Origin of the sequence: Pseudomonas sp. VA159-2, from assembly GCF_024126635.1 — a bacterium.
Taxonomy (GTDB): Bacteria; Pseudomonadota; Gammaproteobacteria; order Pseudomonadales; family Pseudomonadaceae; genus Aquipseudomonas; species Aquipseudomonas muyukensis.
In genome coordinates this window covers 112655-166247 of the sequence record NZ_JAMYBV010000010.1, presented here as the reverse complement: position 1 = coordinate 166247, position 53593 = coordinate 112655, and the positions used below count along the sequence as shown (strand labels likewise).

General features: G+C 64.2%; 62 protein-coding genes and 3 tRNA genes (2 of these 65 cut by a window edge). 22 read left to right on the top strand and 43 right to left on the bottom strand.

The window, feature by feature from the left end; translation table 11 throughout:
• Both NJG22_RS12715 and NJG22_RS12710 read left to right on the top strand, forming a co-directional pair.
• A protein-coding gene (locus NJG22_RS12715) for a phenylacetate--CoA ligase (RefSeq protein WP_253094930.1) crosses the window boundary here: on the top strand, window positions 1-86 show its 3' portion. The gene continues 961 nt to the left of window position 1, outside the view; 86 of the gene's 1047 nt are visible here — the last part of the coding sequence; the start codon falls outside the window, past its left edge; its stop codon occupies window positions 84-86.
• Between the two features lie 14 nt (window positions 87-100).
• Window positions 101-859 carry an FAD-binding oxidoreductase gene (locus tag NJG22_RS12710; RefSeq protein ID WP_253094929.1) on the top strand — a complete coding sequence of 253 codons (759 nt, stop codon included), beginning with the start codon at window positions 101-103 and terminating at the stop codon, window positions 857-859.
• 45 nt (window positions 860-904) lie between these two features.
• Here the strand turns inward: NJG22_RS12710 and NJG22_RS12705 are convergent, their stop codons facing one another.
• The gene (locus NJG22_RS12705) at window positions 905-1624 is read right to left on the bottom strand and encodes a siderophore-interacting protein (protein ID WP_253094927.1); all 720 of its coding nucleotides are present in this window, start codon (window positions 1622-1624) and stop codon (window positions 905-907) included.
• Between the two features lie 216 nt (window positions 1625-1840).
• Here NJG22_RS12705 and NJG22_RS12700 point away from each other — a divergent pair, with 216 nt between their 5' ends.
• From NJG22_RS12700 to NJG22_RS12685, 4 genes are all read left to right on the top strand, one after another.
• The gene (locus NJG22_RS12700) at window positions 1841-2737 is read left to right on the top strand and encodes a LysR family transcriptional regulator (protein WP_253094925.1); all 897 of its coding nucleotides are present in this window, start codon (window positions 1841-1843) and stop codon (window positions 2735-2737) included.
• 224 nt (window positions 2738-2961) lie between these two features.
• Entirely contained in the window at window positions 2962-3657 is a 696-nt protein-coding gene (locus NJG22_RS12695) for a hypothetical protein (protein ID WP_253094924.1), read from the top strand.
• A 46-nt stretch (window positions 3658-3703) separates the two neighbouring features.
• A complete protein-coding gene (locus NJG22_RS12690; RefSeq protein WP_253094923.1) occupies window positions 3704-4438 on the top strand; it encodes a molecular chaperone in 735 nt (244 codons plus the stop codon).
• Between the two features lie 18 nt (window positions 4439-4456).
• Window positions 4457-5449, top strand: coding sequence for a fimbrial protein (locus NJG22_RS12685; protein WP_253094922.1), 993 nt, complete (start codon window positions 4457-4459; stop codon window positions 5447-5449).
• Window positions 5450-5562: 113 nt separating this feature from the next.
• Here the strand turns inward: NJG22_RS12685 and NJG22_RS12680 are convergent.
• From NJG22_RS12680 to NJG22_RS12595, 18 genes are all read right to left on the bottom strand, one after another.
• Window positions 5563-5638: transfer RNA gene (locus NJG22_RS12680), tRNA-Lys, on the bottom strand.
• Window positions 5639-5698: 60 nt separating this feature from the next.
• Window positions 5699-6373: a 7-cyano-7-deazaguanine synthase QueC gene (queC, locus tag NJG22_RS12675; protein WP_217849381.1), complete on the bottom strand. Its 675-nt coding sequence runs from the start codon at window positions 6371-6373 to the stop codon at window positions 5699-5701.
• Window positions 6374-6383: 10 nt separating this feature from the next.
• Complete coding sequence (gene queE / locus NJG22_RS12670; RefSeq protein ID WP_253094921.1) at window positions 6384-7031, bottom strand: 7-carboxy-7-deazaguanine synthase QueE; 648 nt, start codon at window positions 7029-7031, stop codon at window positions 6384-6386.
• 160 nt (window positions 7032-7191) lie between these two features.
• Window positions 7192-8001 (bottom strand): tol-pal system protein YbgF, encoded by an 810-nt coding sequence (gene ybgF / locus NJG22_RS12665; protein ID WP_217849385.1) that lies wholly within the window; start codon window positions 7999-8001, stop codon window positions 7192-7194.
• A gap of 6 nt (window positions 8002-8007) precedes the next feature.
• Window positions 8008-8505: a peptidoglycan-associated lipoprotein Pal gene (gene pal / locus NJG22_RS12660; RefSeq protein WP_008090230.1), complete on the bottom strand. Its 498-nt coding sequence runs from the start codon at window positions 8503-8505 to the stop codon at window positions 8008-8010.
• A 53-nt stretch (window positions 8506-8558) separates the two neighbouring features.
• On the bottom strand, window positions 8559-9860 hold the full coding sequence (gene tolB / locus NJG22_RS12655) for a Tol-Pal system beta propeller repeat protein TolB (RefSeq protein ID WP_253094920.1): 1302 nt from the start codon (window positions 9858-9860) through the stop codon (window positions 8559-8561).
• Complete coding sequence (tolA, locus tag NJG22_RS12650) at window positions 9857-10933, bottom strand: cell envelope integrity protein TolA (RefSeq protein WP_134689419.1); 1077 nt, start codon at window positions 10931-10933, stop codon at window positions 9857-9859. The genes tolB and tolA overlap by 4 nt, the downstream gene beginning before the upstream one ends.
• Window positions 10933-11385, bottom strand: coding sequence for a protein TolR (tolR, locus tag NJG22_RS12645; protein WP_023628694.1), 453 nt, complete (start codon window positions 11383-11385; stop codon window positions 10933-10935). The genes tolA and tolR overlap by 1 nt, the downstream gene beginning before the upstream one ends.
• A 14-nt stretch (window positions 11386-11399) precedes the next feature.
• Window positions 11400-12095 (bottom strand): protein TolQ, encoded by a 696-nt coding sequence (tolQ, locus tag NJG22_RS12640; RefSeq protein WP_253094919.1) that lies wholly within the window; start codon window positions 12093-12095, stop codon window positions 11400-11402.
• A gap of 2 nt (window positions 12096-12097) precedes the next feature.
• Window positions 12098-12550, bottom strand: coding sequence for a tol-pal system-associated acyl-CoA thioesterase (gene ybgC, locus NJG22_RS12635; protein ID WP_217849389.1), 453 nt, complete (start codon window positions 12548-12550; stop codon window positions 12098-12100).
• 125 nt (window positions 12551-12675) lie between these two features.
• Window positions 12676-13722 (bottom strand): Holliday junction branch migration DNA helicase RuvB, encoded by a 1047-nt coding sequence (ruvB, locus tag NJG22_RS12630; RefSeq protein WP_011535158.1) that lies wholly within the window; start codon window positions 13720-13722, stop codon window positions 12676-12678.
• A complete protein-coding gene (gene ruvA / locus NJG22_RS12625; RefSeq protein ID WP_134689425.1) occupies window positions 13719-14336 on the bottom strand; it encodes a Holliday junction branch migration protein RuvA in 618 nt (205 codons plus the stop codon). The genes ruvB and ruvA overlap by 4 nt, the downstream gene beginning before the upstream one ends.
• Window positions 14337-14444: 108 nt before the next feature.
• The gene (ruvC, locus tag NJG22_RS12620; RefSeq protein WP_253094918.1) at window positions 14445-14969 is read right to left on the bottom strand and encodes a crossover junction endodeoxyribonuclease RuvC; all 525 of its coding nucleotides are present in this window, start codon (window positions 14967-14969) and stop codon (window positions 14445-14447) included.
• Between the two features lie 135 nt (window positions 14970-15104).
• Entirely contained in the window at window positions 15105-15857 is a 753-nt protein-coding gene (locus tag NJG22_RS12615; RefSeq protein ID WP_253094916.1) for a YebC/PmpR family DNA-binding transcriptional regulator, read from the bottom strand.
• Window positions 15858-15966: 109 nt separating this feature from the next.
• A complete protein-coding gene (gene aspS, locus NJG22_RS12610) occupies window positions 15967-17742 on the bottom strand; it encodes an aspartate--tRNA ligase (protein WP_253094913.1) in 1776 nt (591 codons plus the stop codon).
• Window positions 17743-17836: 94 nt separating this feature from the next.
• The gene (locus tag NJG22_RS12605) at window positions 17837-18058 is read right to left on the bottom strand and encodes a zinc ribbon domain-containing protein (protein ID WP_253094911.1); all 222 of its coding nucleotides are present in this window, start codon (window positions 18056-18058) and stop codon (window positions 17837-17839) included.
• 92 nt (window positions 18059-18150) lie between these two features.
• A complete protein-coding gene (locus tag NJG22_RS12600; protein ID WP_225935596.1) occupies window positions 18151-18396 on the bottom strand; it encodes a ribbon-helix-helix domain-containing protein in 246 nt (81 codons plus the stop codon).
• Window positions 18397-18669: 273 nt separating this feature from the next.
• Entirely contained in the window at window positions 18670-19143 is a 474-nt protein-coding gene (locus NJG22_RS12595; RefSeq protein WP_003254783.1) for a Dps family protein, read from the bottom strand.
• Between the two features lie 268 nt (window positions 19144-19411).
• Between NJG22_RS12595 and NJG22_RS24570 the strand changes: the two genes are divergently transcribed.
• Window positions 19412-20005, top strand: a complete 594-nt coding sequence (locus tag NJG22_RS24570; protein ID WP_290444867.1) for a cold shock domain-containing protein — start codon at window positions 19412-19414, stop codon at window positions 20003-20005.
• Window positions 20006-20022: 17 nt separating this feature from the next.
• On the opposite strand, the gene NJG22_RS12585 is transcribed toward NJG22_RS24570, so the two are convergent.
• Together NJG22_RS12585 and NJG22_RS12580 are read right to left on the bottom strand one after the other, a co-directional pair.
• A complete protein-coding gene (locus NJG22_RS12585; protein WP_253094909.1) occupies window positions 20023-20235 on the bottom strand; it encodes a SlyX family protein in 213 nt (70 codons plus the stop codon).
• Window positions 20236-20237: 2 nt separating this feature from the next.
• Window positions 20238-20657: an HIT domain-containing protein gene (locus tag NJG22_RS12580; RefSeq protein WP_253094907.1), complete on the bottom strand. Its 420-nt coding sequence runs from the start codon at window positions 20655-20657 to the stop codon at window positions 20238-20240.
• 729 nt (window positions 20658-21386) lie between these two features.
• On the opposite strand from NJG22_RS12580, the gene NJG22_RS12575 reads away from it, so the two are divergent.
• The 3 genes from NJG22_RS12575 (at window position 21387) to NJG22_RS12565 (ending at window position 25537) form a co-directional block, all read left to right on the top strand.
• Window positions 21387-22691: an OprD family porin gene (locus NJG22_RS12575; RefSeq protein ID WP_253094905.1), complete on the top strand. Its 1305-nt coding sequence runs from the start codon at window positions 21387-21389 to the stop codon at window positions 22689-22691.
• Window positions 22692-22847: 156 nt separating this feature from the next.
• On the top strand, window positions 22848-24563 hold the full coding sequence (locus NJG22_RS12570; protein ID WP_253094903.1) for a proline--tRNA ligase: 1716 nt from the start codon (window positions 22848-22850) through the stop codon (window positions 24561-24563).
• Window positions 24564-24583: 20 nt separating this feature from the next.
• Window positions 24584-25537, top strand: a complete 954-nt coding sequence (locus NJG22_RS12565) for a hypothetical protein (RefSeq protein ID WP_253094901.1) — start codon at window positions 24584-24586, stop codon at window positions 25535-25537.
• 88 nt (window positions 25538-25625) lie between these two features.
• Here NJG22_RS12565 and dinB read toward each other — a convergent pair whose 3' ends face one another.
• Entirely contained in the window at window positions 25626-26684 is a 1059-nt protein-coding gene (gene dinB, locus NJG22_RS12560) for a DNA polymerase IV (protein ID WP_253094975.1), read from the bottom strand.
• A gap of 210 nt (window positions 26685-26894) precedes the next feature.
• On the opposite strand from dinB, the gene NJG22_RS12555 reads away from it, so the two are divergent.
• The 4 genes from NJG22_RS12555 to NJG22_RS12540 all read left to right on the top strand — a co-directional run bounded on the left by NJG22_RS12555 (window position 26895) and on the right by NJG22_RS12540 (window position 31467).
• Window positions 26895-26971, top strand: a tRNA-Met gene (locus NJG22_RS12555).
• A 226-nt stretch (window positions 26972-27197) separates the two neighbouring features.
• Window positions 27198-27274, top strand: a tRNA-Met gene (locus tag NJG22_RS12550).
• Window positions 27275-27532: 258 nt separating this feature from the next.
• Window positions 27533-30175 (top strand): bifunctional lysylphosphatidylglycerol flippase/synthetase MprF, encoded by a 2643-nt coding sequence (gene mprF, locus NJG22_RS12545; RefSeq protein ID WP_253094900.1) that lies wholly within the window; start codon window positions 27533-27535, stop codon window positions 30173-30175.
• Window positions 30175-31467, top strand: a complete 1293-nt coding sequence (locus tag NJG22_RS12540) for an AcvB/VirJ family lysyl-phosphatidylglycerol hydrolase (RefSeq protein WP_253094899.1) — start codon at window positions 30175-30177, stop codon at window positions 31465-31467. The genes mprF and NJG22_RS12540 overlap by 1 nt, the downstream gene beginning before the upstream one ends.
• A 111-nt stretch (window positions 31468-31578) precedes the next feature.
• Here NJG22_RS12540 and NJG22_RS12535 read toward each other — a convergent pair whose 3' ends face one another.
• The gene (locus NJG22_RS12535) at window positions 31579-33477 is read right to left on the bottom strand and encodes a potassium transporter Kup (protein ID WP_217849407.1); all 1899 of its coding nucleotides are present in this window, start codon (window positions 33475-33477) and stop codon (window positions 31579-31581) included.
• 235 nt (window positions 33478-33712) lie between these two features.
• On the opposite strand from NJG22_RS12535, the gene rimO reads away from it, so the two are divergent.
• The 5 genes from rimO (at window position 33713) to tsaA (ending at window position 37646) form a co-directional block, all read left to right on the top strand.
• Entirely contained in the window at window positions 33713-35044 is a 1332-nt protein-coding gene (gene rimO, locus NJG22_RS12530) for a 30S ribosomal protein S12 methylthiotransferase RimO (RefSeq protein WP_253094898.1), read from the top strand.
• A gap of 85 nt (window positions 35045-35129) precedes the next feature.
• Window positions 35130-35588 (top strand): GNAT family N-acetyltransferase, encoded by a 459-nt coding sequence (locus NJG22_RS12525; protein ID WP_253094897.1) that lies wholly within the window; start codon window positions 35130-35132, stop codon window positions 35586-35588.
• 121 nt (window positions 35589-35709) lie between these two features.
• Complete coding sequence (locus NJG22_RS12520) at window positions 35710-36420, top strand: rRNA pseudouridine synthase (RefSeq protein WP_253094896.1); 711 nt, start codon at window positions 35710-35712, stop codon at window positions 36418-36420.
• 64 nt (window positions 36421-36484) lie between these two features.
• Window positions 36485-36946 carry a DUF1456 family protein gene (locus tag NJG22_RS12515; protein ID WP_253094895.1) on the top strand — a complete coding sequence of 154 codons (462 nt, stop codon included), beginning with the start codon at window positions 36485-36487 and terminating at the stop codon, window positions 36944-36946.
• Window positions 36947-36953: 7 nt separating this feature from the next.
• Complete coding sequence (tsaA, locus tag NJG22_RS12510; protein WP_253094893.1) at window positions 36954-37646, top strand: tRNA (N6-threonylcarbamoyladenosine(37)-N6)-methyltransferase TrmO; 693 nt, start codon at window positions 36954-36956, stop codon at window positions 37644-37646.
• Window positions 37647-37740: 94 nt separating this feature from the next.
• Here tsaA and fpr read toward each other — a convergent pair whose 3' ends face one another.
• Complete coding sequence (fpr, locus tag NJG22_RS12505) at window positions 37741-38520, bottom strand: ferredoxin-NADP reductase (RefSeq protein ID WP_011535180.1); 780 nt, start codon at window positions 38518-38520, stop codon at window positions 37741-37743.
• A gap of 120 nt (window positions 38521-38640) precedes the next feature.
• On the opposite strand from fpr, the gene NJG22_RS12500 reads away from it, so the two are divergent.
• Complete coding sequence (locus NJG22_RS12500) at window positions 38641-39567, top strand: LysR family transcriptional regulator (RefSeq protein WP_253094891.1); 927 nt, start codon at window positions 38641-38643, stop codon at window positions 39565-39567.
• A gap of 3 nt (window positions 39568-39570) precedes the next feature.
• Here the strand turns inward: NJG22_RS12500 and NJG22_RS12495 are convergent, their stop codons facing one another.
• The 3 genes from NJG22_RS12495 to NJG22_RS12485 form a co-directional block, all read right to left on the bottom strand.
• Complete coding sequence (locus NJG22_RS12495) at window positions 39571-39936, bottom strand: diacylglycerol kinase (protein WP_134689470.1); 366 nt, start codon at window positions 39934-39936, stop codon at window positions 39571-39573.
• Window positions 39937-40015: 79 nt separating this feature from the next.
• A complete protein-coding gene (erdR, locus tag NJG22_RS12490; RefSeq protein WP_217849421.1) occupies window positions 40016-40666 on the bottom strand; it encodes a response regulator transcription factor ErdR in 651 nt (216 codons plus the stop codon).
• Window positions 40667-40914: 248 nt separating this feature from the next.
• Window positions 40915-41625 carry a tRNA-uridine aminocarboxypropyltransferase gene (locus NJG22_RS12485; protein ID WP_253094889.1) on the bottom strand — a complete coding sequence of 237 codons (711 nt, stop codon included), beginning with the start codon at window positions 41623-41625 and terminating at the stop codon, window positions 40915-40917.
• A 213-nt stretch (window positions 41626-41838) separates the two neighbouring features.
• On the opposite strand from NJG22_RS12485, the gene NJG22_RS12480 reads away from it, so the two are divergent.
• On the top strand, window positions 41839-42258 hold the full coding sequence (locus NJG22_RS12480) for a quorum-sensing-regulated virulence factor family protein (RefSeq protein ID WP_253094887.1): 420 nt from the start codon (window positions 41839-41841) through the stop codon (window positions 42256-42258).
• Window positions 42259-42260: 2 nt separating this feature from the next.
• Here the strand turns inward: NJG22_RS12480 and NJG22_RS12475 are convergent, their stop codons facing one another.
• The gene (locus NJG22_RS12475; RefSeq protein ID WP_253094885.1) at window positions 42261-42467 is read right to left on the bottom strand and encodes a hypothetical protein; all 207 of its coding nucleotides are present in this window, start codon (window positions 42465-42467) and stop codon (window positions 42261-42263) included.
• 288 nt (window positions 42468-42755) lie between these two features.
• On the opposite strand from NJG22_RS12475, the gene NJG22_RS12470 reads away from it, so the two are divergent.
• Complete coding sequence (locus tag NJG22_RS12470; protein ID WP_253094884.1) at window positions 42756-43874, top strand: LOG family protein; 1119 nt, start codon at window positions 42756-42758, stop codon at window positions 43872-43874.
• A 51-nt stretch (window positions 43875-43925) separates the two neighbouring features.
• Here NJG22_RS12470 and recX read toward each other — a convergent pair whose 3' ends face one another.
• The 15 genes from recX to NJG22_RS12395 all read right to left on the bottom strand — a co-directional run.
• On the bottom strand, window positions 43926-44396 hold the full coding sequence (recX, locus tag NJG22_RS12465) for a recombination regulator RecX (RefSeq protein WP_253094883.1): 471 nt from the start codon (window positions 44394-44396) through the stop codon (window positions 43926-43928).
• Window positions 44397-44404: 8 nt separating this feature from the next.
• Window positions 44405-45472 (bottom strand): recombinase RecA, encoded by a 1068-nt coding sequence (recA, locus tag NJG22_RS12460; RefSeq protein ID WP_217849431.1) that lies wholly within the window; start codon window positions 45470-45472, stop codon window positions 44405-44407.
• Between the two features lie 103 nt (window positions 45473-45575).
• On the bottom strand, window positions 45576-46058 hold the full coding sequence (locus tag NJG22_RS12455) for a nicotinamide-nucleotide amidohydrolase family protein (protein ID WP_253094882.1): 483 nt from the start codon (window positions 46056-46058) through the stop codon (window positions 45576-45578).
• A 59-nt stretch (window positions 46059-46117) separates the two neighbouring features.
• Entirely contained in the window at window positions 46118-46579 is a 462-nt protein-coding gene (locus tag NJG22_RS12450) for a lysis system i-spanin subunit Rz (RefSeq protein ID WP_253094974.1), read from the bottom strand.
• A gap of 32 nt (window positions 46580-46611) precedes the next feature.
• The gene (locus tag NJG22_RS12445) at window positions 46612-47163 is read right to left on the bottom strand and encodes a glycoside hydrolase family 19 protein (RefSeq protein WP_253094881.1); all 552 of its coding nucleotides are present in this window, start codon (window positions 47161-47163) and stop codon (window positions 46612-46614) included.
• Window positions 47150-47359 carry a Com family DNA-binding transcriptional regulator gene (locus tag NJG22_RS12440; RefSeq protein WP_217849437.1) on the bottom strand — a complete coding sequence of 70 codons (210 nt, stop codon included), beginning with the start codon at window positions 47357-47359 and terminating at the stop codon, window positions 47150-47152. The genes NJG22_RS12445 and NJG22_RS12440 overlap by 14 nt, the downstream gene beginning before the upstream one ends.
• Before the next feature lie 61 nt (window positions 47360-47420).
• The gene (locus tag NJG22_RS12435) at window positions 47421-47663 is read right to left on the bottom strand and encodes a hypothetical protein (protein WP_253094880.1); all 243 of its coding nucleotides are present in this window, start codon (window positions 47661-47663) and stop codon (window positions 47421-47423) included.
• 10 nt (window positions 47664-47673) lie between these two features.
• Window positions 47674-48078 carry a hypothetical protein gene (locus NJG22_RS12430; protein ID WP_253094879.1) on the bottom strand — a complete coding sequence of 135 codons (405 nt, stop codon included), beginning with the start codon at window positions 48076-48078 and terminating at the stop codon, window positions 47674-47676.
• 95 nt (window positions 48079-48173) lie between these two features.
• Window positions 48174-49208, bottom strand: coding sequence for a contractile injection system protein, VgrG/Pvc8 family (locus NJG22_RS12425; RefSeq protein WP_253094878.1), 1035 nt, complete (start codon window positions 49206-49208; stop codon window positions 48174-48176).
• Between the two features lie 39 nt (window positions 49209-49247).
• Window positions 49248-49454, bottom strand: a complete 207-nt coding sequence (locus tag NJG22_RS12420; RefSeq protein WP_253094876.1) for a tail protein X — start codon at window positions 49452-49454, stop codon at window positions 49248-49250.
• Complete coding sequence (locus tag NJG22_RS12415; RefSeq protein WP_253094875.1) at window positions 49429-50274, bottom strand: phage tail protein; 846 nt, start codon at window positions 50272-50274, stop codon at window positions 49429-49431. The genes NJG22_RS12420 and NJG22_RS12415 overlap by 26 nt, the downstream gene beginning before the upstream one ends.
• Window positions 50275-50283: 9 nt before the next feature.
• Complete coding sequence (locus NJG22_RS12410; protein WP_253094873.1) at window positions 50284-52476, bottom strand: hypothetical protein; 2193 nt, start codon at window positions 52474-52476, stop codon at window positions 50284-50286.
• Window positions 52477-52601: 125 nt separating this feature from the next.
• Window positions 52602-52904, bottom strand: a complete 303-nt coding sequence (locus NJG22_RS12405; protein WP_253094871.1) for a phage tail assembly protein — start codon at window positions 52902-52904, stop codon at window positions 52602-52604.
• 12 nt (window positions 52905-52916) lie between these two features.
• Window positions 52917-53426: a phage major tail tube protein gene (locus tag NJG22_RS12400; protein WP_217849448.1), complete on the bottom strand. Its 510-nt coding sequence runs from the start codon at window positions 53424-53426 to the stop codon at window positions 52917-52919.
• A gap of 13 nt (window positions 53427-53439) precedes the next feature.
• A protein-coding gene (locus NJG22_RS12395) for a phage tail sheath family protein (protein WP_253094869.1) crosses the window boundary here: on the bottom strand, window positions 53440-53593 show its end. Its footprint extends 1013 nt past the window's final position; only the last 154 of its 1167 coding nucleotides appear in the window; its start codon lies beyond the right edge, outside the window; its stop codon occupies window positions 53440-53442.

Below are 53593 nucleotides of genomic sequence, written 5' to 3'. Positions count from 1 at the left end.
GCCTGCTGCCGGGCACCACCCACAGCATGCGCCGCCTGGAACGCCTCACCGGCCCCGACGCCGCGCCGCTGCGCCAGAGCGCCTGAACAGGAGCCGCGCCATGCCCCTGATGCACCCGCTGCAAGTCGCCGATATCCGCCGCGAAAGCGCCGACACCGTGTCGATTGCCTTTGCCGTGCCCACGCACCTGGCCGCCACCTACCGCTTCGAGCAGGGTCAGTACCTGCAGCTGCAAGCGCAGCTGCAGGGTGAACCAGTACGGCGTTCGTACTCCATCTTCAGCGCCCCGGACGATGGTGAACTGCGGGTGGCGATTCGGCATGTGCCGCAGGGCCGCTTCTCCAGCTATGCCAATACCCAGTTGGCAGTGGGCGATACCCTGCTGGTGATGCCACCGGCGGGCGCGTCCTACCGCCCAGAACCACAAGCCCCGGCCCACCATTGCCTGGCCATGGCCTCAGGCAGCGGCATCACGGCGGTGCTGCCGATCATCAAGGCCACCCTGGAAAACGACGCCAACAGCCGCTTCACCCTGGTCTACGGCAACCGCGACCGCGCCAGCCTGCTGTTCGGTGAGCGCCTGGCGGCGCTACAGGCCCTGTATGACCAACGGCTGCAGGTCATCCTGCTGTTCAGCCGCGAAAGCAACGACAATGGGCTGCCCTCCGGGCGCCTGGACCTGGCCATGTGCGACACGCTGTTTCGCGAGTGGATCGACGTCAGCCTGCTCGACGCGGCGTTTCTGTGTGGCCCACAGGCCATGGTCGAGACAGTGGGTGGGGCGCTGAAGGATTACGGCCTGGCCGCCGAGCGCCTGCATTTCGAACGCCTGGTTGAGCCCAGGCTGCTGCCCTGCTAGCACCCACGGGCCTTGCGCTGCCAGGCAGCGCAAGGCGACGTGCGCTCAATCGCGGTCGCGATGGTCGGCGACGCCGCGCATCCAGTAGCCCTTGCCGCGCACCAGGCGACGCTGGATCGAACAGGTTTCGGTGAGGTAGTCACGCACCTCGTTGACCGCCTGCGCCTCGCTGGCAATCCAGAATTGACCGATCCCGGAGGGTAGCTGCAAGCGCTTGATACCTTCGAGCAACAAGTTGCTGCCGGCCGGGTGCTCATCGCGCAAGTACCACTGGCAATTGACCGTGGCCAGCGAATCCACCGCCTGCAGCTCACTCAGGCTCGCCGCCTCCAGCACCACCAGCGCCCGGTCGCGCGGCGACAGGCTCTCAAGAATGCTCATCACCGCCGGGGTACCGGTCTCGTCGGCGGCCAACAGCATCCACTCGGCATCGTCCTGGGGCTGGAAGCCACCGCGCAGCGCCGAACAGCCAATCTGCTCGCCGACCCAGGCCCGCTCCACCCAACGCCCCGCAGGGCCATGGTCGTGACGCACGAAGTCGACCTCGACCCGGGCCGATTGCGGAGAATGCCGGCGGATGGTGTAGGCCCGGGTGACCTGGCTGGCACCACTGGGCAGGAACAATTTCAGCCATTGCCCCGCCTGGCAAGGCGGTACCTCGGCGAACAGGTCGCCCTTCAAGGTGACACGTCGCACCAATGGGGTGACATCGCGGATATCGGTGACCTCTAGGTTGTATTTCAGTTTCTTGCGAAATTCGAGCATGAAGACTCCAGGTTTACTTGGCTTTCGCCTTGTCAACGGGCCAGCCCGGCAGCGCCAGCAGCCGGCAGATCGCCAGCCCCTGCTGGAGCGAATGAGAAGACTCCATCACAACATCCTTGGCGGGTTGGGTTGCAACGGCATGTTAGGTAGCGCTGGAAATATTGAAAATTGCAATAGCTAGAGAATAGGATTGCAATTTTTGCAAAGGACTGCGCAATGAACCTACCGGACCTCAACCTGCTGCTGACCTTCGACTCGATGCTGCGCGAAGGCAGTGTCACTGCCGCCGCCGAGCGCATGAACCTGAGCATCCCGGCCATGAGCCGGCGCCTGTCCAACCTGCGCGAAGCCATGGGCGACCCGCTGTTCGTGCTCGCCGGCCGGCGCCTGGTGCCTACACCGCTGGCGCTGGAACTGGCACCCCAGGTGCACAACCTGCTCGAAGACGCACGTCAGGTGCTGGGCAGCAAGCAGCCACTCGACCTGGGCACGGTAAAGCGCGTATTCACCCTGCGCACCGAGGACGGCTTTACCGGCGCCTGGGCCCTGCGCCTGAGCCAGCGCATCGCGCAGCAAGCGCCCCAGGTGACCTTGCGATTCATGGCCCAGGGCAACGAGGATGTCGCGGCCTTGCGCGACGGGCTGGTCGACCTCGACATCGGCATCGCCGGCCCACTGGGGCCCGAGGTCTATAAACAGCGCCTGTACATCGACACCTTCGTCGGCGTGGTCAACAACCAGCACCCGCTGGCCCGCCAGGACAGGGTCAGCGCCGAAGACCTGGTGGCCTTCCCACACCTGTCGGTATCGCGCCGCGGCCGTACCCGCGGGCCGCTGGACCTGGAGCTGGAAAAGCTCGGCCTGCAACGCAAGGTGCCATTGGTGGTGCCAGGCTTCCAGGCCGCCATGCAGTTGGCCGCCTCTTCGCAGATGATCGCGGTGATCCCCCGGCGCTTCGTCGAATGGTCGCTGCCGCTGCTGGCGCTGCACATTTTCCCTCTGCCGGTTGAAACCCCCAGTGGCGAGTTTTGCCAGGCCTGGCACCCGCGGGTGAACAACGACCAGGTGCACCGTTGGCTGCGCCAGGTGGTGCAGGAATGCTCCGGCAGCTGAATCGGTTCGCTGCGCCATAAGCCAATGCAAGTCTCTGAAGCTGCCGTTTGCAAGGCGAAAAAGCGCCCACGGCCCTGCCGCGAGCAATCGTAGATTGCACGTTTTGAAATTTACAAATTGACACCCTCGCCCCTAAGTTGTGGTTCATGCAAGCCAGCGTTACCCCATTACAACGCGCGCCCCGGCACTCAAGGTGCGCGATCAAACGGACACGGACCAGATTGATGATGGATCACAAGGGTTTCAATGAATTACACGGCATCCAGATGATGTTGACGTCCACCGCTGGCGCCCTGCACAAGCTGGCCAACGGTTGGGAAAGGGGTAGCGGCTTACTCAGTTCGCTCGGTGAGCGTCTAAAACCAGAACAGCGAGAGTTACTGCGCAATGCCGCACAACTCATTGATTCGATCGGCCATACCCTGGCCCATGCGAAGGAAAAGCATGTTCGCTCAGAAAAGGATGCGAAGCGTCGGCAAGATGCACGTATGACACAGTCGAAACAGCTGGTCGCCATGACCTACCCATTACCCGCCAAGACTCAAGCGCAACGGCTTGAAATCCTCCAGGCTGCACTTATCCTGAATCGCGCCAGGCAGTTCTACACCTCATACAGCACCCTCGATTTCAATCTTTACCTGAGAAATGGCCTCGCAGCTCCAGAGCGTCTCCATGGCGCATCGCTGGAACGCTACCGTTCGGACAACCTGAGATCCCTGCGCTACACCCTGATAGACGACGTCACCCACCATCTGGCCTACGACGACGGTTGCTCGGTCGTAGACCGTTTGCGACGCCTGCAGGAAAAAGTCGCCGATGCAGTAGCACAGACCCCCTTGACTGCGCAGGAACGTGAAACGCTGCGCCTGTGGAAAGAAGCCTTCTGCGCCGACTCGGCGAAGCACGCCAACGCAATGTAAGAATCGTCTGATTCAGAGCCTGCCCAGGCCGCGCCAGAATCGCAGGATGACAACCTCTCCCCTGTTCCATCCCGTCGCTCGCCGGCTCATGGCCTGGGTCGCCCTCATCCTGGCGATGATCGCCTGCTCGCCGGTACAGGCCGATATCACCTTCGATGGCTTCACCCGCTTCATCTTCGAGGGCTCGCAGAAGCAGTTGCCGGTGATCATCGTCAACCAGAGCGACGAGCCGGCGCTGGTGCAAGTCAAGCTCGACTGGGGCAACAAGGCGCCCACTGCGGCGCTGCCCATGGCGGTGACCAAGCCGCTGCTGCTGATTCCCGCCAACGGCAAAGCCTCGACTGGCGTGCTCTACCAGGGGCTGGGCCTGCCGGACGACCGCGAGTCGTTCCTACTGCTCAAAGTGCTGCAAGTGCCGAAGAAGGCCACCGACAGCAATGCCATGGCGCTCGCCCTGCAGCACAACCTCAAGCTGTTCTACCGCCCTACCTTGCCCGGCTCGCCCGAGGACGCCGTCGACCAGTTGCGCTGGTCGGCCAGCGCTGCCGGTGGCTACGAAGCCCATAACGCTTCGCCCTACTACCTGACGCTGACCGAGGTCGCCTTGCGCGACCGCTCGGGGGCTACCTGCGGGCAGGTCATCGACCACCTGATGGTCGCCCCGTTCTCGCACTACGCGTTACCCGCCAACGGCTGCGACAGGCCTGTGGCGCAGGTGGCTTACGCCTTCATCAGCGACGCCGGCCTGCCCCATCCACGCCAAAGCGGCCTCACGTTCTGATCCCCGGAAGGCCTTGCCATGTTCAGCAGACAGTTACTCTTCATCGGTTTTCTATTCTTCCTGAGCATCCCCAACAGCTACGCGCTGAAATGCCAGAAGTCGGGCTCGTCACTGATCAACGACACCACCACCATTACCGACACCGCTGCGGTGCCCAACTCGTTACCGGCGGGCACCGTACTCTGGCGTCAGCCGACACAACGCATCAATGTCGAATGCTGGGTAGACATCAATGGCATGCCCGGTGAAAACATTTACTTCTACATGAACCCCAACAAAGTCAGCCTGGGCAATGACATCGAGATCGGCGTCACCTACGAAGGCAAGGATTATCTCTACTCCTCGCTACCTGGCGGCAAGTTGAACATCGGCTGGTTCGTGAACGGCTGCCCAGAAAACGACACCTGCGGCTGGAAAAAAGAAAGCAAGGCGATGACCTACTCATTGTTCTTCGTCAAGAAGTCACCGGCCGGCGACAACAAGGAAGGCCCCATGACCTCGCTTGCCGATTACCGGGCGTTCCAGTTCGATGGGGTCGGCGGTGTACGGCCCGGCTTGAGTTACAACGTCACCGCCAAGGGCTTGAACAAGTTTCGCTACTTGCCCTGCGAATCCTCGATCAGCATCCAGCCGAACGTGATCAATTTCGGCGCGATCCGCACCTCGGGGGCCACGGTGGGGGCTACCATCAATGAAGTGCCATTCACCATTACCGAGCAACGCACCTGCCAGGCGGCCTATGGCCTGGGCGGCTATCTGGAGCCGCTGACGGCGACCTTGAACACAGCCCAGGACACCCTGATCCCGAACGACAACAAATCGGTGGGCATCAGCTTGATCAACGAAGATGACCAGCGTGCGTTGTTGTTCAAGAAAGAGTTCGTGCTGACCCCGAAGACCACCTCGACCACCAACTCGCACAATTTCCTGGCACGTCTGAAGTGGATGACCACGACGCCGACCTTTGGCGAGTTCAATGCCGGCGCGACCCTGGATATCTTCTACAAGTAAGCGGCAAGCTTGCGATCACGGCGGCGGCGCTGAAGCCGCCAACCCCAGCAGTTAATGGCGCAAACGAAAAAGCCCGCTTCCGTTGCCGGAAGCGGGCTTTTTCTTACTGCGTATGGTGGGTCGTGTAGGATTCGAACCTACGACCAATTGGTTAAAAGCCAACTGCTCTACCAACTGAGCTAACGACCCGTTGGATGGCGCGTATATTACTGATTTCTCAGAGGAAATCAACACCCCATCGCATTTTTTTCAAAAATACCGGGTCGGGTCCTCGACCCCGGCAGCCTTGAAGCCGTCGGCGCGCAGGCGGCAGCTGTCGCACTTGCCACAGGCGCGGCCGTCATCATCGGCCTGGTAGCAGGACACGGTCAGGCTGTAGTCCACGCCCTGGGCCAGGCCGGCCTGGACGATCTGCGCCTTGCTCAGGTTCTGCAGCGGCGCCTGGATACGGAAGCCCTGCCCTTCGACACCGGCCTTGGTGGCCAGGTTGGCCATGCGCTCGAAGGCCTCGACGAACTCGGGGCGGCAGTCCGGGTAGCCGGAATAATCCACGGCATTGACGCCAATGAAGATGTCGCGGGCTTCGAGCACTTCTGCCCAGCCGAGGGCCAGGGACAGGAACACGGTGTTACGGGCCGGTACATAAGTCACCGGAATCCCTTCGCTCGGCGCCTCGGGTACATCGATGCTGCTGTCGGTCAGGGCCGAGCCGCCAATGCCATCCAGGTTCAGGCCGATCACCTTGTGTTCGACCACGCCCAGGTCGCGGGCAACCCGCGCCGCGGCATTGAGCTCGGCGCGGTGGCGCTGGCCGTAGTCGAAGCTCATGGTGTAGCACTGGTAGCCCTCGGCCTTGGCCATGGCCACCACGGTGGCCGAGTCGAGGCCACCGGACAGCAGGATTACCGCACGTTTGTCAGTCATGTCTTTCTCCTCAGCGCCCAGGTTCGTCGTTCCACAGCAGCTTGTGCAGCTGCAGCTGGAAGCGCACGGGCAAGTTATCGGCAACGATCCAGTCAGCCAGGTCACTGGCCTTGATCTGGTGATGGCTGGGCGAGAACAACACCTCGCCGGCGCGCTCGGCCAGGTTGTACTGAATCAGCTTGGAAACCGCCCAATCGTAGTCCTCACGGGAACAGATGACGAACTTGACCTGGTCGTTGCGGGTCAGTAGCTCGATGTTCTCGTAGCGGTTGCGGTGCGACTCCTCGGAGCCTGGGGTCTTGAGGTCGAGCACCCGGCTGACCCGCGTGTCGGTGCCGCTGATATCGAGGGCGCCGCTGGTTTCCAGCGACACTTCGTACCCGGCGTCGCACAAGCTGCGCAGCAATGGCAGGGCATTGGGCTGGGCCAGCGGTTCGCCACCGGTGACGCAGACGTAGCGCGGCTTGAAGCCGGCCACCTGCTCGAGCAGCGAATCGAGGGTACGCAGGGTGCCGCCGCTGAAGGCGTAGGCGCTGTCGCAGTACTGGCAGCGCAGGGGACAACCGGTCAGGCGCACGAAAACCGTGGGCAGCCCGGCCGTTCGCGTTTCACCCTGCAAGGAGTAAAACACTTCGGTGATGCGTAATGTGTCTTGCATGATCGCCACGGGCGTGACAGCTGAACAGGCTGTCCGCCTCCGTCAGGCACTGTCGCGGACTCGACATGGCGTTATCCGCGGCAGCGTGTTTAGGAAAAAAGGTCGGTGATTCTAACGAAAAAACCCGCGACAAGCGCGGGTTTCTTTCGAATGGCAAGCTTCAGAGCTTCTGCAGGTCGCGTTGCGCCAGTTGCGCGGCGGACGTGCCGGGGTACTGGGTGATGACCTGTTGCAGAATGCCCTTGACCTTGTCGGTGTGGCCTTGGCGGCGCTCGACGTCGGCCAGCTTGTACAGCGAATCCGGCACCTTGCTGTGCTGCGGATACAACTGGCTGACCTTGGCGAACGCCTGGCCTGCGCCAGCCAGGTCACCCTTGGCCAGGTTGACCTCGCCAAGCCAATACTGGGCGTTGCCGGCGTACTGGCTGTTGGGGTACTTGCGCAGGAAGGCGTTGAACGCCTGGCTGGCCTTGTCGAAGTCCTTCTGCTTGATCAGGTCGAAAGCGGCGTCGTAATACAGCTTCTCTTTCGCCGGATCACCCGGCTCGCTGCTGGCGGCCGGTGGCTGCGCGGCGCTGGCGCCGGCGGCGGCACCCGTGGCTGCGTTGTTCGCGCCACCGGTGGAAGAATTGTCTGGAGTCGCGGCAGGCGCGGCACCGCTGCCAATGCGGCGGTCGAGATCCTGATAGCGCTCGAGGTTTTCCTGCTTCATGCGCGACACATCGTTCTGCAGCTCTTCGATGATGCCTTGCTGGCGGGAAATCTGGTCCTGCATCTGCTGCAGCTGCATGAACAGCTGGCCATTTGCAGAAGCAGGGGCCGAAGCCCCTGCTCCGGCATAGGCGCCGCTCGTGCCATAACCCGCAGGTGGATAGCCACCCGCGTTGTCATCTACTACGGGAACCGCAGCCCACGCCGAAAGGGGCAGGCTGAGTGCGAGGACGGTTACAGCACGGCGGCACATACGCATAAGAACTTACTTACGCAGTTCTACGCGACGGTTCTGAGCCCAGGACTGCTCGTCGTTGCCGGTGGCAACTGGACGCTCTTCGCCGTAGGAGACCAGTTCCAGCTGAGCTGGGGAAACGCCCTGCAGAACCAGGTAGCGTTGAACGGCCTTGGCACGACGCTCACCCAGAGCCATGTTGTACTCGCGGGTGCCGCGCTCGTCGGTGTTGCCTTCCAGGACAACGCGGTTGCCGTTGGACTTCAGGTCCTTGGCGTGAACGTCCAGGGCGCGCATGGCTTCTGGCTTCAGATCCGAGCTGTCGTATTCGAAGTAGAAGGTGGTGATTGCGCGCAGGGCGGCTTCTTCGCTCAGGGAACCGTCGACAGCGCCAGTGTTGGCACCGTAGCCAGCGTTCGGGTCAACAGCGCCTTCACCAGCGTTGTCACCGCCTTTCGAGGAGCAACCTACAGCTACAGCCATGGCCAGAGCCAGCGCAGCGAATTTACCAAACTTCAGCATTTCCATCGTGAAACTCCTAATGAAACCCCAGTGTGTTAAGCAAAAATATTACGCCGCAATCAGTTCAGGTAAGGGGACCAGGACGGTTCTCTGACTTCGCCTTGAGCGGTAGGAAGTGGGAGCCTCACACGGCCGTTAAGCGACACGAGCATCAAGACTCCCCGGCCCTGCTGGCGGGTGGCGTAGATTAGCATGGTGCCGTTTGGCGCAACAGTGGGAGACTCATCAAGACTGGTCTCGGAGAGAATCTTTACACTTCCGCGTTGCAGGTCCTGGGCAGCCACCTTGAAGTTGGTGAAACCCTGCTGGCGATGGATCATCACCAGGGTCTTCTCGTCCGCCGACAGTTTCGGGTTGGCGTTGTAGTTACCGACGAAGGTCACGCGCTCGGCACCACCGCCACCAATCGACTGTTTATAGATCTGCGGCTTGCCGCCACGGTCGGAGGTGAAGTACAGGGTGTTGCCATCCTTGCCCCAGAACGGCTCGGTGTTGATGCCCGGGCCTGCGGTGACACGGGTGATCTGGCGCGAGGCCACGTTCATCACGTAGATGTCCGGGTTACCGTCCTTGGACAGCACGAACGCCAGGCGGGTACCGTCCGGCGACCAGGCCGGCGCGCCGTTCAGGCCTTCGAAGTTGGTGATCTGCTCTCGGCGACCGGTGTCGATGTGCTGGACGAAGATGCGCGGGCGCTTCTGCTCGAACGACACATAGGCGATACGCTTGCCATCCGGGGCGAAGCGCGGCGACAGGATCGGCTCACGGGACTGCAGCAGGGTCACCGCGCGGGCACCGTCGTAGTCCGAACGCTGCAGGGTGTAGCGGGTGTTGTTGGTGGAGAAGCGCTCGGCGGTCACGTACAGCATGCGGGTGGAGAACGCACCCTTGATGCCGGTGAGCTTCTCGAACGACTGGTCGGCGATGTAGTGCGCCATGTCGCGCAGCTGGTCGACGCCGCCAGCCACGCTGCCGGTCAGTACCTGCTGCTCGGTGGCGACGTTGAACAGCGCGTACTGCACCTGCAGGCGGCCACCGGACGGCACGATGCTGCCGACCATGATGTATTGCGCGCCCAGCGCTTTCCAGTCGCGGAAGATCACTTCGCTGGCCTGGGTCGGCAAGCTGATCATGTTCTGCCGCGGGATCGGCGAGTAGTAGCCGGAGTTGCGCAGGTCATTGCCGATGATGTCGGCCATGTCCTCTGGCAGCACGCTGCCACCCTGCAGGCCGAACGGCACTACCGCAATGGGGGTGGCCCGGTCGCTACCGCTGGTGACCAGGATGTTCTTTTCCTCTGCCACAGCCAGGCCTGCCACGCAGCAGAGCAAGACCAGGAGTCCTCTCAGACGTTTAATCACAACGCTAGATCCTCAGGTGTAAATGTCATCTTGAATGAACGATACGGATTGAATTCGTTCGGCTTCAAGCCCTGCATCTCGGTCAACCGACCAATGTTCTTCACCGCGGCCACGGCCGAGCTGTCGAACGGACCGTCGCCACTGGATTTGGCCACGCTCACGTTGGTGATGGTGCCGTCTGGCAACATGTTGATCTGCAGAACTACCGTCATGCCCTTGCGCGCAGATGGCGGACGTGCCCAGCCCTCGGCCGCGCGCATGCGGATCAGGTCGTCGAAGTCGCCGGCCACCTGGTCACCCTGCTCGTCGGCCAGCGCCTGCTGCCGCTCGGTGGTGTCGGACAACAGCTCGGCCAGTGCCTGTGCCTTCTTGTCTTCCGCCGCCTTGCGGGCCGCTTCCTGTGCCTTTTTCTTCTGGGCGTCTGCCGCGGCCTTTTTCTTGGCCTCTTCAGCTGCCTTCTTCTTCGCGTCCTCGGCCGCCGCTTTCTTCTTGGCGTCCTCGGCTGCTTTTTTCTTCGCGTCTTCGGCGGCTTTCTTCTTGGCCTCTTCCGCGGCTTGCTTCTTGGCTTCCTCGTCGGCCTTCTTCTTGGCCTCTTCCTCGGCCTTCTTCTTGGCGATGTCGGCCTGTTGCTTTTCAGCGGCCTTCTTCGCTTCTTCAGCTTTCTTGGCCTCGGCGGCCTTCTTCTGCTCGGCGGCCTTGGCGGCCTCTTCCGCCTTTTTCGACTCGGCGGCCTCGCGGGCCTCCTCGGCCTTTTGAGCGGCGTCGGCTTTCTTTTGTTCCGCAGCCTTCACGGCCTCCTGCTCGACCTTCTTCTGCTCGAGCTGCTCGACCTCGGTCTGGCGCGAAGCCGTCTTCTTGGCTTCCCCGGCAATTTTCTGATTGGTCTGGGTGGTCGCCTGGCTCTTGGACTTGAGCTGGTAGAGCGTGGCCTGGACGATCGGCTTGGACGGCGGCAGCTCCGGGGTCATGGCGAAGCTGACGAACAGCATGCCGAACACCAGCACGTGCAGCGCAATGGCCCAGACACTGGGCCAGAAATAGCTTTCCGAGGCGGATGGCTCTCGCTGTTGCATCAGGGCGCCTCGGTAATCAGGCCAACGTTTCCGACACCGGCCTTCTGCAACCCGCCCATGGCGCCCATGACCGCGCCGTAGTCGACGGCCTTGTCGCCACGGATGAATACCTGGGTCTGCTTGCCCTGGTCACGGCCGGCGGCGATGATCTTGGTCACTGCACTGGTCATTTCCGGCAAGGTCATGGCCTTGTCCATCTGCTTGTCGGTGTCGACTTCGCTGCCAAGGTTCCAGTAGTAGGTCTTGTCGGCCTTGATCGAGATGGTCAGGACCTGGACGTTGTTGTCCTGCGGCAGGGCTTCGCTGGAAACCTTGGGCAGGTCGACCTTCACGCCCTGGTTGAGCATGGGGGCGGTCACCATGAAAATGACCAGCAGCACCAGCATCACGTCGATGTAGGGCACCACGTTCATCTCGGCGACCGGCTTGCGTTTGTGGCGAACTCGGGCCATGGGTTTCTACCTGATCACTCTTCGCTGGTGTGTACTTTGCGGTGCAGGATCGCCTGGAACTCGTCGGCGAAGGTGTAGTAGCGGCCAATCAGCACTTCACTGCGCGCAGAGAAACGGTTGTAGGCGATGACCGCCGGGATTGCGGCGAACAGGCCGATCGCGGTCGCCACCAGGGCCTCGGCGATACCCGGAGCCACGGTGGCCAGGGTCGCCTGCTGGGCGCTGGCCAGGCCGCGGAACGAGTTCATGATGCCCCACACGGTGCCGAACAGGCCGATGTACGGGCTGGTCGAACCGACGGTGGCCAGGAACGGCAGGCTCTGCTCGAGCTTCTCTTCCTCGCGGGAAATGGCCACGCGCATGGCACGGCCAACACCTTCCATGACCGCGTCCGGGTCGACACCCGGCTGCTGGCGCAGGCGCGAGAACTCCTTGAAGCCGGCACGGAATACCTGCTCGACACCCGAGTCCGGATCAGGGTTGCTGCCTGCCTGGCGGTACAGCTTGGACAGGTCGATGCCCGACCAGAAGCGCTCTTCGAACGCGTCCAGCGCGCGACGGCCGGCACGCAGCATGGTGCTGCGCTGGAAGATCATGATCCACGAGGTGACCGAGGCGGCCACCAGGGTCAACATGACCAGCTGAACCACGACACTGGCATTGGCGACCAGGCTCCACATGGAGGTATGGTCGACGACGTTTGCTTCCACGCTTATTCTCCTGCGTTGGATTGAGTACCCGTGCCGTCCGCCAGGAAGGCGTCACGCAGCGCTGGGGGAATGGCCCGGGGTTTGAAAGTGTCGGCACGCACGGCGGCCACCAGAAACTGCCCTTCGCAGAGCAGCGTTTCATCCTTTGTGCGCCATACCTGCTGCACGAAGCGCAGGCTGGCGCGGTTCAATTCGGTGACTTGCGCGGTGACCCGCAGTTCGTCGTCCAGCCGCGCCGGCGCGTGGTAGCGCGCTTCGCTGGAATGGACCACGAACAGTAGATTGTCCCCGGCCAGCTCCAACTGGGAGAAACCCAGGTGGCGCAGGCGCTCGGTACGCGCGCGCTCCATGAACTTGAGGTAGTTGACGTAGTACACCACCCCACCGGCGTCGGTGTCCTCGTAATAGACGCGACAGCGGTGTGCGAACGGTTCCAGCCCATTTTGCGCGCGCATACTCTAGTGCTTACTCCTGTACTTGCCAATCCGCCCCGGCAACTGTTTTTGCATCGATAATGTCGTATTGCCAGCGAGCTGCCGACATGCCAGCGGTAGGACCACGAAACTGGCGATTCGATCTGTCATTCATCGTCCTGCGCGGCATATTCCCCGCCTTCGCAGAAGCGCCCGGGGATATTCAGGCCGAAATGCAGGTAGGCATGGCGGGTGACGACCCGTCCACGCGGGGTGCGCATGATGTAGCCCTGCTGGATGAGATAGGGCTCGAGCACGTCCTCGATGGTATGGCGCTCCTCGCCGATCGCCGCGGCAATGTTGTCGAGCCCTACCGGACCGCCGTCGAACTTCTCGATCATGGTCAGCAGCAGACGCCGGTCGGAGTGATCGAAGCCACGTTCGTCGACATCCAGCAGGTTCAGGGCCATGTCCGCGACCGCCTTGGTGATCTCGCCCTTGCCACGTACTTCGGCAAAGTCACGCACCCGCCGCAGCAGGCGATTGGCGATCCGCGGCGTGCCCCGCGCCCGACGGGCGATCTCGAATGCGCCCTTGTCGTCCATCGGCAGCCCGAGAATACCGGCCGACCGACTGACAATGGTGGCCAGGTCCTTGTTGCTGTAGAACTCCAGGCGCTGGACGATGCCGAAGCGGTCGCGCAACGGGTTGGTCAGCATACCTGCACGGGTGGTGGCCCCGACCAGGGTGAAAGGTGGCAGGTCGAGCTTGATCGAGCGCGCGGCCGGGCCCTCGCCGATCATGATGTCCAGCTGGAAGTCCTCCATCGCCGGGTAGAGCACCTCTTCGACCACCGGTGACAAGCGGTGGATCTCGTCGATGAACAGCACGTCATGAGGTTCGAGGTTGGTCAGCATCGCCGCCAGGTCGCCCGGGCGCTCGAGGATCGGGCCCGAGGTGCTCTTGACCGACACGCCCATCTCCTGGGCGATGATGTTGGCCAGGGTGGTCTTGCCCAGGCCAGGCGGGCCGAAGATCAGGGTATGGTCGAGGGATTCGTTGCGCCCGCGCGCGGCCTGGATGAACAGCGCCATCTGCTCGCGCACCACCGGCTGGCCGATGTACTCGTCCAGGCGCAGCGGGCGGATCGCGCGGTCCTGGACCTCTTCGCGGTCGCGGCCACTGGCGGCGATCAGGCGGTCGGTTTCGATCACTTGGCAATCATCCCTTTAAGGCTGCGACGGATCAGCTCCTCGCTGCTCAGGCCGGCCTTGTCCTTGATCGCGGCAATCGCCTTGCTGGCTTCCTGGGGCTTGTAGCCCAGGGAGACCAGGGCACTGACGGCGTCGGCCTCGGCCGAGGACTCACTGGCCGCCGGCAGCGGGCCGTCGGACACCAGGGTGAACATCGCCGGGGAGGTTTCCCAGGCCTTGAAACGGTCCTTGAGCTCGACCAACAGGCGTTCGGCGGTTTTTTTACCGACCCCCGGCACGCGCACCAGGACCGAGGCGTCCTGGGCCTGCACGCAGCGCACCAGTTCGTCCACTTCCAGGCCGGACATCAGCGCCAGCGCCAGCTTCGGCCCCACGCCGTTGAGACGGATCAGCTCGCGGAACAGCTCGCGCTCGCGCTTTTCGGCGAAGCCATAGAGCAGGTGGGCGTCTTCGCGTACCACCAGGTGGGTGTGCACGGTCACTGGCTCGCCGACCTTGGGCAGGCGGTACAAGGTGGTCATCGGCACTTCCAGCTCATAGCCCACGCCGTTGACGTCGATAATCAGGTGCGGCGGTTGTTTCTCCGCCAAAGTGCCACGCAAACGTCCAATCACGTTCCGATCCTTCCTCTCGGGCGCCGGTCGAAAACCGGTCCACCCTATCAGCAAATGCGCCGGGTGAGCGCGCCACCCGGACAAAATGTGTATCAGCGCATGAAGCGGCTACAGACGCAAGCGCCCGCCGCGCCGCCGCGCCGTCGTCAAGCCATGGGGAATCAGGCTGGAGCGGGTATGGGCATGGCACAGGGCGATGGCCAGGGCGTCCGAGGCATCGACCTGGGGCTTTTGGGTCAGTTTGAGCAGGTGCATCACCATCAGCATCACCTGCTCCTTGTTGGCGCCACCGGTGCCGGCCACGGCCTGCTTGACCTGGCTGGCGCTGTACTCGGCGATCTCCAGGCCCGCCTCGGCGGCGGCGACGATGGCCGCGCCACGGGCTTGGCCCAACTTGAGCGCGGAGTCGGCGTTACGCGCCATGAACACCCGCTCGATGCCCATGGTCACCGGGCCGTGCTGGCGGATGATCTCGCTGACGCCGCGAAACACCACCAGCAGGCGGTCATGCAGTTCGCCATCGCCGGTACGGATGCAGCCGGAGGTGACGTACTCGCAGCCGCGCGTGGTCTGGCGGACCACGCCGAAACCGGTGATGCGCGAGCCGGGGTCGATACCAAGAATCAGGGTCATAGTGCCTACGAATATGTACGGATTTTTGCCGGCCTTATCGCGGGACAAGCCCGCTCCCACAAAGGCTACACCGCAAATTGGCGCAGCCCTTGTGGGAGCGGGCTTGTCCCGCGATCGAGCCGATTACCGAAACGATCAGCCGAGCATTTCCATGATCTCATCGGAAATCTGCGCATTGGAGTAGACGTTCTGTACGTCGTCCAGATCCTCGAGCATGTCGATCAGCTTGAGCACCTTTTCCGCGCCCTCCTGGTCCAACTCGGCGCTGGTGGTCGGCTGCATCACGATCTCGGCGTCGGACGCCTTGAAGCCGGCCTCTTCCAGGGCATTGCGCACGGCATAGAAGCTGTTGAACGAGGTAAACACGTCAAAGGAGCCGTCGTCGTTGACCACCACGTCATCGGCATCGGCCTCCATGGCGGCTTCCATCAGCGCATCCTCGTCGACCTTCAGTTCCGCGGCGAAGCTGATCTGGCCCTTGCGCTCGAACAGGTAGGCCACCGAACCGTCGGTGCCCAGGTTGCCGCCACACTTGGCGAAGGCATGGCGCACGGCAGCGGCGGTACGGTTGCGGTTGTCGGTCATGGCTTCGACCATGATCGCCACGCCACCTGGGCCGTAGCCTTCGTAGCTGAGCTCCTCGACGTTGTCGCTTTCGTTGGTGCCAGCCCCCCGGGCCACGGCGCGGTCGATGATGTCGCGGCTCATGTTGGCGCCCAGGGCCTTGTCCAGCGCCAGGCGCAGGCGCGGGTTGGAGGCCGGGTCGGGCCCACCCTGCTTGGCGGCGACGGTCAGCTCGCGAATCCACTTGGTGAAGACCTTGCCTCTCTTGGCATCCTGGCGCTCTTTGCGGTGCTTGATGTTCGCCCACTTGGAATGACCGGCCATAACGACTCCAAATCCTTGAAACAGAAACAGGTTCCGCCCCGAAGGGCGGAACGTGGGAACAGTGCGCCGAAGCGCCTGGGCGCATCCGCCGGGACGCGCCCGGAGCCGATTACTCGACCTTGGTCTGCTCACGCAGACGGATGTGCAGCTCGCGCAGGGCCTTGGCGTCGACCAGGCCCGGGGCCTGGGTCATGACGCACGCGGCGCTCTGGGTTTTCGGGAAGGCGATCACCTCACGGATCGACTGCGCGCCGGTCATCAGCATGACCAGGCGGTCCAGGCCGAAGGCCAGGCCACCGTGCGGCGGTGCGCCGAACTTCAGGGCGTCGAGCAGGAAGCCGAATTTCTCTTCCTGTTCGGCCGCGTCGATGCCCAGCAGGCGGAACACCGCTTGCTGCATCTCCTTGCGGTGGATACGGATCGAACCGCCACCCAGCTCGGTGCCGTTCAGGACCATGTCGTAGGCACGCGACAGCGCGGTGGCCGGGTTGGCCTCCAACTCTTCGGGGGTGCACTTGGGCGCGGTGAACGGGTGGTGCAGCGCGGTGAAGCTGCCGTCTTCGTTCTCTTCGAACATCGGGAAGTCGACGACCCACATCGGCGCCCATTCGCAGGTCAGCAGCTCGAAGTCATGACCCAGGCGAATACGCAGCGCGCCCAGGGCTTCGCTGACGACCTTGAACTTGTCGGCGCCGAAGAACACGATGTCGCCGTCCACGGCGCCTACGCGGTCGAGGATGTTGTTGAGGTTGGCCTCGGGGATGTTCTTGACGATCGGCGACTGCAGACCCTCGACACCCTTGGCGCGCTCGTTGACCTTGATGTAGGCCAGGCCCTTGGCACCGTAGATGCCGACGAACTTGGTGTACTCGTCGATCTTGCTGCGCGGCATGCTGGCGCCGCCCGGCAGGCGCAGGGCGGTAACGCGGCATTTAGGGTCGTTGGCAGGGCCGGCGAAGACCTTGAAGTCGACATCCTTGAGCTGGTCGGCAACGTCGACCAGCTCCAGCGGAATGCGCAGGTCAGGCTTGTCGGACCCGTAGCGGCGCATGGCTTCTTCGAAGGTCATGTGCGGGAACTCGCCGAACTCCAGGTCCAGCACTTCCTTGAACAGCTTGCGGATCATGCTCTCGGTGAGGCCCATGATCTCGCTTTCGTCGAGGAAGCTGGTCTCGATGTCGATCTGGGTGAATTCCGGCTGGCGGTCGGCCCGCAGGTCTTCGTCGCGGAAGCACTTGGCGATCTGGTAGTAGCGGTCGAAGCCGGCGACCATCAGCAGCTGCTTGAACAGCTGCGGCGACTGCGGCAGGGCGAAGAAGCTGCCGGCGTGGGTGCGGCTCGGCACCAGATAGTCGCGCGCGCCTTCAGGCGTGGCGCGGGTCAGGATCGGGGTTTCGACGTCGAGGAAGCCGTTTTCGTCGAGGAAGCGGCGGATGCTGCTGGTGATGCGCGAACGCAGGCGCAGCTTGTCGGCCATTTCCGGACGACGCAGGTCGATGAAGCGGTAGCGCAGGCGGGTTTCTTCGCCAACGTCGGAGAATTCGTTCAGCGGGAAGGGCGGAGTCTCGGCTTCGTTGAGTACCTTCAGCTCGTAGCCCAGCACCTCGATGCCACCGGAGGCCATGTTCGGGTTGACCGCGCCTTCAGGGCGCTTGCGCACCTTGCCGGTAATCTGCACGACGTATTCGCTGCGCACGCGGTCGGCGTTGGCGAAAGTCTCGGCGCGATCCGGGTCGAACACGACCTGGGCCATGCCTTCGCGGTCACGGATATCGAGGAAGATCACCCCGCCGTGGTCGCGGCGACGATGGACCCAGCCGCAAAGGGTGACTTCCTGGCCGTCCAGGGACTCGTTCAGTTGGCCGCAATAATGGCTGCGCATCATGATGGTGGTTTCGCTTCTCGTGATTCGTGTATTCGGTGGAGGTCTTGGCCGCCCAGGGGGCTAATACTGCAAGACCCGGGCGGTGCAATTCAACTCAGTCGGCCTTGTCGCCGCCTGCCAGATTCTTTTTTGCCCCGGTCTTGAAGTCGGTCTCGTACCAGCCATTGCCGCTGAGGCGAAAGCCGGGGACCGACAGCAGTTTCTTCAGCGCCGGCGCCTGGCACGCCGGGCAATCGGTCAAAGGCGCGGCGCTGATCTTCTGCAACACCTCCATCCGGTGTTCGCAGGCGGCACATTGATAGTCGTAAAGGGGCATGGTGTCTCTCGTCAACCACATCGCAAGCTGCCCACGGCAGCAAAGAGCGGGATTATATATGGTTAAGGAGTGCTGTGCAGCCCGCCTGGCGGTCAATGCCCGTCCGGCGCCTCCTGCAGCCAGGCCACGCAGATCACCCGCACCAAGCCGCTGAAATTTCTCACCCCGCCATGGCGCAGGTGCACCTCGCGGTCGATGTACGACAGCAACGCACTCACCGAACAGCGATTGGCCCCGGCAATCCGCTCGAGGATCCGCCAGTACACCGCCTCGAGCCGCAAGCACGTAGCAAAGCCATTGAGCCGCACCGAACGAGACACCGGGCCGGCCTGCCCCATGTCGAAATCGCGCTTGAACGGGTCGATGCGTGGCCTCGCCGCCCCCGCCCCGTGCCTTGCATTGCCATTGATCCCACCTGCCGCATGCTCCATCACATCGCTCCATCGTGACCTGATCACCCCCTCGCCGAACGAGCGGAATCCATGGCCTCAATGAAGCGCCGACATGCGAATGGATATCAGCAGCAAAATATTCCCCATAAACGAACAGGCCCGACACCCAAGAGGATGCCGGGCCCGGCTCAAAGGCAGTACAGGGTATTCAACCGGCAATCATTTCCCGTCGAGCAAAACGCGCAGCATCCAGGCGGTTTTCTCGTGCACCTGCATGCGCTGGGTCAGCAGGTCGGCGGTCGGTTCGTCACTGACCTTGTCGACCACCGGGAAAATGCTGCGCGCGGTGCGTACCACCGCCTCCTGCCCCTGCACCAACTGCCGGATCATCTCGTCGGCCGGCGGTACGCCTTCTTCTTCCTTGATGGAGGAATGACGGGCGTAGAAGGCATACGAGCCTGGCGCCGGGAAGCCCAGGGCACGAATACGCTCGGCGATGGAGTCGACGGCCAGCGCCAGTTCGTTGTACTGCTCCTCGAACATCAGGTGCAGGGTACGGAACGAAGGACCGGTGACGTTCCAGTGGAAGTTATGGGTTTTCAGATACAGCACGTAGGTATCCGACAACAGGCGCGACAGCCCGTCGACGATGGACTTGCGATCTTCTTCACTGATACCGATATCGATTGCCATGAAGTTCCCCTTTCCATAAGGCTTGGCGAGCAAGCGGGCAGCGGCCACTGTAGCAAGAGTTGCGCCGCCGCGCATGCGACACAGGGCTGCAGCGACAGCTCAGTTTGAGAACCTACTGCCTTTGCTGTTAAATAGGCAGCGTGCCACCCGTGCGGATTGTCAGGGCCGGGTGCATAGGCTGGACCGTCACGTTTTAGCGCCTACACCACACGCGCACCGTGCGACCAGCTCATCCTGTGATCGGCCTTATCAACGTGAGCCAAACCTAATGTTCAAGATCGTCCATCTGGTGACGGGCGTGGCGGCTTTGCTGCTATCGCTCATACCCAGTCTGAAAACTGACGCTACACCCTTCCTGCAACAACCCGAAGCCGTCTACCTGGCACTGCTCGGGCTGCTCAACCTGGTGCTGGCCCCGGCATTGCCGCAGTACTACAAGGCCATGCGCCAGCAACTGCAACGCGCCAGCTGCATCCTGCTGGTGCTGGCAGTGGTGCTGCAAACCCTCACCCTGCTGGCCCGCCCGGAGCTGGGCAACCTGCCGGCGCTGGCCTGTGCCGCGCTGGCGAGCGCCCTGCACCTGCTCGCAGGCTTCGTCCGTGGCACGCGAAAGGCCCGCTCAAGCCTGGGCAGCGCCCAGGACGCCGGCCTGCGCGATACCGGCACAGTGAAGTGGTTCAACACCTCCAAGGGCTTCGGCTTCATCTCCCGCGACTCCGGTGACGATATCTTCGTGCACTTTCGCGCCATCCGTGGCGAGGGCCACCGCGTGCTGGTCGAAGGCCAGCGCGTGGAGTTCTCGGTGATGCATCGCGACAAAGGCCTGCAAGCCGAGGACGTGGTCGCGGTTTCGCGCCGCTGACCACCCCGCCGCCGCCCTCAATAATGAGGCGGCGGCGCTTCCTCTCCCGCGCCGCCCTGCTGGCCGGCCATTTCCTCGTAACGCTTGATCAGCTCGGCCACCTGCAACTGCAGGCGGTCGATCACTCGGCTCTGCTCGACCACCACGTCATTAAGCGCTTGCAGGCTGTCATCCTGGAACGCCTGGCGGGTTTCCAGCTCGATCATGCGCATTTCCAGTTCCTGCGACATGCTCACGCCTCCTTGAAGCTTTCGCCCAGCAGGGCGCGCACTTGCTGACGGATGGTGTCGAGCTGCGCCGGGGTGTAAGCCACAGCCGGCACCTTGCCCCAGACCGGCGCCGGCCAGGCGGCATCGCCATGGCGCCGCACTATCACATGCATGTGCAGTTGGCTGACCACGTTGCCCAGGGTCGCGACATTCATCTTGTCGGCGGCAAAGGCATCCTTCAACGCCTCGGCCAGGGCGGTGGTTTCCTCCCACAGCTGGCGCTGGTCAGCCTCGTCGAGTTCGAACAGCTCACTGACATCGGCGCGGCGCGGCACCAGGATGAACCATGGATAGTTGGCATCCTTGCTCAGCAACAACTGGCACAGCGGCAGATTGCCCAGAACCAGGGAGTCCTGTTGCAGGCGCGAATCGAGGGTGAACACGGCAAACCTCCTTACAAAGGGTACAGCCCAGCCCTGCCGGCGGGCACAAGGGCGCAAGGATACTCTGCTTCGCCGCTATCGACACCCGTAGCACGCCAGTGGCGACCTACTTCGGTAACACAGCGCTACTTTTCGCACCAAAAAAGAGCCATCAGTCAAACAGCCACCACACATCCGTCACATAAAACAGCCAGGATCAACAGTTGTCGGTAACACCTTGACTTGAAAGGCAGCTTGTCGATGCACGGCTACCGCGCGTCAAGGCATGCCACCCGGACTGGCTACAGCCCCTGTTTGCAGAGGTTTCCAAGCCTGCGCCACCGGCTTTGTGAAAATTTCATCAAACGTTCGTGATTTTGAGCACGCTTGTTGCATTCGCTTCACAGCAGGTCGGCACGCCCCCTGCAAGGCAGGGTGGACGCGACAAATAACAACAGCGGCATCGGATAACCAGGGAGTTTCACAAGCCGAACTTTGTGTTTATACATTCATGACGGTTTTGAGACAGCGCTGGCGTTGTACGCCTATTAACAAGGCGTGATTTGCGACATGGAAACAGCCAACAGCGACATGGCCGTAAAGTTACCGAAAGGTTGTTTTACCCCATATCGCCAAGAATAGTCCGCGTGATATACATTTTCGCCGACATAACAAGAAAGAGCTGCCCCATATAATTAAAACACTGGGCGCAGCGGTACTCTTCCTAAAAAACCAAAGGAGCAAATCACGATGCGCGTGATGAAGTGGAGCATGATCGCCCTGGCCGTAGCGGCAGGGACTTCGCAGATGGCTGTCGCCTCTTCCCAGGACGAATCCAAGGGTTTCGTCGAGGACAGCAAACTGAACGTCAAGATGCGTAACCTGTACTTCAGCCGTGACTATCGCAACACCGAGTCGGCGAGCAACAAAGCCCGCGGCCTGCGCCACGACCAGCGCGAATGGGGCCAGGGCTTCATCGGCACCTTCGAGTCGGGCTTCACCCAGGGCACCGTGGGTGTCGGCGTCGACGCCATCGGCCTGCTGGGCCTCAAGCTGGACAGCGGCCGCGGCTACTCGGGCACCGGCCTGTTCCCCACCGGTTCCGACCAGCGCTCCCAGGATGACTACTCCAAGGGTGGCGTCGCGGTCAAATTCCGTATTTCCGACACCGTGCTGAAAGTGGGCGACCAGTTCACCGCCCTGCCGGTATTCGCCACCGACGACAGCCGCCTGCTGCCTGAAACCGCACAAGGCGCATTGCTCACCAGCAATGAGATCAAGGGCCTGACCCTGCATGCCGGCCGTTTCACCAGCATGACCGCTCAGTCCGAGACCGACCGCGACAGTATCAGTGACGGCCTCGGTCGCCGCGGCCTGAAGGAAGCGGACGTGTTCGGTGGCTCCTACGCCTTCACCGACAGCCTGTCGACCAGCCTCTACTACTCCAAGGTCGAAGACTACTGGCGCAAGTACTACGCCAACGTCAACTGGGCGCTGCCGATCTCTGACAAGCAGGGCTTGGTGTTCGACTTCAACATCTATGACACCAAGGGCGAAGGCGACAACCTGTACCGCGCCACCGCCGATGGCGACAAGCTCGACAACCGCGCCTACAGCTTCTCCGGCGCCTACAACATCGGCGCCCACACCTTCACCCTGGCCTACCAGAAAGTCACCGGCGACGGCGAATACGCCTACGGCATCGACGGTGGCGGCAGTATCTTCCTGGCCAACTCGGTGGCTCGTTCGGACTTCAACGCCGAAGGCGAAAAATCCTGGCAGGCTCGCTACGACCTGAACTTCGCCGAGTTCGGCGTGCCAGGCCTGACCTTCATGACCCGTTATGTCCGCGGTACCGGCGCGCACACCGGCGCCACCAACGACGGCAAGGAATGGGAACGCGACATCGACGTCAAGTACGTGCTGCAGGAAGGCCCGGCCAAGGACCTCAGCTTCCGCGTGCGCCAGGCCACCTATCGCTCCTCCGACGCGGTCTACTCCAACTCGCTGGATGAACTGCGCCTGATCGTCGAGTACCCGCTGAGCATCCTGTAAGCCGCCGCTTGCAGCGCTTCGCGAACAGAAGCCCGGCCAAGCGCCGGGCTTTTTCATGGCTGACAAGCGCACCGCCCTGGGGCATCCTGTACGCTTTCGTTTCGCCCCCGTACAATGCGGGGTCATTCAACATTCAGGCAATCGACACGGCTCACCATGCGCACCAGTCAATATTTGCTCGCCACCCAGAAAGAAACCCCGGCAGATGCAGTGGTCATCAGCCACAAGCTCATGCTGCGCGCCGGCATGATCCGTAAACTGGCTTCCGGCCTGTACACCTGGCTGCCGATGGGCCTGCGGGTGATGCGCAAGGTCGAAGCAGTGGTCCGCGAGGAAATGAACGCCGCCGGTGCCCTCGAAGTGCTGATGCCGAGCATCCAGCCCGCCGAGCTGTGGCAGGAGTCCGGCCGCTGGGAGCAATACGGCCCCGAATTGCTGCGCCTGAAAGACCGCCACCAGCGCGATTTCTGCGTCGGCCCGACCCACGAAGAGGTCATCACCGACCTGGCGCGCAACGAGCTGTCCAGCTACAAGCAGTTGCCACTGAGCATGTACCAGATCCAGACCAAGTTCCGTGACGAGATCCGTCCGCGCTTCGGCCTGATGCGTGGCCGCGAGTTCATCATGAAGGACGCCTATTCCTTCCATGCCGACCAGGCTTCCCTGCAGGAAACCTACGACCGCATGCACCTGGCGTACTCCAACATCTTCACCCGCCTGGGCCTGGACTTCCGCCCCGTGCAGGCCGACACTGGCTCGATCGGCGGCAACTATTCCCACGAGTTCCACGTCCTCGCCTCCTCCGGCGAAGACGACGTGATCTTCAGCGACACCTCCGACTACGCCGCCAACATCGAGAAGGCCGAAGCCATTCCGCGCGAAACCGTGCGCCCGGCGCCGACCGAAGAGCTGCGCCTGGTCGACACCCCGAATGCCAAGACCATCGCGCAACTGGTCGAGCAGTTCGGCCTGCCGATCGAGAAAACCGTCAAGACCTTGATCGTGCACGGCACCGAAGAAGGCAAGCTGGTCGCCCTGGTGGTCCGTGGCGACCACGAGCTCAACGAAATCAAGGCTGCCAAGCTGGAACAGGTCGCCGACCCGCTGGTCATGGCGTCGGACGCCGAGCTGCAAGCCGCCATCGGCGCTGGCGCCGGCTCCCTCGGCCCGCTGAACCTGCCGCTGGAATGCGTGATCGACCGCTCGGTAGCGCTGATGAGCGACTTCGGCATCGGCGCCAACATCGATGACAAGCACTACTTCGGCGTGAACTGGGAGCGTGACCTGCCGGTGCCGCAAGTCGCCGACCTGCGCAACGTCGTCGCGGGCGATCCGAGCCCGGACGGCCAGGGCACCCTGGTGATCAAGCGCGGCATCGAAGTGGGCCACATCTTCCAGCTCGGCACCAAGTACAGCGAGGCGCTCAAGTGCCAGGTCCTGGGCGAGAACGGCAAGCCGGTGGTGCTGTCCATGGGCTGCTACGGCATCGGTGTGTCCCGCGTGGTCGCTGCGGCCATCGAGCAGAACCACGACGACAAGGGCATCATCTGGAACGACGCCCTGGCACCCTTCCAGATCGCCCTGGTACCGCTGCGCTACGAAACCGAGGTGGTGCGCGAGGCGACCGACAAGCTGTACGCCGAACTGACCGCCGCCGGCTACGAAGTGCTGCTGGACGACCGCGACAAGAAGACCAGCCCCGGCATCAAGTTTGCCGACATGGAGCTGATCGGCATCCCGCACCGCATCGTCGTCAGCGACCGCGGCCTGGCCGAAGGCAACCTGGAGTACAAGCACCGCACCGAGTCCGACGCCCAGGCGTTGCCGCTCAACGAGGTGCTGACCTTCCTGCAGGCTCGTATCCGCCGCTGATAACTGTTGCGCGAGTGAACATGTCCAAGCGAAGTACCTATACCCTGGGGGGCGCCGCACTGTGCGGCGCCCTGTTCCTCGGCGGCTGTGCCAACCAGATGTCCCAGCGCAGCGACCACGAGGAGCGCGTCGAGCGCAAACTGCTCGAGCATAGTCTGCAGATCGATATCGGCGAGCCCAAGGTCATGGAGCTTCCGCAACGGCGCGTGCGCATCCACGAACAGCAGCGGTTCGAGGTCACCGAATTCGAGGTGACCCGCCACTACGACCGCTACACCCCCTACCAGCCTTGGCGGGAGATCTACGAGATCCCGCTGGGCGCGGTGGCGGTGGTGGCCGGCATCGGCGCCAACGTGGTCAATGTGTTCACCCTGGGCAACCTGCCTGACAGCGTCACCCATGACTGGCTCAGCTATGGCGTGGACGGGCTCAACCCGTTCATGAACGTGCCGTCCAACGGCCGCGCCCAGCAGAACCTGGCCGGAATCAGCGAAGTCGAGAAAGGCAAGCGCGAGGAGTTCACCAGCCTGCCGTGGAACGAGCGCCTGGTCGAGGTCAAGGCTGGCAACAAAACCCACGAGCTGACCACCGACAAGAACGGCGTGCTGCGCCTGAATCTGCTGGACAGCCCGTTCTCCGAGCAGAACCTCAACCACATCGGCACCCTGCACCTGCAAGTGGCCGATGAGGACAAGGGCGTGCGCGGCGATGCCAGCCTGCTGGTCAGCGGCAGCCTGCGCAGCAAGCTGCTCGAGGCCCACGAGCTGATCTTCGATGACCTGGAGGACGACGATGTCGGCCAGTGGGTGCATCGGGTCAAGCGCCTGTCGGAGCTGGGCCTGGAAGAGGAAGCCAGCGAACTGGAGCAGAGCCTGATCGAGCTGACCCGCAATGACCCAGAGCTGCAACAGGAATTCGTGCAGAGCCTGACCAAGGCCACCGGGCGACTGGTGGCCGACCCCGGCGCGCAGTAATAAGGAAAGGGCTGCCTTGCAGCCCATCGCCGGCGCTACAGGCGTTTGCGGGAGGGGCTCGCCCCGCGATGGGGCCGCGCGCCTTCCTTTATAGGTCGCCGAACAACTCCAGTTGCTCAAGCGCCCCGCGCAGATCCCGCAAGCGCACCCCCACCCCCAGCAAGCGTACCGGCTTGCCACCTCGGGCGAACGCCTGGCTCAACAACTGCCGATAGCTCTCCAGGTCGCGCCCCGCCCCCGCCTGCTCCAGGGTCGTCTGGCTGAAATCATGGAACTTGACCTTGACGAATGGCTTGTCCGGACGGTAACTGCTGTCCATCCGTGCAATACGCTCATTCAGGCTGGCCAACAGCGCCGGTAGTTTTTCCAGGCAACTGGCCAGGCCCGGCAGGTCTTGGTCATAGGTGTTTTCCACGCTCACTGATTGGCGCCGGCTGTCATTGTGCACCGCGCGCTCGTCGATACCCCGCGCCAGCCCCCACAGCCGCTCGCCAAAACTGCCGAACTCGCGCACCAGCGCCAAGCGCGGCCAATCGCGCAGCGACAGGCAGGTGTCGATACCCAACCGCGCGAGCTTGTCCGCCGTGACCTTGCCCACCCCGTGCAAGCGCGCTACCGGCAAGGCGGCGACGAATTCCTCGACCTGGCCCGGGGTAATCACGAACAGGCCATTGGGCTTGCGCCAATCGCTGGCGATCTTGGCCAGGAACTTGTTTGGCGCCACCCCGGCGGAGACGGTGATATGCAGCTGCTGGGCGACCCGGCGGCGGATGTCTTCGGCAATGCGCGTGGCGCTACCGGCAAACCATTGGCTGTCACTGACATCCAGGTAGGCCTCGTCCAGCGACAGCGGCTCGATCAGTTCGGTGTAGTCGCGAAAGATCGCGTGGATCTCCCGCGACGCCTCGCGGTAGGCCTCAAAACGCGGCTTGACGATCTCCAGGTCCGGGCACAATTTCAACGCATGCCCCGAGGCCATTGCCGAACGCACGCCGTAGGCACGCGCCTCATAATTGCAGGTGGCGATCACCCCACGCTGGCCAGGCTGCCCACCCACCGCCATCGGCCGACCGACCAGGCGCGGGTCATCGCGCATCTCGATGGCGGCATAGAAGCAGTCACAATCAATGTGGATGATCTTGCGCAGGGACATGGACGACAGCCACTACTGTAAATTCATACAGATACTACCCTAAGGCCATCTGACGAGACAGCCTGACGCCGACAATCGGGCTGAAAGCCCCGTCGCGACTGACCTGCGCCCTGATCAGGGGCGCTAAGGGATTGAACGAAAAAGGATTTTTTTGAATTAGTGCTTGACACCCCCTGGGAAATCCGTAGAATTCGATCTCACAGGCGCGGGATGGAGCAGCCTGGTAGCTCGTCGGGCTCATAACCCGAAGGTCGTCGGTTCAAATCCGGCTCCCGCAACCAGATTCAAGAAAAGGCCACTGTTTCGACAGTGGCCTTTTTTATTGCCTGATATTTACCCGCACGCGCCAAGCTTGCTGGCGAAGCAAACAGGGCCTGGCAGGGCACCCACTATGCCAGTGCTCGCCGGCAAGGCCGACCCCTACACCGCAACACTGAAAAAAATTACGGAAAATCAAAGCTTAACGCTTGACACCCAGCCTTGAATCCGTAGAATGCACACCACTGACGCGGGATGGAGCAGCCTGGTAGCTCGTCGGGCTCATAACCCGAAGGTCGTCGGTTCAAATCCGGCTCCCGCAACCATATTCGTCAGGACAAGCCCCGCTTATCGAAAGATAACGCGGGGTTTGTTGCATTCAGCCCCCTAAAAAATCCCCCTTGCCCTCCCGCCGCCAGCCCCTGGCTAGCGCGCCCTGCCCGCACGCCTGAATGAACTATCTTTAACTATCCTGAAACAGCTTAAGCCGCCCGCCAGGAGTAATATTCGGATACGTTTTTCCAAAGGGACTTTCACTTGGCCGTACCTCGCCCGCGCCTCGCGCCTACCGCCCGAGGCATTTCATGACCGCCCCTACACCCGACACCCAGGCACCGCTGACTGCGGCCTTGCCTGCGGCGGCGCAACGCCTACCCTGGCTGGAACGCCTGAGCAAGTACCGTCAACCGCTGGGGCTGGCCCTGACCCTGCTGCTGTTCGCCCTGGGCCTGGTCGCCTGCCGCCACCTGCTGAGCGAGCTGGACATCTATGCCCTGCACGATGCCATGCTCAGCGTGCCGAGCCAGTCGCTGCTCGGCGCTTTGCTCGCCACGGTGCTCGGCTTCGTGATCCTGCTCGGCTATGAATGGTCGGCCAGCCGCTACGCCGCGGTGCAGTTGCCGCCGCGCACCCTGGTGCTCGGTGGCTTCAGCGCATTCGCCATCGGCAATGCGATCGGCCTGTCGATGCTCTCTGGCGGCTCGGTGCGCTATCGCCTGTATGCCCGCCAGGGCCTGGGCGCCGCGGAAGTGGCGCGCATGACGGTGTTCGCCAGCTTGTCGCTGGGCTGCGCGCTGCCACCACTGGCGGCGCTGGCCACCCTCAGCGACCTGCCGGGCGCCGCCAGCGCATTGCGCCTGCCCGCCCCGCTGCTCGGCGGTATCGCCGCCGCCGTGCTGCTGGCGGCCGGGGCGCTGGTGATTGGCCTGTACCGCCGCCGCCAGCCCGAGCAGCCACTGGCCGACAGCCTGCTGGTGCAGTTCGGCCGCCGCACCCTGCGCTTGCCGGGCGCCCGCCTGAGCGCCCTGCAATTGCTGATTACCGCGCTGGATGTCGCCGCTGCCGCCACCGTGCTCTACCTGCTGCTGCCGCAGGCGCCGCCTTTCGGCGCGTTCGTGCTGGTGTACCTGCTGGCCCTGGCCGCCGGGGTGCTCAGCCATGTGCCCGGCGGCGTCGGGGTGTTCGAGGCGGTCCTGCTGGCGGCCTTCGCCAACCAGCTGGGCGCCGCGCCATTGGCGGCGGCGCTGCTGCTGTACCGGCTTATCTACGTGGTCCTGCCACTGCTGGTGGCTTGCGTGCTGCTGCTGGCCAACGAAGCCCGCCGCTTGATGGTCACCCAGCAGGCGATCCGTGCGGCCTCTGGGCTGGCCGCGCCGGTGCTGGCAATCCTCGTGTTCCTCTCTGGCGTGGTGCTGCTGTTCTCCGGGGCCACCCCTGAGATCGACAGCCGCCTGGAGCACATGGGCTTCCTGATTCCGCACCGGTTGATCGATGCCTCGCACTTCGGCGCCAGCCTGATCGGCGTGCTCTGCCTGCTGCTGGCCCAGGGCCTGCGCCGGCGCCTGTCGGCCGCCTGGCTGCTGACCACCGTGCTGCTGCTGGTCGGCGCGCTGCTGTCGCTACTCAAGGGCTTCGACTGGGAAGAGGCCAGCCTGCTGTGCTTCACCGCCGCCCTGCTGGCCCTGTTCCGCCGCTCGTTCTATCGCCCCAGCCGCCTGCTGGAACTGCCGTTCTCGCCGGTCTACCTGGTGGCCAGTGCCTGCGTGGTTGGCGCCTCGGTGTGGCTGCTGCTGTTCGCTTACCAGGACGTACCCTACACCCACAAGCTGTGGTGGCAGTTCACCCTCGATGCCGATGCGCCACGGGCCTTGCGCGCAGCGCTGGGCAGCGCGGTGCTGCTGGTGGTCGTCGCGCTGACCTGGCTGCTGCGCACCGCGCGCCCGGTGATCCACCTGCCGAGTGACGAGGAACTGCAGCGGGCCAACCGCATCCTGCTGGCCTCCGACCAGCCTGACGGCGGCCTGGCCCTGACCGGCGACAAGGCCCTGCTGTTCCACCCCAGCGACAACGCCTTCCTCATGTACGCCCGCCGTGGCCGCAGCCTGGTGGCGCTGTACGACCCGATCGGCCCGGCCCAGGAACGCGCCGAGATGATCTGGCAGTTCCGCGACCTGTGCGACCTGCACCATGCCCGCCCGGTGTTTTACCAGGTGCGTGCGGAGAACCTGCCGTTCTACATGGACATCGGCCTGACCGCGATCAAGCTCGGCGAGGAAGCGCGGGTCGACCTGCGCCGCTTCGACATCGACGCCAAGGGCAAGGAGATGAAAGACCTGCGCTACACCTGGAACCGTGGTGGCCGCGACGGCCTGGCCCTGGAGATCCACGGGCCCGGTCATGCGCCCCTGGCCGAGCTCAAGGAAATTTCCGACGCCTGGCTCAGCGGCAAGAACGTCCGCGAGAAAGGCTTCTCCCTGGGCCGCTTCAGCCCCGAGTACCTGCAGCACTTTCGCATTGCGCTGATTCGCTTCCAGGGCCGCCCGGTGGCCTTCGCCAACCTGCTGGAAACCCACAGCAACGAACTGGCCAGCCTCGACCTGATGCGCGCCCACCCCGAGGCACCGAAGCTGACCATGGAATTCATGATGGTCGGCCTGATCCTGCACTACAAGCGCCACGACTATGGCCGCTTCAGCCTGGGCATGGTGCCCCTTTCCGGCTTGCAGCCGCGCCGTGGCGCACCCTTGACCCAGCGCCTGGGCTCGATGGTGTTCCAGCGCGGCGAGCAGCTCTACAACTTCCAGGGCCTGCGGCGCTTCAAGGACAAGTTCCAGCCGGACTGGGAACCTCGCTACATGGCCGTGCCGGCCGGGCTCGACCCGCTGGTGGCACTGGCCGATACCGCCGCCCTGATCGCTGGCGGCCTGACTGGATTGGTGAAACGTTGATGATCCGACGCTATTGGCTGTATGTACTGATTCCCCTGCTGCTGGCCGCCCTGGCCGGGGCCACGGCCTTCTGGCTGTGGACCCGGCCGGCCCCCGAGGCGCGCCTGGACCACCTGACGCTGACCGATGGCAGCCCGCTGACCCGCGCCACCCCAGGTGTGCACGCCAAGGCCCGGGTGGCCATCGGCGTACCCCAGGAGCAGGCCCTGAGCGATAAACAACTGCTCGACCTCAGCCAGGCCGGCGAAGCCCAGCTGGTGCAGGTGATCCTGCCGCCTGCCGACTGCGCCAAGCAGCAGGTCGCAATGGACCAGGCCCTGGCCCAACTGGCCGACAAGCCGACCCTGGTCGCCGGTATCGGCCCAGGCGCGGCCCAGGCTTGGCGCTGGCTGGCCACCCAAAGCGACGACAAGGCGCGGGCCATCTCGGTGGACTTCACCCTCGAGCAACCCGGTTGCCAGGCCACGCTGCCCAAGGCCGCGCCCCATGGCCACTGGAACGTGGCCTGGAACGACAACCCCGACGACGCCAGCGCCGCCTTCGTGCGCGACCAGGCCAACGCCGAGACCAGCATCGCCGACTACGACATCCACCTGCCGCAGGTGCTCAAGGCCCAGCTGACCCAGGCCTTGGTCGGCCACGACGGCAATGCCCTGGCCATCCCGGTAGTAGAGGTGCCCGCCGGGCAGACCACCGACACCGTCACCCTGTTCCTGTCCGGCGACGGTGGCTGGCGCGACCTGGACCGCGACGTGGCCGGTGAAATGGCCAAGCTCGGCTTCCCGGTGGTGGGTATCGACACCCTGCGTTACTACTGGCAGCACAAGACCCCGGAGCAGAGCGCCGCCGACCTGTCCGAACTGATGCAGCACTACCGGCAGAAATGGGGCACCAAGCGGTTCGTGCTGACCGGCTATTCGTTCGGCGCCGATGTATTGCCGGCCATCTACAACCGCCTGTCCGCCGAGGATCAGAAGCGTATCGACGCGGTGATCCTGCTGGCCTTCGCCCGCAGCGGCAGCTTCGAGATCGAGGTGGAAGGCTGGCTGGGCAAGGAAGGCCAGGAGGCCCCGACCGGGCCGGAAATGGCCAAACTGCCAGCGGCCAAGGTGGTGTGCATCTATGGCGTGGAAGAGACCGACGAAAGCGGCTGCACCGACAAGACCGCGGTGGGCGAGCGCATGAAGCTGCCCGGTGGCCACCACTTCGACGAGAACTACCCAGCGCTGGCCAAGCGCCTGATCGACGAGATCGAGACGCGCCAGGGCAAGTCCAGCGTCGCTGAAAAATGATGTGAAAGCGGACCGCTGCGCGGTCCATCGCCAGCAAGGCTGGCGCCTACGGGCCCGAGGTGGGCCGCCCTGTAGGAGCCGGCCTTGCCGGCGAACGGCGGTAAAGCAGGGTCATATCTCGACCTGGGTTCCCAGCTCGATCACCCGGTTCAGCGGCAGGTTGAAGAAGCGCAGGTTGCCGTTGGCGTTCTTCAGCAGGAACGCGAACAGGTTGCCGCGCCAGCGCGACATCCCCTCCAGGCGCGAGGCGATCACCGTCTCCCGGCTGAGGAAATAGGTGGTGCGCATCGGGCTGAAATCCAGCTCGTCCAGGTGGCACAGCTTCAACGCCGCCGGCACGTCCGGCTCGTCCATGAAGCCAAAGTGCAGCAACACCCGGAAGAACCCATCGCCATAGGCCTCCACCTCGAAGCGCTCATGTTCCGGCACCCGCGGCCGGTCCTCGCTGACCACCGTCAGCAGCACCACCTGGTTGTGCAGCACCTGGTTGTGCAACATGTTGTGCAACAGCGCATGGGGTACCGCGTCGGCCCGCGCGGTGAGGAACACCGCAGTGCCCTCGACCCGGTGCGGCGGCTGCACGCGAATGCTGCCGATGAACACCGGCAGCGGCAGCGCGCCTTCGTCGATGCGCTCGACGAGGATCTGCTTGCCACGCTTCCAGGTGCTCATCAGCAGGAACAGCACCCCGCCCGCCAGTACCGGGAACGCGCCCCCCTGGACGATCTTCGGCACGTTGGCGGCGAAGAACAATCCATCCACCAGCAGGAAACCCACCAGGATCGGCACCGCCAGCAGCGGCGGCCATTTCCACAACAGCAGCATCACCGACGCCACCAGGATGGTGGTCATCAGCATGGTGCCGGTTACCGCCACGCCGTAGGCCGCCGCCAGCGCGCCGGACGACTCGAATCCGATCACCAGCAGCACCACGCCGACCATCAGCGTCCAGTTCACCGCGCCGATGTAGATCTGCCCCTGCTCGTCGCTGGAGGTGTGCTGGATCTGCATGCGCGGGATATAGCCCAGCTGGATGGCCTGGCGGGTCAGGGAGAAGGCCCCCGAGATCACCGCCTGGGAAGCGATCACCGTGGCCATGGTCGCCAACCCCACCAACGGCAGCAGTGCCCAGCCCGGCGCCAGCAGGTAGAACGGATTGCGCGCGGCCTCCGGGTTCTGCAGCAACATCGCGCCCTGGCCAAAGTAGTTGAGCACCAGCGCCGGCAGCACCAGGGCGAACCAGGCGCGGGCGATCGGCTTGCGGCCGAAGTGGCCCATGTCGGCGTACAGCGCCTCGGCGCCGGTCAGCGCCAGCACCACCGCGCCAAGGATCGCCACGCCCATGCCCGGGTGCACGATGAAGAAATTCAGCGCCCAGCCCGGGTTGAAGGCCTTGAGCACCTCGGGGCTCTGGGCGATGCCATGCACGCCCAGCGCCCCCAGCACCACGAACCAGGTGACCATGATCGGGCCGAACAGCTTGCCGATCTTCTCGGTGCCGTGTTTTTGCACCAGGAACAGCGCCACCAGCACCACCAGCGAGATCGGCACCACCCAGTGATCGATGCCGTCGAATGCCAGGCCCATGCCCTCCACTGCCGACAGCACCGACACCGCCGGGGTAATCATGCTGTCGCCATAGAACAACGAGGCCCCGACCAGGCCGCAGCCGACCATCAGCGCACGCAGCTTCGGATGACTGGCCGTGGCCCGCCGCGCCAGCGCGGTCAGCGCCATGGTGCCGCCTTCGCCCTGGTTGTCGGCGCGCAGGATGAACATCACGTACTTGAACGACACCACCCACAGCAGCGACCAGAGGATCAGCGACAGGATGCCCAGCACGCCATCGTGGTTGACCGGCACCCCGTAACCGCCGGTGAAGACTTCCTTGAGGGTATACAACGGGCTGGTGCCGATATCGCCATAGACCACCCCGACAGCTGCCACCAACAGGCTCAACGACCGTGTTGCGCCCTGCCCGCCTTCGGCGTGACTGCTTGCCTGAACCATCGACCACTCCCGCAGAAGGCCTTCTAGACCGGTTGAATTGTCTCCCGCGCCAGGGCATCCCGGATGCCCCCGCGCAACGGCGCGAAGCATAGCGCAGCGTTCGTCGTATTTCTGCTGGTAAAGCGACCTTGCGCTCGCTAGAATTGCGCACTTTTTGATCAGAGGCGCGAAAAGCGCCCACCAGGAGCGCCCCCGTCAGCGGCCGGGCGACCTGTATTCAATACCGAGGTTAGCCATGTCCACCACTCCCGCCACTCCGAAGGTCGGCTTCGTTTCTCTGGGTTGCCCCAAGGCCCTGGTCGATTCCGAGCGCATCCTCACCCAGCTGCGCATGGAAGGTTATGAAGTCGTGCCCACCTACGAGGACGCCGACGTGGTGGTGGTCAATACCTGCGGCTTCATCGACAGCGCCAAGGCCGAGTCGCTGGAAGTGATCGGCGAGGCGATCAAGGAAAACGGCAAGGTCATCGTCACCGGCTGCATGGGTGTCGAGGAAGGCAATATCCGCGACGTGCACCCCAGCGTGCTGTCGGTCAGCGGCCCGCAGCAGTACGAGCAGGTGGTCAACGCCGTGCACGAAGTGGTGCCGCCGCGCCAGGACCACAACCCGCTGATCGACCTGGTGCCGCCCCAGGGCGTCAAGCTGACCCCGCGCCACTACGCCTACCTGAAGATTTCCGAAGGCTGCAACCACAGCTGCAGCTTCTGCATCATCCCGTCGATGCGCGGCAAGCTGGTCAGCCGCCCGGTCGGTGAGGTGCTGAGCGAAGCCGAACGCCTGGTCAAGGCCGGCGTCAAGGAGATCCTGGTGATCTCCCAGGACACCAGCGCCTATGGCGTCGACGTCAAGTACAAGACCGACTTCTGGAACGGCCGCCCGGTCAAGACCCGCATGCTCGAGCTGTGCGAAGCCCTGAGCAGCCTGGGTGCCTGGGTGCGCCTGCACTATGTGTACCCGTACCCGAACGTCGACGACGTGATCCCGCTGATGGCCGCCGGCAAGATCCTGCCGTATCTGGACATCCCGTTCCAGCACGCCAGCCCCAAGGTGCTCAAGTCGATGAAGCGCCCGGCCTTCGAGGACCGTACCCTGGCGCGCATCAAGCACTGGCGCGAGCAGTGCCCAGAGCTGGTGATCCGCTCGACCTTCATCGTCGGCTTCCCCGGCGAGACCGAGGAAGACTTCCAGTACCTGCTCCACTGGCTGACCGAAGCCCAGCTCGACCGCGTCGGCTGCTTCCAGTACTCGCCGGTCGAAGGCGCCCCGGCCAACGACCTGGGCCTGGAAGAAGTGCCGGATGACGTCAAGCAGGACCGCTGGGACCGCTTCATGGCCCACCAGCAGGCGATCAGCGCCGCGCGCCTGCAACTGCGCATCGGCAAGGAGATCGAGGTGCTGATCGACGAGGTCGAGGAACAAGGTTCGGTCGGCCGCAGCTTCTACGACGCACCGGAGATCGACGGCAGCGTGTTCATCGACGGCAACCACGGCTTCAAGCCCGGCGACAAGGTGCGTTGCCGGGTGGTCGATGCCGACGAGTACGATATGTGGGCCGAGCCCATCTGAGCGATACTCGCCTGAAGATACCCCGCCCACTGGCGGGGTATTTTTTTGCATCTATGTTTTCCTCATTGGCCTTGAGGACCCATGGATGTCAACCACTGTCACGCTGCAAACGCCGCGCCTGAGCGACTACCCCGAGCTGGTTCGGGTCTGGGAAGCCTCGGTGCGCGCCACCCACGACTTCCTCCCCGACGCCTATATCCTGTTGCTGCGCGACCATGTGCTGGCGCGTTACCTGGACGCGGTGATGCTGGTCTGCGGCAAGGACCACAAGGGGCGCATCCTCGGTTTTGCCGGGGTCGCCAACGGCCGGGTCGACCTGCTCTTCGTCGCCCCGCAAGCCCGCGGCCAGGGGCTCGGCAAGCGCCTGCTGCGCCATGCGGTGGCCGAGCTCAACGCCGAGCGGCTGGATGTCAACGAACAGAACCCGCAAGCCCTGGGGTTCTACCTGCACCAAGGCTTCGAAGTGTGCGGGCGCTCGGAAACGGACGGCCTGGGGCAGCCGTACCCCCTACTGCACATGAGGTTGATTCGTACAGGATCCTGAGGTCATGGCCGAAGATGCCAGCTCCCCGCTCCGAAACGGCGGAAATGACATCGATTTGCAGCCGCGAAGCCGTCGGTGAAGGTACAATGGAGCCTTTCCCTGCCTCGTGAAACCATTGTCCATGTCCGACCCCATTCGCCTGTCCAAACGCCTCATCGAACAGCTTGGCTGCTCCCGCCGAGAGGCCGAACTGTATATCGAGGGTGGCTGGGTCACCGTCGATGGCGTGGTGGTCGAACAGCCGCAGTTCAAGGTTGCCCAGCAGCGCGTCGAGCTGCTGCCCGGCGCCCGCGCCGAGAGCCTCGAGCCGGTCACCCTGCTGCTCAACCAGCAAGCTGGCCAGGCACTCGACAGCGCCCAGGCCGGCATGACCCTGGCCAGCCTCAGCGAAGCCCACCGCGAAGGCGTGCGCGCCTTGCACGGCCACTTTGCCCGGCAGGCCTGCGTCGCCCCGCTACTCCCCGGCGCCAGCGGCCTGCAGCTGTTCACCCAGGACTGGCGGGTAACCCGCAAGCTCGACGCCGACCTGCGCCGCATGGAACAGGAATACATCGTCCAGGTCAGCGGCGAAGCCAAGCCAGGCGCCCTTGAGCGGCTGGCCCGCGGCGTCGAGCGCAAGGGCGTCGAGTTGCCCAAGGCCAAGGCCAGCTGGCAGAACGAACAACACCTGCGCATGGTCCTGAAAAACCCGCAGCCAGGGGTTATCGAGCAACTGTGCGAGACCGCCGGCCTCAAGGTCCTGGGCATGCGCCGCATCCGCCTGGGCGGGGTGTCGATGGGCAAGCTGCCGTTGGGCCAATGGCGCTACCTGGCCGCCACCGAACGTTTCTGAGGTCCGTCACCCAGCACTACCGCCAGGCAATGACTGCCATGGCACCTGAACAGGATTCGCTGCAATGAACCACAACGATGTACTGCGCAGCCTGCGCTACATGCTCAAGGCCAACGACCAGAAAATGGCCGAGATCACCGGCCTCAGCGGCCTGCAAGTCAGCGCCGAGGCCATCGCCGCCTACGTGAAGAAAGAAGAGGAACCCGGTTTCGTGCAATGCCCGGAGAAGGTCATGGCACACTTCCTCGACGGCCTGGTGATCCACCGCCGTGGCCGCGACGACAGCCGTCCAGCGCAACCGATCGAGCTACCGGTGACCAACAACACCATCCTCAAGAAGCTGCGGGTGGCCTTCGAGCTCAAGGAAGACGACCTGCACGCGGTGCTCAAGGCCGTCAACTTCCCGGTTTCCAAGCCAGAGCTCAGCGCGCTGTTCCGCAAGGTTGGCCACGACAACTACCGCCCGTGCGGCGACCAGTTGCTGCGCAACTTCCTCAAGGGCCTCACCCTGCGCGTGCGCGGCTGAGCCAGTGATGCAACACACGGTCTCGCCAGTCGGCATCCTGCGCTCCTGCTTCAAGGAGAAGTTCGCCATTCCGCGCCAGCCACAGCTGGCGCCCGCCGCCCGGGGCGTGCTGGAACTGCTGCCGCCCTTCGACCAGGGCGATGCCGTCGAAGGGCTGCAACAGGTCAGCCACGTCTGGCTGGTGTTCCTGTTCCACCAGGCGCTGGAAGACAAGCCACGGCTCAAGGTGCGCCCGCCGCGCCTGGGTGGCAACAAGAGCATGGGCGTGTTCGCCACCCGCGCGACCCACCGCCCCAATGGCATCGGCCAGTCGGTGGTACGCCTCGAAGGCGTGGAGCCCGGGCGCCTGCTGCTGTCGGGTATCGATCTGCTCGATGGCACGCCGGTGCTGGATATCAAGCCCTATGTGCCCTATGCCGATAGTGTCAGCGGGGCAGTCAACCGGATGGCCAGTGACGCACCTGCGGCGATTGCCGTCGACTGGAGCGACAGCGCCCTGCCCCAGGCACGCGAACATGCGCTGCGCCTGGGCGAACCGCTGGTCGAGCTGATCGAGCAGTGCCTGGCCCAGGATCCCCGCCCGGCCTACCAGGTCCCACCGCCCGAGCGGGTGTATGGGGTGAGGTTCTGGGATGTGCAGGTGCGCTGGCATTATCCGCAGCCGGATGTGATCCGGGTGCTGGAGGTGACACCGGAATGATCCGCTGTCGATACGGGCGCTCTCGCGGCGAAGCTGTTGTGCGGGCATAAAAAAACGCAGGCCAGGCCTGCGTTTTTCATTTCTGCCGCTCGCCTTACTTCTCGACGAACGCACGCTCGATCAGGTAGTCACCCGGCTCGCGCATGCGCGGGGAAATCTTCAGGCCGAAGCTGTCCAGCACTTCGCTGGTCTCGTCGAGCATGCTCGGGCTGCCGCAGATCATCGCGCGGTCGTCCTGCGGGTTGATCGGTGGCAGGCCGATGTCGCTGAACAGCTTGCCGCTGCGCATCAGGTCGGTCAGCCGGCCCTGGTTCTCGAACGGCTCGCGGGTCACGGTGGGGTAGTAGATCAGCTTGTCACGCACGGACTCGCCGAAGAACTCGTTCTGCGGCAGGTGCTCGGTGATGAACTCGCGGTAGGCCACTTCGTTGACGTAGCGCACGCCGTGGACCAGGATCACCTTCTCGAAACGCTCGTAGGTTTCCGGGTCCTGGATCACGCTCATGAACGGCGCCAGGCCGGTGCCGGTGCTCAGCAGGTAGAGGTGCTTGCCTGGGTTGAGGTCGTCGAGTACCAGGGTGCCGGTAGGCTTCTTGCTGATGATGATCTCATCGCCTTCCTTCAGGTGCTGCAGCTGCGAGGTCAGCGGACCGTCCGGCACCTTGATGCTGAAGAACTCCAGGTGCTCTTCCCAGTTTGGCGAAGCGATGGAGTAGGCGCGCATGAGCGGGCGGCCGCTATCCTGCTGCAGGCCGATCATCACGAACTGACCGTTCTCGAAGCGCAGGCCCGGGTCACGGGTGCACTTGAAGCTGAACAGGGTGTCGTTCCAGTGGTGCACACTGAGGACACGTTCGTGGTTCATGTTGCTCATCGATGGGGCTCCTGAAGGAAAACGCGGCGCGCGCAAGACGCGCAGTTGCGCGATAGTTTAGGGGCAGCGACAATATCTGTTAACTGAATTATCAAGATATGTGTTATCGGTTATATAGATATGCGATTTACACTTCGTCAGCTCCAGGTCTTCGTCGCTGTCGCCCAGCACCAGAGTGTGTCGCGGGCCGCTGGCGTGCTGGCCTTGTCGCAATCGGCCGCCAGCACCTCGATCACCGAACTTGAGCGCCAGTCCAGCTGCCAGCTGTTCGACCGCGCCGGCAAGCGCTTGAGCCTCAACGCCCTGGGGCATCAACTGCTGCCGCAAGCCGTCGCCCTGCTCGACCAGGCCAAGGAAATCGAGGATCTGCTCAACGGCAAGTCCGGTTTCGGCTCGCTGGCCGTCGGCGCCACCCTGACCATCGGCAACTACCTGGCCACCTTGCTGATCGGCAGCTTCATGCAGGTGCACCCGGAGAGCCAGGTGAAACTGCATGTACAAAATACTGCGCATATCGTGCAACAAGTCGCCCATTACGAAATTGACCTGGGTCTAATCGAGGGTGACTGCAACCACCCCGACCTGGAAGTGCAGCCCTGGGTGGAGGACGAACTGGTGGTGTTCTGCGCGCCGCAACATCCGCTGGCCAAGGTTGGCCATGCCAGCATCGAGCAATTGGCCCATGAGGCGTGGATCCTGCGTGAACAAGGTTCGGGCACGCGCCTGACCTTCGACCAGGCCATGCGTCATCACCGCGCCAACTTGAACATCCGCCTGGAGCTGGAGCACACCGAGGCGATCAAGCGCGCCGTGGAATCAGGCCTGGGTATCGGCTGCATCTCGCGCCTGGCATTGCGCGACGCATTTCGTCGCGGCAGCTTGGTGGCGGTGGAAACCCCGGCACTGGACCTGTCGCGGCAGTTCTACTTCATCTGGCACAAACAGAAGTACCAGACCTCGGCCATGCGCGAGTTTCTCGAGTTGTGCCGCAGCTTCACCGCGGGCGTGCGCCGCAGCGACGAAATCGTCCTGCCGCCAATCGCCTGAAGCTCAGCCGAGCAGGATCACGCCCCAGACCAGCGCGACCATGGTCATTGCCACCAACTGCGCGGCGCTGCCCATGTCCTTGGCGTTCTTCGACAGCGGGTGGCGGTCCAGGGAGATACGGTCGATGGCCGCCTCCACCGCCGAGTTGAGCAGTTCGACGATCAGCCCCAGCAGGCACACGGCGATCAGGATCGCCCGCTCGCCGCGACTGACCGGCAACCAGAACGCGATCGGGATCAGCAGCACATTGAGCAGCACCAGCTGGCGGAAAGCCGCCTCGCCCTTGAAGGCGGTGCGCAGGCCGTCGAACGAGTAGCCCGCGGCATTGACGATACGTTTGAGGCCGGTCTGGCCTTTGAATGGCGACATGCGTGTGTGTGTCACTTCACCGATAAAAAGGCCAGCAGACTAGACCAGTCGGGGTCAAAAAAGCGTGAAGCTGCGGCCCTCAGGAGGCCGAAACCGATTCGAGTTGTTGCAACAGCAGCGCCGCCTGGGTGCGGGTGCGCACGCCCAGCTTGCGGAAGATCGCCGTCACATGGGCCTTGATGGTCGCTTCCGAGACGCTCAGCTCGTAGGCGATCTGCTTGTTCAACAAGCCCTCGCAGACCATGGTCAGCACGCGGAACTGTTGCGGGGTGAGGCTGGCCAGCCCTTCGCTGGCGGCCTTGGCCTCGGCCGACACGTCGACTTTCTCGAACGCCTGGGGCGGCCACCAGACGTCACCGTCGAGTACGTTGCGCACCGCTTCCTGAATTTTGCTCAGCTCGCTGGACTTGGGAATGAAGCCGCTGGCGCCGAATTCGCGGGATTTCACCACCACCGATGCTTCCTCCTGCGCCGACACCATCACCACCGGGATCTGCGGATACTGGCCGCGCAACAGGACCAGGCCGGAGAAGCCGTAGGCACCTGGCATGTTCAGGTCCAGCAGGACCAGGTCCCAGTCGGCCTTTTCAGCGAGACTGGCTTCCAGTTCGGCGATGCTCGCCACTTCCACCAGGCGCACGTCCGGGCCCAGGCCGAGGGTAACGGCCTGGCGCAGGGCACTGCGAAACAGCGGGTGGTCATCGGCAATCAGGATTTCGTATGTGGCCATCGATCTATGGATCCTGTTCTGTGCCGGGCGCTTGGGGTACGGGCGCGCCTGGCAGGCAACTCATGGCGCGAACGGCAGGGCCGCCGGCCGGGAGGGCACGGCGAAGTCCGAGGTAATAGCAGCTTCGTCGTGCCTGAAGCGGCGCCAAGGATGCCGAGCACGAACCGGGTGGTCAAGCCGGTCGACTCCGCCCACCCTGGCTGCCAGCCCCGACAGTATGAACCAAACCGCCGGGCCTGCCCCTTGGACTATAGGAAGGTATGCAAACGCTGATGCACTTCATCCTGCGCATCCAGGGCCAGGCGCCGTTTGCCGCTGAGGTAGTGCAGGCTGAACACATCCAGGTAGGCGTCCAACGCCTGGGAGGCCTGGCTGTCGCCGGCCAAGTCCAGGCACATGGCGGCCACCTCGGCGGTGCAGAAGTGGTCATCGCGCTTGGAGCGGCGCAGGCGATAGCGCGACATCTGCTCGGCCTGCAGGCTCAGCACCGGAAAACGGTCCAGGTACGGGCTCTTGCGGAACATCTTGCGCGCCTCGGTCCAGGTGGCATCGAGCAGGATGAACAGCGGGCGCTTGCCCGGCTCGCGCGTCACCTCGCTGACCACCCGCTCCTGGGCGACGAATTCGCCGGGAAAGACGATGAAGGGTTGCCACTGCGGGTCGTCGAGCAGCGCCAGCAGACGCTCGTCCACCGCGGTACGCAGCCAGCCGAAGGCCGAGGTGTCCTCGATCAGGTCGGCAATCAGCCAGCCGGTGTTGGTCGGCTTCAACGGCTCGGTGTCATGCATCAACAGGCACACGCCGGCCTCGGCCTGGACCTTGGGTTTCCAGGCGCACAGGCAATGGCTGGCGATCACTCGGCAATCCGGGCAACGCTCGGCGCGCGAGCCACGGGCAATGAATGGCTTGTTGCTGCGGGCCAGGCGTTCGGCGCGCAAGCGTGCTACCGCGTGGCTCATGGCAGCAGGCCTTGCAAGGAAGATGGGCGGGGCACGGCGATAACTCGGTGAAAACAAAGGCGCAGTCTACCAGAGCATGCGTCATTTGCCGTGCAGCCTGGCCAATGGCTCCTTTATAATCCCAGGCCCTGGCGGCCTGGAAACCCTGCGGTTTCATGGAACGCCGCCCGCCGGCGCCGGTCAAAGCGCCAGTCATCGAACCAGGAGAGATTCATGCTGCGTTTTATCGCCCCGACCCTGAGCCTGCTGCTCGCCCTGCCCCTGGCCGCCCAGGCCGCCTCCAAGCAGGAGTACGAGCTGACCCAGATGCTGCAGAAGGTCGCCAAGGAAAGCAGCGTCGGCACCCCCCGGGCCATCAACGAAGACATCCTTGACCAAGGCTATACCGTCGAAGGCAAGGCCCTGATCAACCACCTGAGCGTGCGCCAGGAGCATGCCGCGCGCATGCAGGCCAACCCCGCGCAGGTGCGCAGCCAGCTGGGCGACAGCGTGTGCCGCAACAATGGTTATCGCCAGCTGATGTCCAAGGGCGCCGTGATGGTCTACCGCTTCAGCGTCTACAAGACCAACCAACCGGTCATGGACCAGGCCTTCGACGCCGCCAGCTGCATGGCCGGCAACAAGAAGAAGTGATTTCAGGCCACCTGGTCGTCGTCACTGGCGCGCCGTTGCTCATCTTCGGCGCGTAGCTCGGCCAGCAAGGCCTGCAAGTAGCGCGAATGCCGCTCGTGGCCTTGCAGGCGGCGTAGGCATTCATCCTCCAGGCTCAGGCAATGGGCCTGCGCCTCTCGTTCGAGCAGCTGCAACAGCTGCCCATCCACCTCCAGCACCAATCGATGCATACCGCCACCTCCCTGCACCGTGCGCCTGGTCGCCTCCAGTAAACCAAAGCCGCGCAAAGGCTGGATCCGATCTGACAGGCGGCACGAAGCCGCGCCAGCGTCTAGATTGATAACGAGTGTCCATAACAACGACAACGCGATGGAACTGCCACTGCAACATGGCCTTGAAGGCCTACTGCAACGCTCGGGGCGTACACTCGAGCCACAGCAGCCAGCGACACACGCAGTGTCGCGGCCGGGACCTGCCATCGACCCGGTCAGAGGTTTTGCTGCAGAAGGAGACGTTGAATGCCTTACCAACCGAACGAGCTGTTGTTCAACCACTTCCATGATCATGGCATCGACCTGGCGCATATCGACCAGCAACTGCAACTGGTCGCACCGAACAGCCCTAACCTGCCCCTGTACCGCGACATGATGCTGACCGTCCTGCGCATGGCGCACGACGACCGCAACCGCTGGAACGCCAAGATCACCCTGCAGGCACTGCGTGAACTGGACCATGCGTTCCGCATCCTGGAGCGCTACAAGGGGCGACGCAAGGTCACCGTGTTCGGCTCGGCGCGCACCCCGCTGGAGCACCCGATGTATGCCCTGGCCCGGGAGCTGGGGGCTACCCTGGCCCGCTCGGAGCTGATGGTCATCACCGGCGCCGGCGGCGGCATCATGGCCGCTGCCCATGAGGGCGCGGGCAGCGACCATAGCCTGGGCTTCAACATCACCCTGCCCTTCGAGCAACACGCCAATGCCACGGTGGATGGCACCGACAAGCTGCTGCCGTTCCACTTCTTCTTCATTCGCAAGCTGTTCTTCGTCAAGGAGGCCGACGCGCTGGTGCTGTGCCCGGGTGGTTTCGGCACCCTCGACGAGGCCTTGGAGGTGCTGACCCTGATCCAGACCGGCAAGAGCCCGCTGGTGCCAGTGGTGCTGCTCGACTCGCCCGGCGGCAGCTTCTGGCGCGACGCGCTGGATTTCATCAGCCGCCAGCTCGAGGAAAACCGCTACATCCTGCCCAGTGACCTGAAACTGGTGCGCCTGGTGCACAGTGCCGACGAGGCGGTGGAGGAAATCAACCAGTTCTATAGCAACTACCACTCCAGCCGCTGGCTGAAGAACCAGTTCGTGATCCGCATGCATCACCCACTCAGTGAAGCCGCCTTGCATGACGTGGAGGAAGGCTTTGCCGACTTGCGCCTGAGCGGCAGGTACCACCAGCAGCCCGACAGCGGCGCCGAGCACGAGCAAGGCGACTTCAGCCACCTGACACGCCTGACGTTCGCCTTCAATGGCCGCGACCAAGGGCGCCTGCGAGAACTGGTGGACTTCATCAACCTGTCGGAAAACTGGGCCAAGCCCCAGCCCATGCGTACCACCCAGCGCGCCCGGGATGCCTTGCGCGTGAGCTGAAACGCAACAAGGCCTATGGGCTGGCTCGTGCTCGAGCCAGCCCATAGGCCTTTAGTAATCGTCGAGATCGCGCCCGCTGAGCAGCCGGCCGATCATGTCCATGGCAAATCCACGGTAGGCGAGAAATCGCGTTTGCTGTGCCCGGCTACGCGGGTCTTGAGGCCGCTGCCCGGCAAACTTGCGCTGCCAGACATCCCGTAACTGCGCCGCCCAGTCCACCTCGCTGTCGCGCAGGGCCTGGTCAATGTCGCCACGGTTCAAGCCCCGCTGGCCAAGCTCCTCGCGAATACGCGCAGGGCCGTAACCGGCGTTGGAGCGGTAACGGATGAAGCTTTCGAGATAACGGGCCTCACTGAGCAGTCCTTCTTCGGCAAGCCGATCGAGCGCGGGCTCGATCAGCTCATCCGGCGCGCCACGCTGACGCAGTTTGCGTGTCAGTTCGACGCGACCATGCTCGCGGCGCGCGAGCAGGTCCATGGCTGTCCGCCGAACGGCGACGGGGGTGTCGAGTACGACGGACATGGGGTCAATCAGTAACCGGCGTCGGCGTCGGCCAGGTCGTCGGCATCGGCCTCGGCAGCAGCAGCCTTGGCAGCAGCAGCCACGGCACCCGAGGTCAGCAGCTTCTCGCGGATCTGCTTCTCGATCTCGGTGCCGATGGCCGGGTTCTCTTGCAGGTACTTGGCAGCGTTGGCCTTGCCCTGGCCGATCTTGTTGCCCTGGTAGCTGTACCAGGCACCGGATTTTTCCACCAGGCCCTGGGAAACGCCCAGGTCGATGATTTCGCCGTTGCGGTAGATACCCTTGCCGTACAGGATCTGGAACTCAGCCTGACGGAACGGCGGCGAGACCTTGTTCTTGACGATCTTGACGCGGGTTTCGCTGCCGACCACCTCGTCGCCTTCCTTGACCGCGCCGGTACGGCGGATGTCCAGGCGCACCGAGGCGTAGAACTTCAGGGCGTTACCACCGGTGGTGGTTTCCGGGCTGCCGAACATCACGCCGATCTTCATACGGATCTGGTTGATGAAGATGACCAGGCAGTTGGCGTTCTTGATGTTACCGGTGATCTTGCGCAGCGCCTGGGACATCAGGCGGGCCTGCAGGCCAACGTGCATGTCGCCCATCTCGCCTTCGATCTCGGCCTTGGGTACCAGGGCTGCCACGGAGTCGACGATGATCACGTCGACCGCGTTGGAACGCACCAGCATGTCGGTGATTTCCAGGGCCTGTTCGCCGGTATCCGGCTGCGAGACCAGCAGGTCGTCGACGTTGACACCCAGCTTGCCGGCGTATTCGGGGTCGAGGGCGTGTTCGGCGTCGACGAAGGCGCAGGTGGCGCCGTTCTTCTGGGCTTCGGCGATGACCGAGAGGGTCAGCGTGGTTTTACCCGAGGATTCCGGGCCATAGATCTCGACGATACGGCCCTTCGGCAGGCCGCCAATACCCAGGGCGATGTCCAGGCCCAGGGAACCGGTGGAGATGGCAGGGATGGCCTGGCGCTCGTGGTCGCCCATGCGCATGACCGCGCCCTTGCCGAATTGGCGTTCGATTTGACCCAGGGCCGCAGCCAAGGCGCGCTTCTTGTTGTCGTCCATTGAAATCCTCACGTGATCGACTTGGCCCTGGGGCCGGAACAACTGTATAAGTAGCCAGTATTATTCCACAGGGATTCGTTTCCGCAAACCCCCGTCGAGTGAATTACTCCGCGCCAAGCTGTAACAAGCCGTCTAACGCGGCGATCACCGTCTGTCGGCGCACCGCCTCGCGGTCGCCGTCGAAGTGGCGCCGCTCGCTGCTCACGTGATTGCCGTCGGCCCAGGCCAGCCACACCGTGCCCACCGGTTTGGCCGGCGAGCCGCCATCCGGCCCGGCCACGCCGCTCACCGCCACGGCAAAGCGCGCCCCGCTGGCGGCCTGGGCGCCACGGACCATGGCCTCGACCACCTCCTGGCTAACCGCGCCAACCTGGGCGAACAAGGGCTCGGGGACGCCAAGCTGGCGGGTCTTCTGGGCATTGGAATAGGTGACATAGCCGGCCTCGAACCAGGCCGAGCTGCCGGGAATACGGGTGATGGCCTCGGCGATGCCGCCGCCGGTGCAGGATTCGGCGGTGCTCACCTGGGCGTTGAAACGCCGCAGGTGTTCGCCCAGGCGCGTGGAAAGTACGGTGATCGGGTCCATGGCGAGCTCCTGGCAAGACAGCGCCCTACCCTACCATTCCCCAGTGGGCTGGCAAGTGCTCAATGGGCCAGGCTACGCACGTACTCCTGGCAGGCCCGCAACGCGATCAATCCACGGTCGCCGTCGTCGGTGATGCTGATAATTCGTCGAGCATGCGCCGGGTCAAGTCGGGCGCGTACGGGGCCATGATCCACGCTGCCGGTGCCGGCGGCGGCAGGCACTGCGGCGCCACTGGCGTCGCGTTCGACCAGGACCGACAGGCGCAGATCGGCAGTAGCAAGGCGATCGCGCAGGCGTGCTTGAGCGTGTTGGGCATCGGTGAGTTCCTGGTAATGTTTCGATTCACTGTCGCGCAGGCGTTGTTCGAGGCCCTGGCGTTGCTCGCGTTCGGCCAGCAGCAGCGCGTACAAGGCCTTGGCCTGGTCCAGGCGCTGCTGCACCAGCGCCTGCTCCTGCACCGCCAGCTGGCGCCCATGGCGCCAGCCCTGGGCCTGCCAGGCCGCGGCGGCGCTCATTGCCATCAGCAGCAAGCACAGCGCCGCCTGCCAGCGGCTCAACACAGCACCTCGCGGGCCCGTGCCCACAGTGCCGTGCGTTCGCTCAGGCCATTGAGACCACCATTGATATGCCGGGTGATGCGATTGAACTCGCCCTGGTCGGCCAGGGCATTGAGCCCGCGCGAATGCCAGAACCAGGCTGCCGACTCGCAGGCCCAGCGGGGTTGCTCAAGCATCTGCGGCTGCGCCAGCAGGCGCTCGTCACCGAACAGCGCGCGGCTGCACGCCTGGTAGTTGTTGCGCCCGGTCAACTGGATCAGGCCACGGCCGCAGTACAGCTGGCCGTCGCCATCGGCCTGCGGCGTGTTGCCCAGGCGCAGGGCCAGGCTGCCGGTGTCGTAGCGCGCCAGGTACTGGTCGCTGCCCAGCTCCTTGACGTAGCGCAGTTGGCCGGACTCATGGCCGACCTGGGCCAGGAAAGCAGCGATGCGCTTGGGATGGTCGATTTCCCAATTGGCCATCGCCGTGTTGAGCGCTGGCAGGAAAGTCGCGGCGCGCTGGCCGGCGAGTGGGTAGATCTGGCGAAGCTGCTGTTCAGTGAGCGGCATCGATACATTCTCCATGGCTGTCTGATCGAAGGGCGGCGCAGGCCGCCGGAGGTTCGCTCACAGGCGATGGCTCGAAGCGCGTGGCTTTCACATGGTTCAAGGTGCGGCAACGGCCGCACTTGATCTGGAGCTCGGAAACCGGGGTAATACGGGCCAACAGCTTGTGGCACTGGCCGCAGCGTAAGTCGATGAACATGAAGATAGTCCTGGTGGTGAAGCGGCCAGGAACTCCCGGCATGCGGAAAAATGAACGCGATTCAGCGCAAGAGCAGCACATGACGATCGCCCCAGGCGGACCACAGCATCAGGCTCGCGCCTACCAGACCCAGAAAGACTCCAAACCCGGTCATGAAATCCGAGTGCCGGTTGTGCCAGCTAACGACCTTCCAATAGAGCCGCTCGTCAAAAAGGACCTTGCCATCCAAGGCGACCACCTCGCGAACCATGCTGTGCTCAGCCCCTACTTCGACCGTCAGCATCACCTTCTTCGCGATGCGCAAGCCTGCGCCCTCATACCCCTCGCGGTAGCTGAAAACCTCCTGGTGACGTGCGTCCAGGCTCCTGCGGGGTGTTATCACGATGGATCGGACCGTTTTGTCCAATGGCCTGCCCGTTCGCATACACCCCAAGCAGCGTGGCGTGTGGCATGTGAGCCGCCTTGATACGCGCCCAGCATTCGGCAAGAACGCCCCAGCGCGGACGGGCACGCAATTCTGCCTCGCAATCCTCGCCTTCATCGCGCCGGGTCCCGGCAATGAAACTGTGCCAGCAAGGGCGCTCGAGGGGGCCGTAGGACTGCGACCAGCCGTATTGCCAAATTGCCCCACTGAGCAACTCGCCAAGCTGGCGTTGCTCCTCGGCACTGATCGCGTTGTCGATCACGCAAATATCACGGTAAGCGAGTACTGCAGACATCCTTTCTGCCCTCCAGGGTCGGGCTCGTCGATTGAGCGACGACTATAGAAGTGGCGTTCACCGACAGGCACCGGGAAACGCTCTCCCGGAGCGCCTCAGGCCTTGCACAACCCCGTGCGGCGCGCGGCGGCGCCCTTGGCGCGGGCCTTGCCCTCGCGGCCGCCGTTGCATTGCAAGGTGGTGCGCCAGCCACTGCTGGTGAACACCTGCTCCACCGACTCGACCAGGTAGGTGCCATCGAGCCCAGGGAGAAAACCGCTCACCTCGATACTGCGCTCGGCGAACAGGTCGGTACGCCCGGGCAGGTCCAGGCGCACGCTGGCGGTATCGCGGTTGAAACTGGCCAGGCGCGCTTTGGCGGCCTGTTCGGCGGCGGCGCGACTGGGGTACAGGTGGCGGTCGGTGTACACCGGCTGCAGGCCGCTCGGGGCGTCGCGGTTTTCCAGCTCCACCGTTTGCAGGCGCCCACTGGCGCTGTCCTGGTGGCGAGCCCTGACCGCCTTGTGGGTGCTCTTGTCGGCCAGGCGGAACTGCCACTGGCTGACATCGCTGCGGGCGATGCTCACCACGCCCAGGGGCTTGCCACTGGCGCTCAGCCCGCCCTGGCGCGGCAGCACCAGCAGTTGGCCGTTGGCCAGCTTGGCGGTGCAATCGTGCAGGCGCGCCAGGCGGGTGACGAAGTTGAAGTCCGACTCGCTGTACTGGTCGACCCGCGGGATCTGCGCAGTCACCGGGCACACCGCCTGCCAGCCGTTGCGGGCGGCGATCTCGGCGACGATGCGTTGCAGCGTCACCTGCTCCCAGCTCCCGCTGCGGATGCTCTTGCCACTGCCGCGCAGGTCGCTGGCCTTGCCGCGAATCACCAGGGTGTCGGGCGGGCCGGACAGCTCCACCTCGTCCACGGTATAGCGACCCAGGCGGCTCAAGGGTTGACCGGCGTATCCCAGGTGCACCTCGAGCGCTGCGCCGCGCGCCGGCAGCGCCAAGGCACCGTCGCGGGCATCGAGGCGTAGTTCGAATTCGTCCGACTCCAGGCCGGGTTTATCGGTGGTGCGCAGCAGCAACAGACGGTCGTTGATCAACGTGGTGATGTCGTGGCCGTCCGCGGTGATGCGAAATTGGGGCTGCATGGTCAGGCCTCAGGGCATGGATGTGAAGGGAGGGCGTGATCAATCCCACAACTGCAGGCTGCTGCTTGTCGCCACGGACAGCTCCGGCAAAACGATCCTCACCCCGGCGCGAAACGGCTGGGCCTCGTCCGCCAGGCCCTGGTTGGCAGCCAGCAGCGCTTCGAGCGTGCCGCCCAGATGCCCGTAGTAGTGCTGGCAGAGGGTGTCGAGCAGATCGCCCTCAGACGTTGTGCAGATCCGGGCCATAGCTGACGAACTCCAGTGAGAAACCTTGTTTGCGAGGGATGCCGCCGGCCAGCAGCATGCTTTGCTCTTCCTCGATGCTGGTCAGGCACCAGGTGCCGAGCACCTCGCCGTAACCTGTGGTCAAGGACAACGGCAGCAACTGCCGGCCGATGCTGCGCAGGGTCTGCAACTGACCGATACCGCCCTTGAAACCGGGGAAGATCGCACCACGCAAGGTGATGCTCTCCTCGCCCAGGCTGACCGCCTGTTGAGCGTTTTCACGGCTCAGGCGCTCCTGCCCGGCCCAACGAAAACGCGTCTGCCGACGCAGTTGGTCGAAGGCGGCGGTGTCGAGGTTGAAGTAGTACGGCGCGCTGCCGGCCTTGAGCGGCTGCAGCACCAGCAGGTGGGGAAACGGCTTGACCGCTTCGGGTGCGGGGGTCGCCTCGGGCGCGAAGCCCAGGGTCGACAGCACGCCATTGACGGCCGAGCGCACCTCCCCCGCCACCCGGCGGATCGCCGCACCGGCCTTGGCCACGTGCCCGGCAACGGCGTCGATGCGCTCACGCACCTGGCGCACCACGCCGAGCGCCTGGTCGTACTTGGAAAGCACCTTGGCAACCCGCGCCTGGGCCGAGGCAATCGCCCGCATGGTGCGCTGTAGTTTGGCGCCGATGAGCGGGCCGACCACAGGCAGGCCCTCCAGCTCGGCCACCGCGCCCTGCACGTGGCCGATCGCCTCGTTCATCGGCTCGAGCATGGCGTCGGCACGCCGACGCCCTGCTTCGCCCGCCTTGACCAGGGCGTGCAGCGTGGCTTGCAGCTGCTCCAGATAGGTCATGCTTGCTCCTTAAAGTGCAATGTGTGGGGTGTCGGCCAACTGCACCGAACGGGCCTGGCGCATCAACTCCTCCAACTGGCGCCGGGCGATGGCCTCCAGTTGCGCGAGCGTACCCGGATCGTCGAGGCTGTTGCTGACGGTGACCGGCATGTTCGAGGTGAAGGTGAATTGCTGGTTGTAGACCGGTGCCGGTGGCGTGGCGGGCGGGGTCGATATGCCGGCAGGCGCAGCCGGCGCGGTGGGCGCCGGGCTGCTGATCGAGCGCAGCACATCGCCAGGCTCGGCCTTTGCCTGCGCAGGCGTGGCGACACCAGCCTTGGCTGCCGTGCCCACTTGGGCAGGCTGCTCCTTGCCGGCAAACCAGGTCTTGCCAAGCCAACCGCCGAGCTGGTCGCCGACCATCCCGCCAAGCGCGGCGCCGAAGGTGGTGCCGAGCACCGGCACCACCGAACCAATCGCCCCGCCAACCAGTGTGCCGACCAGCCCACCGACGGCACTGCCGTAGCCTTCGGCCTTTTCGCCAGCGGGCTTGTCGCTGGTGAAGGTCGTCAAGCCTTGCTGGGTGGCTTTGAGAACCGCGGGCTTGGCCAGTACCTTCATCGCCGCGCCAACGCCCCTGGGTTCCACCGCAGATGTTGCAGCGGCTGGGGCTTGCGCAGGTTGCGCGCCCTCCTTGGCGGGCCCGCTCGCCGTATCAATCTTGCTCGCGCTCGCAGGCTTGGCAGCCGGGGCAGCCTGCTGGTCACCGCCGAACCAGGTCTTGCCGACCCAGCCCCCCACCGCCTCGCCCAGCATGCCACCGACCGTGGAGCCGACCACCGTGCCCAGGCCAGGTACCACCGAGCCCAGCGCACCGCCAACCAGCGTACCGACCAGGCCACCCACGGCACTGCCGTAGCCCTCGGCCTTGTCGCTGTCGGACTTGTCGCTGGTGAAGGTCTCCAGGCCTTTGCCCACGGCCCCCAGCACAGCCGGTTTACCGAGGGATTTGACCGCGCCGCCCATCTTGGCGAATACCCCCTTGGGCGCATCGGAACTCGCCACGGGGGCGGTGCCTGGCGCGGCAGACGGATCAGCCTTGGGTTTATCCGCCAAGGCCTGCAACACCGTGCTAGCCGGCGTCTGCACAGGCGCTGTGGCGGCAGGGGCCGGTGCACCCAGCGCAAGCAGGCGTTGCCCCGCACGCGAGGCACCGAGCTCGAGTTCGCCCAAGGCACTGCCAAGGGCCGGTAGCGCCCCAGCGTCGACCTGAGCCTCGAACAGGTCGACCTGGGGCCCTGCCAACTGGAGCGACGACGCAGGCGCGGCCGCTCCAGCCTGGGCACTTGCCGAAGAGGCCGCGGGCGTTCTGCCCTTGTCGTCGCTGCTATCGGTGAAGAAGTCGTACAGCCCCTCGCCAGCGCGCCCCCCGAGTTTTTCACCCAGATAGCCGCCAAACAGGCTGGCGTAGTCCTCCCCCCGCTGACTACCGCGGGCGCCCCCCTTCGCCGCGCCAAGGGCCGCGCCGAGCAGGTTGCCGGCCAGTTCGCCGACAGCCGCACCGACGCCTTTGGCCTTCGCCCGGCCATCCTCGCCGGTCACCAAGGCCTCGCCAGTTTTGAGCGCTGCCGTGGCCGCGCCCATCCTGACCTTGCCCCTGACCGCCTTGACCGCCCGCTGCCGCTCTTCAGGGCTCAGACGGCGGCTGGCCTTGTAGGCCGCGATCCCACCAGCGGTAAGCCCACCCAGGCCAGCCATGACGATTCTGGTTTTCTCGCCAGCGCTACGGGGCGTGGCCGTGGGGCTGGCCGGGGTCGGCGGTTTGGCCGCTACCTCGGCCGGCGCCTTGCCGTGCGCTGCCGACAACCGCAGGGGTGGCGGTCGCGCTTCGACGGGCCTGAGCAGCGGCAAGCCGGCGATAGCCCGGCCCAGCTGCCCATAAGCCTGCTGCAACTGAACGACACGCGCGCCTTCGTCGCGCAAGCGCTCGACTTGCGCCTCGTGCCCCCCTGCCTGCTTGTCAGCCAGCTCCCTGCCGACGTGCCCCACCTTGTCCAGCTCCAGGCCCAGGCGGAGCACCTCACCGATGAGCCGCCCCAGGCGAGTGCCGTCCGCTTCCTTGCGCAGGCGCCCGATGCGCTGGCGGAGCGTATCGAACGTGGCGCCCAGCGGCTGGTCGGCACTGATGCCGAGCCCGAGGGTGAACACCTGTGTGTTGGCCATGCGTTCCTCCTTGTCATTCCGCCAGCCACCAGAGCATCTCGCTGAACGACATGCTCATGATTTCGCTGGCGGAAAAGTTCAGCTCCCTGGCCAGCCGCCGGGCGGCGGCCTTCTGCCGGGCAGGGTCAAAGCTCGTCGTCCTGCACCAGGCGAAAATAGCCAGCCTGCAGGCGGCTGTAGTCCTTCAGGGCCAGGCCTTCGAGGTCCTTGACGCCCACCTCGGCCAGCGAGGCGAACAGGTTCAGCTCACGCTGCTCGTCGTTGCCGGCGCCGCCGGCCTGGGCCTGGCGGATATCGCGCACGGTCGGTGCGCGCAGCGACAGGCTGTCGACCTGCACGCCATTGGCCTCGCTGGGGCGCGACAGGCGCACGGTCACCCGCTCGGCCTCCAGGGCCAGCCATTGCGGCTGTTTTTTCGCTTGAGCCATGATCGGTTCTCCTTAAAGCCCCAGTGCCGCGCGCTGGGCAGCCAGTTGGTCGACACCGTCGATCACCCGCTTCATGCCCAGGGCATCGATTTCGTAGACCAGGCGGCCATCGACCTCGAGCTTGTAGTAGGTGACGGCGACGCTGTGCTTGATCTCGGCCTTGTCACCGGACTTCCAGTCGCCCATGTCGACTTCCTTCAGCGCGCCGCGCAGGGTGACGATCACCGGGTTGATCTTGCCCTTGAGGCCCTTGAAGGCGCCGCGGAAGGTACCGTTGAAGCCGGTGCCGTCGGCCAGGCCGAAGAACTTCAGCGACTCGCGGCGCACGCCGGTGGTGGTGAAGGCGGCTTCCTGTTTTTCCATGCCCTGGTCCAGCTCGACCGGCATGTCCATGCCGCCGGGGCGGTACTCCTCGGTCTTCAGGGTGAGCTTGGGCAGGGTCAGGCTGGGCACGTCGCCCTGGAAGCTGACGCCATCGACGAACAGGTTCAGGTTGGCCAGGGTTTCGGGAATCATTGCCATGTAGGTGCGCTCCTTAAGCGGCGGAATCGAGGACTTCGGTCAGCCACTGGTTGGTGACTTCGACGCGGAAATTGGGGTTTTCGGCAGGCGGTACGTCGGTGAAGCGGATGTTCCAGTACACCTTGCCCTGCTCCAGCTGGCTGGCGGTGTTCAGCTCCGGGTCGGCG

Excerpts from the sequence above, each read along its gene's own strand:
- NJG22_RS12425 (WP_253094878.1), bottom strand. The coding sequence starts at position 49,208 with ATGCAGCCCCAATTTCGCATCACCGCGGACGGCCACGACATCACCACG.
- tsaA (WP_253094893.1), top strand. The coding sequence starts at position 36,954 with ATGCAACACACGGTCTCGCCAGTCGGCATCCTGCGCTCCTGCTTCAAG.
- NJG22_RS12605 (WP_253094911.1), bottom strand. The coding sequence starts at position 18,058 with ATGCCCCTTTACGACTATCAATGTGCCGCCTGCGAACACCGGATGGAG.
- NJG22_RS12525 (WP_253094897.1), top strand. The coding sequence starts at position 35,130 with ATGTCAACCACTGTCACGCTGCAAACGCCGCGCCTGAGCGACTACCCC.
- NJG22_RS12500 (WP_253094891.1), top strand. The coding sequence starts at position 38,641 with ATGCGATTTACACTTCGTCAGCTCCAGGTCTTCGTCGCTGTCGCCCAG.
- NJG22_RS12410 (WP_253094873.1), bottom strand. The coding sequence starts at position 52,476 with ATGGCCAACACACAGGTGTTCACCCTCGGGCTCGGCATCAGTGCCGAC.
- NJG22_RS12405 (WP_253094871.1), bottom strand. The coding sequence starts at position 52,904 with ATGGCTCAAGCGAAAAAACAGCCGCAATGGCTGGCCCTGGAGGCCGAG.
- NJG22_RS12535 (WP_217849407.1), bottom strand. The coding sequence starts at position 33,477 with ATGGTTCAGGCAAGCAGTCACGCCGAAGGCGGGCAGGGCGCAACACGG.
- NJG22_RS12495 (WP_134689470.1), bottom strand. The coding sequence starts at position 39,936 with ATGTCGCCATTCAAAGGCCAGACCGGCCTCAAACGTATCGTCAATGCC.
- fpr (WP_011535180.1), bottom strand. The coding sequence starts at position 38,520 with ATGAGCAACATGAACCACGAACGTGTCCTCAGTGTGCACCACTGGAAC.
- aspS (WP_253094913.1), bottom strand. The coding sequence starts at position 17,742 with ATGATGCGCAGCCATTATTGCGGCCAACTGAACGAGTCCCTGGACGGC.
- erdR (WP_217849421.1), bottom strand. The coding sequence starts at position 40,666 with ATGGCCACATACGAAATCCTGATTGCCGATGACCACCCGCTGTTTCGC.
- NJG22_RS12700 (WP_253094925.1), top strand. The coding sequence starts at position 1,841 with ATGAACCTACCGGACCTCAACCTGCTGCTGACCTTCGACTCGATGCTG.
- ruvC (WP_253094918.1), bottom strand. The coding sequence starts at position 14,969 with ATGACCCTGATTCTTGGTATCGACCCCGGCTCGCGCATCACCGGTTTC.
- NJG22_RS12445 (WP_253094881.1), bottom strand. The coding sequence starts at position 47,163 with ATGCCGCTCACTGAACAGCAGCTTCGCCAGATCTACCCACTCGCCGGC.
- NJG22_RS12480 (WP_253094887.1), top strand. The coding sequence starts at position 41,839 with ATGCTGCGTTTTATCGCCCCGACCCTGAGCCTGCTGCTCGCCCTGCCC.
- NJG22_RS12440 (WP_217849437.1), bottom strand. The coding sequence starts at position 47,359 with ATGTTCATCGACTTACGCTGCGGCCAGTGCCACAAGCTGTTGGCCCGT.
- ybgF (WP_217849385.1), bottom strand. The coding sequence starts at position 8,001 with ATGCGTATGTGCCGCCGTGCTGTAACCGTCCTCGCACTCAGCCTGCCC.
- NJG22_RS12595 (WP_003254783.1), bottom strand. The coding sequence starts at position 19,143 with ATGGCAATCGATATCGGTATCAGTGAAGAAGATCGCAAGTCCATCGTC.
- NJG22_RS12575 (WP_253094905.1), top strand. The coding sequence starts at position 21,387 with ATGCGCGTGATGAAGTGGAGCATGATCGCCCTGGCCGTAGCGGCAGGG.
- NJG22_RS12400 (WP_217849448.1), bottom strand. The coding sequence starts at position 53,426 with ATGGCAATGATTCCCGAAACCCTGGCCAACCTGAACCTGTTCGTCGAT.
- NJG22_RS24570 (WP_290444867.1), top strand. The coding sequence starts at position 19,412 with ATGTTCAAGATCGTCCATCTGGTGACGGGCGTGGCGGCTTTGCTGCTA.
- NJG22_RS12475 (WP_253094885.1), bottom strand. The coding sequence starts at position 42,467 with ATGCATCGATTGGTGCTGGAGGTGGATGGGCAGCTGTTGCAGCTGCTC.
- recX (WP_253094883.1), bottom strand. The coding sequence starts at position 44,396 with ATGTCCGTCGTACTCGACACCCCCGTCGCCGTTCGGCGGACAGCCATG.
- NJG22_RS12515 (WP_253094895.1), top strand. The coding sequence starts at position 36,485 with ATGAACCACAACGATGTACTGCGCAGCCTGCGCTACATGCTCAAGGCC.
- NJG22_RS12450 (WP_253094974.1), bottom strand. The coding sequence starts at position 46,579 with ATGGCAATGAGCGCCGCCGCGGCCTGGCAGGCCCAGGGCTGGCGCCAT.
- NJG22_RS12710 (WP_253094929.1), top strand. The coding sequence starts at position 101 with ATGCCCCTGATGCACCCGCTGCAAGTCGCCGATATCCGCCGCGAAAGC.
- recA (WP_217849431.1), bottom strand. The coding sequence starts at position 45,472 with ATGGACGACAACAAGAAGCGCGCCTTGGCTGCGGCCCTGGGTCAAATC.
- NJG22_RS12695 (WP_253094924.1), top strand. The coding sequence starts at position 2,962 with ATGATGGATCACAAGGGTTTCAATGAATTACACGGCATCCAGATGATG.
- NJG22_RS12420 (WP_253094876.1), bottom strand. The coding sequence starts at position 49,454 with ATGGCCCGGATCTGCACAACGTCTGAGGGCGATCTGCTCGACACCCTC.
- rimO (WP_253094898.1), top strand. The coding sequence starts at position 33,713 with ATGTCCACCACTCCCGCCACTCCGAAGGTCGGCTTCGTTTCTCTGGGT.
- pal (WP_008090230.1), bottom strand. The coding sequence starts at position 8,505 with ATGGAAATGCTGAAGTTTGGTAAATTCGCTGCGCTGGCTCTGGCCATG.
- NJG22_RS12690 (WP_253094923.1), top strand. The coding sequence starts at position 3,704 with ATGACAACCTCTCCCCTGTTCCATCCCGTCGCTCGCCGGCTCATGGCC.
- NJG22_RS12565 (WP_253094901.1), top strand. The coding sequence starts at position 24,584 with ATGTCCAAGCGAAGTACCTATACCCTGGGGGGCGCCGCACTGTGCGGC.
- NJG22_RS12415 (WP_253094875.1), bottom strand. The coding sequence starts at position 50,274 with ATGACCTATCTGGAGCAGCTGCAAGCCACGCTGCACGCCCTGGTCAAG.
- ybgC (WP_217849389.1), bottom strand. The coding sequence starts at position 12,550 with ATGCGCGCGCAAAATGGGCTGGAACCGTTCGCACACCGCTGTCGCGTC.
- NJG22_RS12705 (WP_253094927.1), bottom strand. The coding sequence starts at position 1,624 with ATGCTCGAATTTCGCAAGAAACTGAAATACAACCTAGAGGTCACCGAT.
- tolA (WP_134689419.1), bottom strand. The coding sequence starts at position 10,933 with ATGCAACAGCGAGAGCCATCCGCCTCGGAAAGCTATTTCTGGCCCAGT.
- mprF (WP_253094900.1), top strand. The coding sequence starts at position 27,533 with ATGACCGCCCCTACACCCGACACCCAGGCACCGCTGACTGCGGCCTTG.
- NJG22_RS12585 (WP_253094909.1), bottom strand. The coding sequence starts at position 20,235 with ATGTCGCAGGAACTGGAAATGCGCATGATCGAGCTGGAAACCCGCCAG.
- NJG22_RS12570 (WP_253094903.1), top strand. The coding sequence starts at position 22,848 with ATGCGCACCAGTCAATATTTGCTCGCCACCCAGAAAGAAACCCCGGCA.
- NJG22_RS12520 (WP_253094896.1), top strand. The coding sequence starts at position 35,710 with ATGTCCGACCCCATTCGCCTGTCCAAACGCCTCATCGAACAGCTTGGC.
- tolR (WP_023628694.1), bottom strand. The coding sequence starts at position 11,385 with ATGGCCCGAGTTCGCCACAAACGCAAGCCGGTCGCCGAGATGAACGTG.
- queE (WP_253094921.1), bottom strand. The coding sequence starts at position 7,031 with ATGCAAGACACATTACGCATCACCGAAGTGTTTTACTCCTTGCAGGGT.
- NJG22_RS12430 (WP_253094879.1), bottom strand. The coding sequence starts at position 48,078 with ATGTCTGCAGTACTCGCTTACCGTGATATTTGCGTGATCGACAACGCG.
- NJG22_RS12485 (WP_253094889.1), bottom strand. The coding sequence starts at position 41,625 with ATGAGCCACGCGGTAGCACGCTTGCGCGCCGAACGCCTGGCCCGCAGC.
- NJG22_RS12540 (WP_253094899.1), top strand. The coding sequence starts at position 30,175 with ATGATCCGACGCTATTGGCTGTATGTACTGATTCCCCTGCTGCTGGCC.
- NJG22_RS12685 (WP_253094922.1), top strand. The coding sequence starts at position 4,457 with ATGTTCAGCAGACAGTTACTCTTCATCGGTTTTCTATTCTTCCTGAGC.
- NJG22_RS12455 (WP_253094882.1), bottom strand. The coding sequence starts at position 46,058 with ATGGACCCGATCACCGTACTTTCCACGCGCCTGGGCGAACACCTGCGG.
- NJG22_RS12600 (WP_225935596.1), bottom strand. The coding sequence starts at position 18,396 with ATGGGGCAGGCCGGCCCGGTGTCTCGTTCGGTGCGGCTCAATGGCTTT.
- NJG22_RS12615 (WP_253094916.1), bottom strand. The coding sequence starts at position 15,857 with ATGGCCGGTCATTCCAAGTGGGCGAACATCAAGCACCGCAAAGAGCGC.
- queC (WP_217849381.1), bottom strand. The coding sequence starts at position 6,373 with ATGACTGACAAACGTGCGGTAATCCTGCTGTCCGGTGGCCTCGACTCG.
- NJG22_RS12470 (WP_253094884.1), top strand. The coding sequence starts at position 42,756 with ATGCCTTACCAACCGAACGAGCTGTTGTTCAACCACTTCCATGATCAT.